We start from the raw sequence: 55,760 nt of genomic DNA on the forward strand, positions 1-55,760 counted from the left end.
AAACGGTGGAGAACGTCGTCCAGCGCAGCCAGGAAATGGATCAGGTCCGCAAGGAGCTGGATGAATACAAGCGCATTGCCAATACCGATGCCCTGACCCGGCTTGCCAATCGGCGCGCGTTCGAGGATCGCCTGGCCTCCATCTTCGACAACAAGCTGACCCGGCCGACAACAGCGCTGGTTTTGGCCGACATCGATCATTTCAAGCGGATCAACGATACGTTCGGCCATCCGGTCGGCGACAAGATCCTGGCAACCGTCGCATCCATCATCCGCGCCAACGTCCGGCACGACGTTTTCGTGGCCCGCGTCGGCGGGGAGGAGTTCGCTCTCATTCTGGAAGCCACCAATATCGACGAAGTCGCCACTGTCTGCGAGCGGATCCGCCGTGCGCTCGAGACGACGCCGTTCAAAAACTCGCGAACACGCGTTGACTATGGTCCGATCACACTATCGCTCGGCGCCTGCATGGCCTCGGAAGCCGTCGATTCGGGCGAACTATACAACAAGGCCGATCTGGCGCTCTATTGTGCCAAGAATGCCGGCCGCAACTGCTGCAGCATCTACCAGGAAGGCATGCAGAAGGACTTCACCAAAAGTTGGCTCATCTATAAGAACTAGAGCAATTCCAGGAAAAGTGCGTAGCGGTTTTCCGTCCGGCATTGCGTAAAAACAAAATGACAGAGCGTTTTCGCGATTCGAAGAAAAGCGAAAATGCTCTAGAAGCGCAGCCAACCAACCGCCGGCCCTGCTTTCCCATGCAGGCCGGCGGCTTTGCTTACCAGGGGCGTCTCGGGCTTACCAGAGAGTCTTGGCAGCCCTCGCCGGCGCTTCGCGATCATAGGCTTCCTGATCGAAATCGCCTTTCGCCGCCTTGAGCATCATGCCCGGGCTCGGCAGACTGGATGGATCGGCGAACCGCTGCGCATTCCACAGCTCGGCCCGCATCACCGCTCGTGCGCACTGAAAATACACTTCCTCGATCGTGATCACGACGACGCAGCGTGGATGCTTGCCATCCATCTCGAAGCTGCCCAGCAGGGTCGGCTCGATGGAGACGACCGCTCGGCCGTTGAGCCGCATCGTCGTATTCGATCCGGGAACCAGAAACATCAGCGCGATGCGCGGGTCGCGCACGATATTCGCAAGCGAATCGACGCGGTTGTTGCCGCGCCAATCCGGGAGATGCAGCGTCTTTTCGTCCGCGACGCGCACGACACCACTCAAGTCACCGCGCGGTGAGCAATCAAGCCCTTCCGGCCCAACCGTTGCCAGCGCCATGAACGGAGAGGCTTCGATCATCTGGCGATAGAGCGGCGTCAGCACCTTCGTCATCTTGGTGATCGACGCCTCGCCGGCATCACCATAGAGCTCTTTTAGTTCCTCGACTGACGTGACGATACGCATGCTGCCTCGCGGTTTTTCAGCGACTTGCCCAAAGTCCGCGCGACGCACGTTCTGCTAGGAGGAGCGACGCTGCGGGGTTCGGTAAAACGATAGCACCGTACCGTCTTCGTTTTCGAGTGGATTTTCCGTGTTCGCAGTCTCCGACAGAAAAGCGTCGACCGCCTCGAACACCGGAGCGGCGGCGACGATACGGCGATGCCCCAAGCCGTTGGCCCATAACAGACGCACATGTTCTCCCTGGGCGGCATAGGCGCGTGCGTGATCGGCACTCACCTCCTTGTCGTCCTCGGCATGGATGACGAGGACGGGCCGGCCTGGATCGAGCATGCCGCGTTTCTGATCATAGGAGGCAAGCGTCCTGCCCGTCACCCGGCGAACCTCGTCCTCCAAGGCAGCCTGTGCCGCAGGGCCAAGGCGCATCAAACGCCCGAAATCCTTGAATAGCCATCCCATGGCGCTCGGCGCGCCGATCAACACCAATTTGCCCGGATCAACCGCGTCTACATCCGGCAGAAAGCCCGCACACGCCAGCGCCAGCGATGCGCCGCCGAAGGAGTGCCCAATGGCGGCATCGAAGCCGCCGAAGCGGGCAAACGTGGCGGCAATGGCGGAAACGGCCAAACGCACGTTGAGGAACCGTCCGTCCGAACGGCCGTGGCCTGGAAGATCGAGCGAGATGACTTCCGCTCCGCTTTCCGCAAGGAACACCGTCAGCTCAGACAAATATTCGCTGCTGGAGCCCCAACCATGCACCACGAGATAGCGCTTTCGCGGGCCTTTCGCTCCGCCGTTGAAGCGATAGGCCATTGCGCGGCCGCCCGGAAACGGCAGCATGACCTGTTCCGCCATCAGAAGGCGTTCCCTGCCCTCCATATGTGCCGCCCTGGCCTTGGCGCCGCGTGGACGGCGCGAGGGCGTCAAGCAGAAAAGCCGGAACGCGGCCTTGCCGGCAAGCTGCGGAGACAGCCTTCCGAGGCCGGACAGACCCGACCGGGTGACCTTGAGCGCAAAGGATGGCATAGTGGGAATCCAATAATGTTCAACTATGAACAATAAAGTACAGTGATGAACAAAAATCAACTCCTTCCCTGGGACCATCCGCGTTTTCGAAGCTGGATCGCCGTGGCGCGCGCCTGCCAATTGATGCAGCAATCGCTCGCACGGGCCCTTGCCCATCTCGACATCAAGCCGCCGCATCTCGACATTCTCGTCAACCTGTTTCGTTTCGAAGGGATTTCGCAGCAGGAACTTGCCCGCAAGCTGCTGGTCGGCCGCTCCAATATGAGCATGCTTCTGCCACAGATGGAAAATCGCGGGCTGATCGAACGCCGAGGCGACAAGCAAGACAAGCGCGTGCTGCGCCTCTATCTGACCGAAGAGGGCCGGCGTGTCACGGAAGAAGCCATGACCATACAAACCGCCCTCATCGACCGGATGCTCTCAGACGCGCCGATCGAACAATGCGAAGCCATTGCAGTGCATATGGAGCGGATCGTCGGCCTTCTGATGCAGGAAGAACGGCAACCGCTGGAACCCGCCGGCGATCAGTGATCTCCGGCCGATCGCGCCGAGGGGACGACCCGGTTGAGAGATGCGAACTCCCAGATCGCCACGACGATAAGCACGGCCGTGGCGAGAATGCCGAGCTGGTAGACCACGACCATCGGCAGGGTGAGAAGCAGCAGCGCCAATCCGACGAGACCCGCTATATGCGACAATGGCGGCCGGCCGGTGGTCGCACCCTTGAACCACAAATTTCCGATCAGAAACACGGCCGGGCCGCCGAGGATGGCGGCTGCGGCATGCATGTCGGCCTGCTCATGCGGATGCGCGAACAGGAATTCGTCGCCGACGACGCTAAGGATAATGCCGGCGAGAATAGGAATATGCGCATAGGTAAAAGCCTGTCGCGCGAGGCTTCCAGGCGTGTCGTCATGCTCGATACGGTGAGCCGCCCTTTCATGGCCGAACTGAAAGTAGATCCACCAAAGAGCGACCGTGCCGACGAAAGCCGTAATGAAAACAACCACGATCAGCGGCGTGACCGGCTGCTCGGCAAAGGTCTTGCCGGCCTGCAGCACCGCCTCGCCGAGGCAGATGATGATGAACAGGGCGCAGCGTTCTGCGAGATGCGCACCCGACACGTCCCAATCCGCGGTCGTCGACTTGCCGAGACCGGGCACCCGAAACCCGAGCGCAGGCGCCGAATACTCGATAATGAGAGCGATCAGCCAAAATATGACCCGAGTCTCGCCTTCCAGCAGGGCGCCGGAAATCCAGAATATGCCGGATAGGACGAGCCAACTGGTGATGCGCAGGAAATTGCGATGATTGGCCGTGCTGACGTTCTTCAAAGCATAGACAGTGAACAATGACCGACCGACCTGCATGAAGACATAGGCGCCGGCAAAATAAATGGCCTTCTCGCCGAAAGCCTCAGGGATCGCAGCGGAGAGGATAAGCCCCGCAAACATCAGCGTGAACAGCATGATGCGCACCGGCATCCGATCCGGATCCAGCCAGTTCGTCACCCATGCCGTGAAAACCCAGACCCACCATACCGCGAAGATCAGCATGATGGCTTCCAGCGCGCCGATCGGCGTGAAATGCTCGGCCAGTGAATGTGCAAGCTGCGAAATCGAAAAAACGAAAACCAGATCAAAAAACAGCTCGACGAAGGAAACCTTGCTCTCGTTCTTGCTGCCCTTGGCGCGAAGCCAGTTTTCCCTACCCCCAAGGATCATGCCTAGCCCCTCTTTCCTGTGATGGTGATCGCGCTAGTGCGGCCTTCCCGCCGCATCGCGGCTGAGACCCTTTTCCTTCAATTCGGCCTCATAAGCCGCGAAAAGCTCACTGCCCTTCTCGCCGAGTTCTCGTAGATAGGTCCAGGTAAAGATGCCCGTATCGTGCATGTCGTCGAAGCCGATGCGCACGGCGTAGTTGCCGGTCGGCGTCATGGACATGATGCCGACATTGCGTTTGCCGGGCACGGTGACTTTCTGCCCCGGTCCATGCCCCTGCACCTCGGCGGAGGGCGACAGCACCCGCAGCATTTCCGCCGGCAGATCGAAGCTCGCGCCATCGTCGAATGTCACTTTGAGGTGACGGCGGTCCTTCGAGACCCGCAATTCGGTCGGCCAAACGTCGCTCATCGGTTTTTCCATGCCTTTCAGTGTCTTTTCGAGAATTAGGCCGCCGCTCGTTCACGCGCAAGTGTAATCGAGAAGCATTTTCCTTGACGCAACAATCGCCTATGCCCACATTAGACGTCTAATGGAGGCATGAGTGAACAGCATCGTCGGCAGCATAGGCAACGCATCACCGATTCAGGCGGATGCGGCCCCCATGATCGACCCTTTCGGGCGCGCCGTCACCTATCTGCGCGTTTCCGTCACGGATCGTTGCGATTTTCGCTGTACCTACTGTATGGCCGAGAACATGACCTTCCTGCCCAAGAAGGATCTGCTGACGCTCGAAGAACTCGACCGGCTTTGTTCCGCTTTCATCGCCAAGGGCGTGCGCAAGATCAGGCTCACCGGCGGCGAACCGCTGGTGCGCAAGAACATCATGTTCCTGGTGCGCGAGCTCGGCAAGCACGTCCAAAACGGCGAACTCGATGAACTGACCCTGACGACCAACGGATCGCAGCTCGCCCGCCACGCCGACGAACTCTATGACTGCGGTGTCCGGCGCATCAACGTTTCCCTCGACACGCTCGACCCCGACAAATTCCGCACCATCACGCGCTGGGGAGACTTCTCCAAGGTGATGGAGGGGATCGATGCGGCGCAAAAAGCCGGCCTGAAGATCAAGCTGAATGCCGTTGCGCTCAAGGGCTTCAACGAAGAGGAAATTCCGGAACTGCTGCGGTTCGCCCATGGTCGCGGCATGGACCTTACCGTCATCGAGACGATGCCCATGGGCGAGATCGATGAGGATCGCACCGACCGGTATTTGCCGCTTTCACAGTTGCGCGCCGATCTGGAACGTCAGTTCACCCTAACCGACATTCCCTATAAGACGGGCGGCCCGGCCCGCTATGTCGAGGTTGCTGAAACCGGCGGCCGCCTCGGCTTCATCACGCCGATGACCCATAATTTCTGCGAGAGCTGCAATCGCGTGCGGCTCACCTGCACAGGCACGCTCTATATGTGCCTCGGGCAGAACGATGCGGCCGACTTGCGCACGGCGCTGCGCGCGAGCGAGAGCGACGCGCTCCTCCATGCCGCGATCGACGAGGCGATTACCCGCAAGCCGAAGGGCCACGATTTCATCATCGACCGCACGCACAACCGGCCGGCAGTCGCACGCCACATGAGCGTCACCGGCGGCTAAATCCCACCGAGAACATCAAATATGCAGCTTGAGCTTATTCGCAACGCGACGCTGAAGGTCACCTATGGCGGCCATATTCTGCTGATCGACCCCTATTTCGCGCCACGCCACAGTCTCCCGTCCTTTACCGGACGTTCTCCCAACCCGATGACGGAACTACCGCGCTCGATCGACGACATCCTCGAGGGCGTCGAACTGGTGATCGTCTCGCATCTGCATACCGATCATTTCGATGCTGTGGCGAAAGAGCGCCTGCCGAAATCTCTGCCGATCCTCTGTCAGCCGGGCGACGAGGTGAAAATCCGCGAGGCTGGTTTCGCGGATGTCACGCCCCTTTCCCAATCGACCGTATGGCAGGGAATGACGATCACGCCGCGGCAAGGCAGCCATGGCGTCGGACCGGTCGTGGAGAAAATGGGGCCTGTCATCGGCTTCACCCTGGAGGCTGATGGCGAACCCACCGTCTACTGGGCCGGCGACACGGTGCTCTATCCTCCGGTCGTGGAAACGATCCGCCAGATCTCGCCGGAGATCATCATCACGCATTCCTGCGGCGCGCGCTGGGACGGGGATCTGATCGTCATGGATGACAAGCAGACGCTCGAAGTCAGCCGTCTCGCACCGCAAGCGACTGTCGTCGCGACCCATATGGAAGCGCTCGATCACGCAACCGTCACGCGGCAGGACCTTCGCCAAGCCGCAGACGCTGGCGGTCTCGCCGCCTCCCGGCTGCTGATCCCCGCCGACGGAGATACATTCCATCTCGGCCGCTAATTTGCCGGCAATTCGACCAACGCCATAGAAGACTTGAATAAAAAGCGCCGGACCATGAGCCCGATGCTTTAATTCCCCACGGTCCTTGGACGACGGCAGCTTTAGGCGGCGCGATAGCGCGTATCAGCGCTGCTGTAATTCGCGTAACCTGCCTCGCCCTCGCCCGTCCGGAAGCGGTCGATCTTTTCGGATAGCATGTCGACGCGTTGGCGCAGGCCATGGATCTCGGCATTGTTCTCCTCGACCATGGCCGCGTTCCGCTGCGTGATGAGCTCCACCTCGGACACCGCGCGGGTGACTTCCTCGATACCGGTCGATTGCTCTGTGGTCGCCGACGAAATATCGGCAACAAGCTTCTGGACACCAGTGACATGATCGATGATCTCGGTCAGTGCAGCGCCGGTCTGCTCGACCAGGCGGACACCGTTCTGCACCTGGGAGGAGCTTGCCGAAATCAGGCCCTTGATCTCCTTTGCCGCATTGGCGCAGCGCTGCGCCAATTCGCGCACCTCCTGCGCCACCACGGCAAAGCCGCGACCCGCTTCACCGGCACGGGCAGCTTCGACGCCGGCATTCAGCGCCAGGAGATTGGTCTGGAAGGCGATCTCGTCGATGACGCCGATGATCGTGGCGATCTTTTCTGACGACCGGTTGATCTCGCTCATGGCACCCACGGCCTTGGCGACGACTTCCCCGGATTGCGTGGCATAGGCCTGCGTTTCGTTGACGGAGGTCGCCGTCTGCCGCGCACGGTCGGCAGTCGAGCGCACCACGTCGCTGAGGCGGTGCAGCGCCCGCGAGCTTTCCTCGAGAGCGGCCGCCTGCTGCTCGGTGCGCCGCGCCAGATCGTCGGCCGACATGGCGAGGTTGCCCGTACCGCCCTTGATTTCCTCGGCCGTGTCGCGAACGTCCGTCAGGGTCTCGCGCAGGGCTTCGACCGCATGATTGTAGGTGAAAGCCATTTCCACGAAGTCAGCCGACAGATCTTCGCGCATGCCCTCCTCCAGATTGCCGTCGGCAAGCTTGGCAAGAACATCCGCCAGGGCATTGAGCGCCTGCTTCTGCTCGGCCTCGATGCGGGCGCGCTCAGCGGCGCGGCGGGACGATTCCTCGGCGGAAAGCGCACGCGCGCTCTCCGCTTCTCGCTCAAGCCTGACATTCTCGAGCGCGGCATCACGGAAGACGCTGACGGAGCGCACCATGTCGCCGATCTCGTCACCACGATTGCGCCCGTCGATCGCAACTTCCAGATCGCCGCTTGCAAGGCGCGTCATGATTTCGGTCACGCGCTTCAGCGGGCCGCGCAGGGTTTCCACCAGCATCAGGCCGCCGACGATCGCAAGCAGCGTGCCGACGATCATGGCAATGACCGAGACATTGGCCGAACGCTCGCTGTCTTCCTTGCCGAGTTCCTGCGCCTGGGCGACGAAGCCGCGCAACGAGGTCATGGCGTCGGCCAGCAAGGCGTTGGATTGAACGCGCGTCGCCTTCCAGTCCGTCGCCGTCTGCAGCAGATCGGCCGATCCGTTGGTGAGGCCGTCGATCAGCGGCTTCATGTGGGCGGAAAAATCGCGCATCGTGGCATTCGTCTGGCCAAGTTCCGAGATCCGGGCTGCAACGGTCTGCAGGTCCTTGAGATCGGCAAGCACGGGATCGCGCGAGGCGCCATCGCGGACGTTTTCCATGCGCGACGCGTGCAGCGCCAGGCGATCGACGATACCGAGCGCCTGATCCACATGGTCCAGAAGCTCCTTCTGGCCGTCGATGATCTTGTCCAGGCTGACGAAGCGATCGGCCGCCGTGTCGCTGTTCTTGGCCGATTGCAAGGTCATCTCGCCTTCGATCTTCACAAAGCTCTGCAGGACCGGGCCCATCGCCTCGACCTTCTGGTCTGGCGTGTCTGACCCCTTCAACACCGCATCAAGCTTGTCGGCGGCATCTGAAGCGTTCGCGACGAGCGCGGTGCCGCGCTTGGATACGAGAGCCTTTGAAACCTTTACCTGCTTTAGAATGGCATCGGCATAGGTGCGCGCATCCGAAATCTCTTCGGTGGAATCGGCAGCCATCTGCACCTGGATGCGCAGATTGCTCATCTTCTCCGACAGCCCCTTATAGGCGGCGGCATCGTAAAGCAGTTCCTTGGCGAAGGTTTCCTTGTCACTGAAATCCTTGCGGATAATGTCGATCTGTTTGCCGGCGGCCTTGGCCGTCGCTTCGATGTTTTGCACCGCCTTCTGGATGGCGCCGACATCGCTGTCCTGCTTCTGCCTGATAGCCCAGAGCGTGGCCTGCTGCGAACGCATCTTGGCGGCAAGCTCGCTGACCGGAACGATCTTGGCGCGCTGGTCGCCGCTCAGCAATCCGCTCAGCCGGTGCACGCCCTGCTCCTGGGCATCGATCTTCGCCGCCAGCCCCTGGCGCGTTTCCTCCGAAGGCGAAGCGGTGAACTCCTGCAAGGCGGCCTGCAGGTTTTCGAAGTCGCTGATATTTTCAATCGTCGCGCGCGTCACGGTCATGTGGCCGTTCAGAATATTGGCCGTGTGATAGCCGGCCAGACCGACGCCGGCGATGAGGACCACCAGAGGCACCACGAAAATGAGGACCTTGGTGACAATCCGACGGCCTTGCAGAAGACGATCAATGAAAAACATGCGGCGCCTCAACTGGATTATAAAAATATCCGGCGAAGGCGGGATCGTCATTCCTGCTGCGCTGCGGTAAGTGCTTCTGCCTCATGCAAAACCGCAGCGAGCGTCGGAAAATAAGATTGAATAAGAATTAATCGCCCGCTTAAAAGCCGTTGTATCGGCAAAAAATCTGCAACCGCTGTATCATTCCGCGACCACGGGCCGAAAAAGCTGCATTCCATGCGCAACGATTCTACCGCAACGCACAATCGAATTCGGCCGTCGCAAGCGGACAATCGATTCCAATTTGCGGAAAACAGCGCTAATCCAGAGTAGATATCGGGGGACTCATCTATCTTATGCGACTGACCAAGAATACCCAGGGCGCGCTCTTCATGGCGGCATCCATGGCCGCTTTTTGCTGTGGCGATGCGCTGTCCAAAACGGTTATCGCCACGATGAATGCCGGCGAGATCATCTTCATCCGTGGCCTGTTCACCAGCTTTTTCGTCTATCTGCTGGCTCGCAAGATGGGCTCCCTGCGCTCTTGGAAGGTGATATTGCAGCCGATGATCGCGCTGCGCATCGCCTGCGAGGCAATCGCTGCCGCGACCTACATCACCGCTCTTGGGATGATGCCCATCGCCAATGCCGCCGCCATCCAGCAGGCCGTGCCGCTGGCGGTTACCCTCGGCGCGATGATCTTTCTCAAGGAGCCCGTGGGATGGAGGCGGTGGACGGCGATAGGCGTCGGCTTCATGGGTGTGCTGATCATCATCCGGCCTGGTCCGGAGGGTTTCACCACGGCTGCGTTGCTCGTCATCGCCTGCATGTTTGCCACCGCCGCCCGCGATCTGGCGACGCGCTGCATCGACAAAGAGGTGCCGTCGCTGATGATCACCTTCTGCACCGCAATTTCCATATCCGTCTTCGGCGCCTTGTGCATCGTTCCATTCGGGGGATGGCAGCCGGTGAGCACGACGTCGTTGATGCAGATCCTGTTGGCCTCCGTTCTCGTGCTGATCGGCTATCAGGCGGTGATCCTGGCGATGCGCACCGGCGAAATCTCCTTCGTCGCACCGTTCCGCTATCTGAGCCTCATCTGGTCTGCCTTGCTCGGTTTGATTATCTTCGACGAGGTGCCGGATAGCTGGTCCATCTTCGGCGCGGTGATTGTCATCGCTTCCGGCATCTATACCTTCTATCGGGAAAGCAAACGACGCGGTGTCGATCCCGTCGCGCAGGAATCAGAACCGCGCGTCCCGGCCTGAGGTCCCGATCATGTCCAGTTTCATCGCGAACGCAGAGGATATTCCGGTCGTCCTTCTAGCCGGAGGCCGGTCGAGCCGCATGGGCGCGAACAAAGCCTTCGCTCTGCTTGGCGGCGAAAGCCTGATCAGCCGCATCTCCTCGCGGATTGCGCAGTGCCAAAGCAAGCCAATCGCCTTGAATGCGGACGCCGATTGGCCCGACACCATGGGGATACGGCTGGTACCGGACAAAATTGCTGGCAAACTCGGCCCTCTCGCCGGCGTACTTGCCGCGATGCAGGATACGGCACGCAACTATCCACAGGCTTCGCATGTCGCCACGATCCCGATAGATAGCCCCTTCTTCCCGCTCGATCTCATCGCGCAGCTTGCCTATGCCGTCGAGCGTCCCGATGAGATTGCGATTGCCGCATCCCTCGGACAGGACCATCCGGTTTTCGGCCTCTGGCCGGTTTCTGCTGCTACCGATCTGGAAACATGGATTGTTTCGGACGACAAGCGGCGCGTCAGGGATTTCCTCGCGCGCCACAGGGTCCGGCGGGTAGAATTTCCTGTAGTCGAAACGCGGATTGGTCCGCTCGACCCTTTCTTCAACATCAATACGCCCGCGGAGCTGCTCGAAGCGGAGACATGGCTGGCGGCGTTGGAAGGCGCATCATGACCAAATCCCGACCGAAGATTTTCGGCATTGCCGGCTGGAAGAATTCCGGCAAGACCGGTCTTGCCGTGCGTCTGGTCACGGAATTCACCCGGCGAGGCTATCGGATTTCGACGATCAAGCATGCGCATCATGATTTCGATATCGACAAGGTCGGCGCCGACAGTTTCCGCCATCGCGAAGCGGGCGCGCACGAAGTTACCATCGTTTCCGGCACCCGCTATGCCATCATGCATGAATTGCGCGGCGACCCGGAGCCGAGCTTCGAAGACATATTGGCGCGCCTCGCCCCTTGTGACCTCGTGTTGATCGAGGGCTACAAGCGAGAGCCCATCCCGAAGATCGAAGCGCGCCGCCTGGAAGCTGCCAAGCGCGAGCCGCTTGCCCCGCAGGATCCCCATATCGTCGCCATTGCCGCCGATCACTCGGTGGGAGACGCCGGCTCGCTCTCCGTTTTCGATCTCGACGATACCCTCGCGATCGCCGATTTCATTGCCGCCATCGTCGGCCTCGGCAAACCTGCAAAATAAAGGGGCCGCCGGTCTCCCGGCGGCCCCTTGGCGTAGATGTAGGCTAGTGCTTACCGATTGGAGGCAACCGGGCGCACCAGCGGCGTGATGCGGCGGATGGTGACGCGGCGGTTTTCCTGCGACGGTCCAAGCGTATTCACCTTGAGATATTGCTCGCCATATCCCTGGGTGACCAGGTTCGCTGCCGGAATGCCATAGACATCCGTCAGAACATTGGCGACCGATTCCGCACGACGGTCGGAGAGGATCAGGTTGCTCTCCGCCGAGCCCACGGCATCCGTATGACCCTCGATCAGGAAGGTTTCGGTCGGATCGCGCTTGACGATTTTCGATATGCCGTCGGCCACGCCGCGCAGCGTGCTCGCCTGGGTCATCGGAATATCGGCGCTCCCCGTCGCAAAGGTGATCGTATCAAGGTCGATGCGGCGGATCTTGTCGCGGATACGAGCCGAATAGCGGACTTCGTTGACCGAATAGATACGCTCGACCGGCTCGACCGGCGGTTCGCGCAGGAAGTCGTAATAGTCCGCATCACGGTTTGACGCGGTGTCGATGATGTACTGGCTCAAGGGGATGAGCAGGCGCATCGGCGGCAGATCGTCGCCCGGGTCGCGGAAATAATCGTCATTGTCAGGGCGATCTTCCAGTTCCGGCGAGTAGAACAGCACATATTCGCGGCCGCTGGCATCGATACGCGAGCGCTGGACGATGTCGCCGTAGCGATTGCGTATCGTCACGACGCGATCGCCGTCGGGCTGATCGATCGTCTCGCGATAGCGGTCCCGCTGCAGCTGTTCGTAGATCGGCCGTTCGCCGCCACGGACGAAGCGGTCGGTATCGTCGTGACGGACGACATAGGTGTTGTCGACATTCACGACCGTACGGTTGTCCTGATTGATGATGGTCTGGTACGTCGTACCCTGCGGCGGGGCAAAATCCGGTCGGCGATCGATCCGGCGGCCCTGTTCGCTGGTCACAGCCTCCATCTTGATCGGCGGCTGCGGCTGACCGCCTGCCGCCGCGCGTTGCGCCTCGGCGTCGGAAGTCGGTGGCTTGGTGTAAGCCGGTGGCGGCTGCTGGGCCGGAGCATTCTGCACCTGCCCGTTCGGCTGGACCTGTCCGCCCTGGGTGCCAGGCGCAGCAGGGTTCTGTCCGTTGTTCAAATGCTCGCCCCGACGAACCGCGCCTTTCTGGCTGTCCAGAACCGCACTGCCGTTTTCAACCGGCAGAATGACGGGGCCGGTGGCGGAAGCCGGGTTTTCCGCGATCTTCTTGCGGCGCTCCAGCTCCTGCGGCGAGACCTGCTCGGCCGGTGGCAGCTGGATTTCGCCGGCCTGCTGGCCGGTGCCATTGGCCGGTGCCGGCGTTGCACTGCCCTGAGCCGGCGCCTCGGCGCCGTTCGTCGGCTGCTGCTTGCCGGGCAGCGGCGCTACCTGGTTGCCGGTCTGTGTTGGCTGTCCCTGTGGCTCGCCCTTCTGGGCCGGCTGTTGCGGATTGGCGCTAGGCTGCTCGCCCTGCTGCTGGTTTTGCGGCTGCTTGCCATGGGTTTTGTCGCCGCCCTGCTTCTGCCCCTGCTGGGCGCCTGGCGTTACCACCGTTCCGGGCTGAGCTTCAGGCTGGGCCTGCGTACCGGGCTGCGCCTCTGTCCCCGGCTGGGCCTTGTGACCCTGCGAAGGTTCGCCCGCGGGCGCCGGTTGCTGTTCGGTTGGCTGCTTCGCGGGGTTTCCAGCTTGGCCCTGCTGCTTGGGATGAGCGTTTTGCTCCGGCTGCGCCTGCTTTCCAGGCTGGGCTTCCTGGCTCTGCGGCTGCTGGGCGGTGGGAGCCTCCTTCTGGGCCGGCGCCGGCTGCTCCTTCAGCTCGGGCTTGGCTTTCGGCTGCGCTTCCTCGGCGGGCTGCTGCTGCTTGATCTTCGGCTGCGGAGCTTCGGCCGGTTGCTCTGCCTGGGGCTGCTTCGCCTTCGGCTTGGGCTGCTTGACTTCCGGCTCCGCTTCAGGGGCCGCGGCCTTTGGCTGCGGCTTGGCTTCGGGTTGAGCCTGAAGCTCCTCCGCCGGCTGCTGGCGCTGCTTCTTCGGCTCCGGCTGGGCCTCTGCGGCCGGCTGGCGCTGAGGCTTCGGCTGCTCCTGCTCCGCGGGCTGCTGACGCTCCGCCTTCGGCGGCTGAGCTTCCGGCTGCACCTTCGGCGCCTTCTGCTGCGGCTCGGCCTCAGGCGCGGCCTGCTTCATCTGATGTTGCTGCTGTCCACCGCCCTGCTCTGCCGGTTCGCCGTGATGCTTTTGGCCCTGCGGCTCACCTTCACCGCCCTCGGCGGGCTTCTTGCGCTTGAGCTGCGGCTCTTCCTCCGGCTGGGCGGCCGGAGCCTCCTGCTGCGCAACTTCGAAACTCGAATTGGCGGCAGCCGTAATACCGTTGTTTAGCGGCGCGATGGGCTGTTCGCGAAACGCCGCAGCCGCCGCCGGCTCGAATGCGAGCGATAGCGAGAGCAGCGGAAACGCGGCGCTGGCAAATAGTCTGGATCGCTTTCCCATATGGGGTCTCCTCTTATGATCTTTGTCCGCCGAACTGCGAATCTCAGCAGGCATGCCGATGCCTCAAGATCCCGGCCGATTTTCGGTTCTGATGAGGCTGAATCGCGGCAGGCCACTATATGTTCCCGAACTATTAGGTAGCCGTAATTAACCCTGGCTGAATGCGCCGGACGGCTTACGTTCAGAATTCTCGCCAGGGCATGATGCCGAAAAGTGAAAGCAGTTTTCAGACGACATCAGGCTCTACCTATTTGTTTCTGGCGCGGTTTCAGATTTAGGTCGTTTCGGCCTAAACCATGCGGCGCTAGCGCATTCGTATCGCCGCGCGATCGCGCGGCAACCACCGTCCTCGTAATTCCAGTTGCATTTTTCGAAAAAAAAGTACGAATATCGCCGCAAGGCAGGCCACGGGCCTGCTCCACTCGAGCCGTCTGCCAATCAACAATAAAGAGCTGCCGGCCGCCAACAGAGAGGGTCAATATGCGCATCTCCACTCGTCTTTTTGCCGCTGCGTCTTTCGCCGTGATGTCGCTTGTCGCCGGTGCGGCGCTTGCCGACGGCGACTCGATCGTGTTCGGCACCGACGCGACCTACCCGCCGTTCGAATCGCTCGACGCCGGTGGCAAGTTCGTCGGCTTCGACATCGATATAACCAATGCGCTTTGCGATCACATGAAGGTCAAGTGCACGTTCGTGAACCAGGATTTCGACGGCATCATCCCGGCCCTGCAGGCCAAGAAGTTCGACGCGATCATCTCGTCCATGTCGATCACGCCCGAGCGCGAGAAGATCGTCGACTTCACCAACAAGATCTACAACACGCCGCCGGCAATCGCCGTTCCGAAGGACTCTGCTCTCAAGGAAACGACCGACGAAGCCCTGAAGGGCAAGACGATCGGCGCACAGTCCTCCACGACGCATGCCAATTACGCCTCCGCCCACCTGAAGGATGCCGAGCTCAAGCTCTATCCGTCGGCTGACGAATACAAGCTCGACCTCAGCAATGGCCGAATCGATGCAGCCATCGATGACGTCGTCGTGCTGTCGGAATGGGTGAAGTCCGACGCAGGCAATTGCTGCAAAATGCTCGGCACGCTGAAAAACGACCCGGTCATCAACGGCGTCGGCGCAGGCATTGCCATCCGCAAGGGCGATACCGCCCTCAAGGACAAGCTGAACGCCGCGATCGTTGCGATCCGCGCTGACGGCACCTACAAGAAGATCCAGGACAAGTATTTCGATTTCGACGTCTACGGCGACTGATCGCCCGTCGATTCCCTGGGAAAAGACGACGGCGGAAGCTTGCCCTTCCGCCGTTTTTGTTTGACAACGAGACGAACATAAGCAGAAACGCGGCAAAAGCCGCTAGGGGAAATGCAGCATGAGCGGATTGTTTTCCGCCCTCGGTTCCGTGTGGACCTGGTTGAGTACGATTTTTGACCCGTTGTGTGGTCCGGCCGGACTATTCACGCTGTTCGGCCAAAATACGATGCTCGCCTGTGGCGACACGGGATGGGGCGATGAGCTTGCCGGTGGCTTGAAGATCACCATTGCCGTCTCCGTCCTGACGCTGCCGCTCGGCATCGTCATCGGGTTCTTCGTCGCGCTGGCGCAGCAATCGGAAGAGAAGCCATTGCGCCTTGCCGCTGGCGTCTTCACGACGATTTTCCGCGGCTTGCCCGAGCTGCTCACGCTGTTCATCATCTACTATGGCTTGCAGATCCTGCTACAATCGCTGCTCGCCAAATTCGGCTATAACGGGCCTGTCGAAATCAATGCCTTCGCCGCGGGCATGGTCGCCTTGGCGATCGTCTTCTCCGCCTATTGCTCGGAAGTGCTTCTGTCCGCCTTCAAGGCGATCCCGAAAGGCCAGTACGAGGCCGGCGATGCACTCGGCTTCCATCGCGTGCGTACCATGCGGTTGATCATCATACCGCAGCTCGTTCGCATCTCGCTGCCGAACCTCGGAAATCTCTGGATGAACCTGCTGAAGGACACATCCTACGTGTCGATCATCGGGCTTGCCGATATCATCAGGCAAACGGGGATCGCCGTGCGCGCCACCAAGGCGCCCTTCACCTTCTATTCGATTGCCTGCCTGTTCTATCTGACGCTGGCCGTCGCCTCCTCGGTCGGCCTCTTCTATCTCGATCGATGGGCCAAACGTGCGGAGGTTCATCGATGAGCCATGCCGAAGTTCTGATAGCTGCGCAGCCGGCGCCGCCCCAGACCACCAGGAAATTATCCAAGGCGCGCATCGTCGGATATTTATTCCTGACACTCTGGGCGATCCTCGGCATCTCCCTCCTCGCGATGATCGTGACAGGCTGGGATGTCGACAAGCTCGCAACCTATGGACCGCGGCTTCTGCACGGTCTGTGGATCACGGTAAAGCTGGTCACCATATCCTTCATCCTCGGCGCGATCCTGTCGATCCCGCTCGCCTTTGCCCGCATGTCGAGCAACAGGGTCCTGAGCACGCTGACCTATTGCTATGTCTATCTGTTTCGCGGCACGCCGCTGCTGGCGCAGATATTCATGGTCTATTACGGCTTTCCGAGCTTCCGCTGGTTCTTCGAGGATATCGGCCTGTGGTGGTTCTTCAAGGACCCCTTCTATTGTGGCGTCTTCGCCATGACGCTGAACACGGCAGCCTATCAGACCGAAATCGTCCGTGGCGCCATCCAGAGCGTGCCGAAAGGCCAGAGGGAAGCATCAAATGCCCTCGGCATCCATACATGGATAGCCTTGCGCAAGATCATCATTCCCCAGGCGCTCATCGTGGCGCTGCGCCCCTACGGCAACGAGATCATCCTGCTGATCAAGAGCTCTGCCACGGTCTCCATCATCACCGTTTACGACTTGATGGGCGAGACGCGCTACGCGTTTTCGCGCACCTATGACTACCAGATCTATCTCTGGGCGGCGATCTTCTATCTGGTGATCGTCGAATTCATGCGCAACGGCTGGGCGCGAATGGAAGGCCGGCTGACCCGGCACCTCAAGCGCTGATTCAGAAAAGCGGCGCGCAAGGCGCCGCCTTTGGCAGCACTCAGCTAGCACCGCTGCTAAACAATTGATTTATAGAAATAATTTTCTTTCATGACAATTTTGTAAAGCTTGAGTTTACCATCGACTGTTTCCATATCTTTGTGACCATGAGTCACAAAGAAAACGGGAACGGAAAGAGAAAGCTCATGCACGAAGACATGCAAAAGCAGTTGCAGGGTTATGGGTTGACGACAGCGCAGATCTTCTACCGCCTGCCCGATCACCCGCAGTTTCTCCAGACCTATATCTGGCAGGACTATGACCTTGCCCCGAACTTCCCTGAAATGCACGGCTTTCTGAAATTCTGGCAGGAAAAGCTGGATGGGCCGTTGCACTCCGTGCGCTATGTCCATCGCAAGCTGATTTCGGCAACCGAATGGCGTGCGGTGAAGGGGGAATTCATCCTGCACTAAGGCAGCAGGATCGCGTAGGCCGCCTCGCAACCGGCCGCACCGCCGTCAGACATGCGCCTCGCCATGGATGAAATCTCCGTCATCCGAGCCGCGATGAAGCGTGCCGTAGAGGACGAAGGCATAAAAGGCGGTGACGAGGATGATGACCACCCCGCCGGGGATCGGTCCGAGCGCCGCGTTGTCGGTAATATAGCTCCATGAATGCGCCATTTCTTGCGTCGCACCGTTCGTCTGGAGTCTCGGCGTCGAAATCTTCAGGATCCATGCGAGGAGTAGGATCGCATACATCCAGCAATAATTGCGCCTTAGCCGCCGCTGCGCCGCCTCGGCGTAACTGAGCAAAAGTCGCGGAGAACGAAGACTAGCCGCGATCGGCAGCGCCCAATCGGAATTCAGTTCGGCTTGCGGCGCCAGGATCTGCGCGAAGTAGTGCCGCTCCAATTGCCGCACTCGCGAGCGATAGACATCGAAGAAGCGATATCGCCGCGCCTCGATCAGCAACAGCAGCGTGATCAGCATCATTCCGAACAGCAATACGCCATGATGCGACGTCGGCGTCGAAAGCGATACGGACAGCAATGCCGCAACCACCGTGATCGCCCAATTCGATGTCCGGTCGATGCGATCGCGCCAGCTCGTCATCCTCCCCAGTTCGCCCCGATAGTAATGGTTCAATGTGTTAGTGACTTCAGCCGACGTCGACGGCAAGGAGGGACGGCCGCGCTCTGCCGGGCTGCTCGTCGGGTTCGGTGTCGTGAGTTCATTATCCATGATTTTTTCCTCCCTTATTCTTCTGTTCGGATAGCGTCCCCCAAGCCGCCTTCGCCGAAGGTCATATTCTGCGCCTGCGCGGCAAGCATTGCAAAAGCCGACCAAGCGCCTTAATGCCTGCGTGACAAAAGGAAGGGCCGGCAATCATGGCAAAGAAGAAGATCGACGAAGATGCGCTGGCGGAAGCCTATAACCAGGCATTGGCGCTGGAAAAGGCGGGCGATATCGACGCTGCGGTTCAGGCCTATGAGCACGTGCTGGCCCTCGACCCGGAAGATCATGGCGGCGCAGCCGTGCGCATCGCTTCCATGGGGCGCGGCGAGACGCCGGTGAAGGCCCCCGATGCCTATGTCGAGACCCTGTTCGATCAGCATGCCGAAGTGTTCGAAGATGTGCTTGTGGAACAGCTCGGCTACCATGTGCCGGTTCTCGTGCGCCAGCGTCTGCAGGCGCTCAGCCTCGGCCCCTTCAAGCGCATGCTCGACCTCGGCTGCGGCACGGGCCTTACGGGCGGCACGCTGCGCGATATCGTCGAGGATATCACCGGCATCGACATTTCCGAAAACATGGTCGAAGTCGCCCATGAAAAGGATATCTACGAAACGCTCTTCGTCGCCGAGGTCGAGGATTTCCTCGACGACAATGATGAAGACGCTTTCGATCTGATTACCGCGACCGATGTCCTGCCCTATCTCGGTGCGCTTGAACCCCTCTTTTTCGGTGCGGCGGAAAACATGACACCGGGCGGTCTTTTCATCTTCTCCTCCGAGACCCTGCCGGAAGCGACTATGGCCGGACGCAGCTATATGGTTGGCCCACACCAGCGTTTCGCCCATTCCGAAGCCTATGTGCGGGAAAGGTTGACCGCGACCGGTTTCGAGCTCGTCGAAATCACCGACATCAATGTCCGCATGGAAGACGGCCAGCCGACGCCGGGCCATCTGGTCATCGCCCGCCGCCTCGCTGATTGAGCCTACAAACGTCATCCAAGAATACTTATCCAAGTGGATAAGTATTTCCTTGCGCGACAATCCGAGAGCTGATACTTAGCCATTCAGTTAAGTATCAGCTCAAACATTGATCTCGGAAAGGTCGTCGCATGGCCCTTATTCTCTATCAGCATCCCCTCGCCTCGTTTTGTCACAAGGTGTTGATGGCGCTTTATGAAAACGGGACGCCGTTCGAAAGCCGCATCATCGATCTCGGCAATGAGGAATCGCGCGCCTCTCTGGTACGCCTCTGGCCTCTCGCCAAGTTTCCGGTGCTGCGCGACGAGATGCTCGACAGCACCGTCCCCGAAACAAGCATCATCATCGAATATCTGGATCGGCATTATCCTGGGCCAACCCCGCTGCTGCCGGCAGATCCGTCGGATGCCCTGTGTGTCCGGCTTTGGGATCGCTTCTTCGACCTCTATGTGCAGGACCCGATGCAGAAAATCGTCGCGGACGTGCGCTGGACAGAGAAGGATCAAAGCCCGCAAACCGTTGCCGAAGCCCAGGCTCTGCTGCGCACTGCCTATGGAATGATCGAGAAGCAGTTGGACGGGAAGATCTGGATCACCGGCGACAGCCTGACCATGGCCGATTGCGCCGCTGCCCCGGCGCTGTTCTACGCCGAAACAGTCGTTCCCTTCGCCGAAGAGCATAGCCGGCTGAAGGCATATTATCGACGCCTCCTCGAGCGCCCGTCTTTCGCCCGCGTCCTCCAGGAAGCCATGCCCTATTTCCATATGTATCCCTGTCGCGAGAAGCTGCCGGCACAATTCCGGCCGGAAAAGCCGGATGCTTGACGAACCACAGGCACTCGACCGCATGTTTCAGGCCCTGTCCGATCAGAGCCGGCGCGGCATGATCGACAGGCTCGGGCGTGGACCGGCCTCCGTCACGGAACTGGCACAGCCGCTCGACATGGCGCTGCCGACCGTGATGAAACATCTGCAGGTGCTGGAAACGAGCGGGCTCGTCCTGTCGGAAAAGGCCGGGCGGGTGCGCACCTATCACCTGCGCAAAGAAGCGCTGGCAGCCGTCGAGCGCTGGATTGCCGAGCGCAAGGCATCCTGGAACAGGACCTTCGACCGGCTCGACCTCTTTCTCGCTAATACATCGACGGAGACGACGGACGAATGAGCATAAGATCGACAGACCATACGACGATCACCATAGAGCGTCATTTCAAGGCGCCTCTGCCGAAAGTCTTCAATGCCTGGGCAATACCGGAGCAGAAGCGGCAATGGTTCGGCTGTCATGAGGATTGGAAGCCGCTGGAGTTCCAGCTCGATTTCCGTGCCGGTGGCAGCGAAAGCAGTCGTGTCGCCTCAACCGAGGGCGTCATTCATGCCTATCAGGCGCGATATATCGACGTCGTCCAGAACGAGCGCTTCATTTATGCCTTCGACATGATGCTCGACGACTTCAGAATTTCTGTTTCGCTGGCCACGGTCAACTTTGCCCCGGAACCCGGCGGCACGAAGATGACTTTTACCGAACAGGTCGTCTTCCTCGACGGCTACAGCGACAATGGCTCGCGACTGATGGGTACGGAAATCGGCTTCGACAATCTCCGGCTCTACGTCGAGGGAGACGACACGAAGCCGAACTAAAGCAATTCCAGGAAAAATGTCTGGCGGTTTTCCGTCCGGAATTGCGTAAAAGATAGAGCGTTCTCGCGATTCGAAGAAAAGCGGAAAAGCTCTAACCGCGCGTGTCACCAAGGATCGCCGCCAAAAGCTGGCCTTCGAGTTCGGCCAGCGCCGGATTGCCGTGGCGGCGCGGATGCGGATAAGGAACGGCGAGATCGAGCACGATCTTGCCCTCGTCCAAGACGACGACGCGATCGGCCAGATGCACCGCCTCGCTGACGTCGTGCGTCACAAGTACTGCGGTGAAGCCGAGTTCACGCCAGACGCGGTTCAGCAATTCCTGCATGCTGATGCGGGTCAGGGCATCCAGCGCGCCGAGAGGCTCGTCGAGCGCAAGCACGCCGGGCTTGCTGACGAGCGCGCGGGCAAGTGCCACGCGCTGCTTCTGGCCGCCGGAAAGGCTGGATGGCCATTCGCCGGCCTTTTCGGCAAGCTGCACCTCGGAGAGAACCGCAGTGGTCTCCTGCCGCAACACATTCTGCGGCACACCCTCGCCAAGACCGACGGCGACATTGTCGGCAACCGAAAGCCAGGGCAACAGGCGTGGTTCCTGAAAGACGATGCGCGTATTGGCTTGCGCTTCGTCGCGGCCGACGGCCTCGAAGCGTAGATGACCGGCGCTCGGCTCCTCCAACCCCATCAGGATGCGCAGCAGCGTGCTCTTGCCGCAGCCGCTCTTGCCGATGATGGCGACGAACTGGCCAGCGGGAATATCGAGATCGATGCCGCGCAGGACGCGATTACTTCCGAAACTCTTCTCCAGTCCCTTGATGTAGATGGCGGCTGCGCCCGCAGTTTGCGGGGCTGCTTCCGCTCGCGGACGATCTATGGCGATGGCACTCATGGCAGGTTCCTCAATTCCGATAGGCCGGATTCCAGCGCAAAGCCTTGCGCTCGATCGTCCGAGCAACGACATCGGCGAGCTTGCCGAGGATCGCGTAGATCACCAGCGTCAGAACGACGACATCGGTCATGCCGAATTCGCGGGCATTGTTGGCCATGTAGCCGATGCCCGACGATGCCGCGATCGATTCAGCCACGATCAGCGTCAGCCACATGATGCCGAGGGCAAAGCGCAGCCCGACGAGGATGGACGGAAGCGCGCCGGGGAAAATGACCTTCCGGAACAACGTCCAGTTGCTCATTCCGTAGACCCGTCCCATTTCGATCAATCCACGGTCGACATTGCGCACGCCGTGATAGGTGTTGAGATAGATCGGAAAGAGCACGCCGAGCGCCGTCAGGAAAAGCTTCGATTCCTCACCGATCCCAAACCAGAGGATGACGAGAGGCACCATGGCGAGATGCGGGATGGTGCGCAGCATCTGCAGCGTTGTATCGGTCAATTGCTCCGAGAGCCGCGATACGCCATTGGCAATGCCGAGCAGGAAGCCAATCGAGCCGCCGACCAATAGGCCTGCGAAAGCGCGGCCGGCGCTGACGAGGATGTTGTTCGGCAGCTGCCCGGAGATCGTGGTCTGCCAGAAGGCGACCACAACTGCCGCCGGTGATGGCATGATGCGGGTGGAGATCCATCCAAACGACGAGCCGAGCTGCCACGCCGCGATGACGACGACTGGCAGCAGGAAGGGCAGAAATCCCTGGATCGAGGCTGATTGCCGCGCGGCCCTGGCCGGGCGTGTGTGGCGTTCCGAGCCTATGCGTACGAAGGATGTGTCGAATGCCGACATGGGAATCTCCCTTCAAGGGTGGCGTTACGAGCCGGAAACAACCTTCAGATTGCCGCCGTGGCTGCCGCCCGCGAATATCTGCTTGGCACCAAATTCGTTGCGGAATCCGGCGCGCTGCTGTTCCTGGCTCAGGCCGAGCTCCGGGAACAGAAGCTCCGCCACACGATAGGCTTCTTCCAGATGCGGATAGCCGGAACCGATCACGGTTTCGATGCCGAGCTCCTGATATTCCCGCAGCCTTGCAGCCACGGTCTTGGGCGACCCCACAAGTGCCGTGCCGGCACCGGCGCGCACCAGCCCGACGCCGGCCCAGAGGTTCGGCGACACTTCGAGCTTGTCGCGGCGGCCGCCATGCAGCGCCGCCATGCGCTTCTGCCCAATGGAGTCGGACTGGTTGACGAATTGCTCCTGTGCTTCGCGGATCGTCTCGTCATCGAGCTTGGAAATCAGTTTCTCGGCTGCTGCCCATGCCTCATCGTCCGTCTCGCGGACGATGAAATGCAGGCGAATGCCGAAACTGACCTCGCGTCCGCGCTTGGCGGCTGCCGCCCGTACCTTTGCAATTTTCTCGGCCACCTGTGCCGGCGGTTCGCCCCAGGTCAGATATTTGTCGACGCGGCCGACGGAGAATTCGATGCCGGCGTCCGAGGAACCGCCGAAATAGAGCGGCGGGCGCGGCGATTGCACCGGCGGCAGGCCGAGCTTTGCATTGGTGGCCGTTATATACTTGCCCTTGAAGGTGGACGACCCCGTTTCCAGAAGCTCCTCCCAGACATGGAAGAATTCATCGGCATGCGCGTAGCGCTCGTCATGCTCCAGGTGGATGCCGTCGCCCGCCAGCTCTGCGGGGCTGCCGCCGACGACGATGTTGAGCAGCACACGGCCATTCGAGACGCGATCGAGCGTCGAGGCCAGACGCGCATAATAGGCCGGAGATGCTGTGCCGGGGCGGATCGCGACCAGGAATTTCAGCTTCTGCGTATGCGCCGAAAGTGCCGCGGCCGTCACGAAGGACTCTTCGCAGGAGACGCCCGTCGGAAGCAACACGCCGGTATAGCCAAGCCGATCGACCGCCTGCGCGATCTGCTGGAGATAGCCAATCTCCGGTCCGCGATTGAGATCGGCCGTACCCAGATAGGTGCCGTCGCCGGAGGTCGGAATAAACCAGAGGAAATCGATGGGTTTTGCGGTCGCGGTCATGAAGCTTTCCTGCTTTCTGGATGCGCGTGGTCGGGAGCCACCTCCCGATGTTCGATCCGGATAGTGGCATAGACTATCGATTATATCGACAATATGGATTTTCTAATCGCCTGTATTTGGCGAAATATTTTTGCTGATAAAGCCCACGCCCGTAGCGTTTCGGGCGCAGGCGATATTCGCGAATCCTGTCAGCCTTAGCTCGCCTTTGGCCGCCAGACGATGTCCGTGACGTTCAGCTTCTTCGGAACGATGCCAAGATTATAGAACTCGTCAGCCAGTCCCTGCTGATAGGTGATCGCCGCATCTGTAATGGTAGAGACACCACCAAGATTCGCACCAGGGCGCGTCAGCACCACCCGCGTCACCTCGGCCGGCACGCCGGTGATTTCGGACATGGCCTTAACGGTGCCGTCCAAATCCGATTGCGCCGCCGCCCCCACCTTGGCCAGTTCGTCGATGACGTCGATAATCACCTGCGGATTATCCTTGGTGAAATCGCCGTTGGCCAGGAAATAGCTGAAGGAATCGACGATGCCCCGCGCAGTCGCAAGGATGCGGGTATCCGGGTCGGCCTCTGCAATGGCGAGATACGGATCCCAGATCGACCAGGCGTCGATCGCGCCTGTCTTGAACGCAGCCGACGCATCCGGCGGCGTGAGATCGAGCGGCTGGATATCGTTGATCGTCAGCCCACCTTTGCGAAGCGCCTTAACGGTGACGTTGTGGGCGCTGGAGCCGCGCTTGAAGGCAACCTTCTTTCCCTTGAGATCGGCAAGCGTCTGGATCGGCGAATCCTTGCGCACGAGAATGGCGGAGCTTTCGGGGCTGCCGGTGTAAAGGCCGACATAGAGCAGATTGCCATTGGCGGCCTGTGCAAACAGCGGCGGCACATCGCCCGTCGCACCGAAATCGAGAGCACCGGCGCCGAGAGCTTCCAGCAGCGGCGGGCCGGATGTGAATTCCGACCATTCAACGGATATGCCGCGATTGGAAAGCCGCTTTTCCAACGCCCCTTGACGCTTTGCCAATGCCAATACGCTGTTTTTCTGCCAGCCGATCCGAAGCGTCGTCGCCGCCGCCCTCGCCGGGCGGAGAGAAGGCAACGCGAAGGCAGCTGCCGTGGCGCCGAGAAGGCCGAGTGTCTGTCTGCGCGAAATCATCGAAGATCCCTTTCGTGAGGCCTTGGCGCTTCCGCGGCATCGGCTCGTTGTCGATGCCTAAAGATCGCAAATCCATAGATTATATCGACAAAGGATATTATGAAGTTTTGCACTAAAATCGAAATAGAATTCCAAATAATTCAAAAATAAGGAATTGAGTTTCAAATCATATGCTATGGTGACAAGTTGCCCGACAAATCGGTCTTCCGTCCCCCTGGCCTTTCCGCTAAGCCTTCGAGGCAAATTCGGTCAGGGAGTTATGAAATGGCAAAGGTCTCGTTCATCGGCATGGGCGTCATGGGCTATCCCATGGCCGGGCATCTCAAGGTCAAGGGCGGGCATGACGTCACCGTCTACAACCGGACCGTTGCCAAGGCCGAGGCATGGGCCAAACAATTTGACGGCAAGTTTGCCCCTACCCCGGCTGAAGCCGCTGAGGGCGCCGACTTCGTCTTCATCTGCGTCGGCAATGACGACGACCTGCGCTCGGTGACGACGGGCGAAAACGGTGTCATTTCCGCCATGAAAGCCGGCTCCATCCTCATCGACAATACGACGGCAAGCGCCGAAGTCGCTCGCGAGCTTTACGCGGCCGCCAAGGAAAAGGGCGTCGACTTCATCGATGCTCCCGTCTCCGGCGGCCAGGCCGGCGCCGAGAATGGTGTTTTGACCGTCATGTGCGGCGGTGACGAAGCCGTCTTCGAGAAGGCGCGTCCGGTGATCGACGCCTACGCCCGCATGGTCGGCCTCATGGGGCCGGTTGGCGCGGGTCAGTTGACCAAGATGATCAACCAGATCTGCATCGCGGGCATCGTTCAAGGCCTGGCCGAAGGTATCCATTTCGGCAAGCAGGCCGGGCTCGATATCGAAAAGGTGGTGGAGGTCATTTCCAAGGGCGCCGCCGGCTCCTGGCAGATGGAGAACCGCCACAAGACCATGAATGCCGGCAAGTATGATTTCGGCTTCGCCGTCGACTGGATGCGCAAGGATCTCGGCATCGTCCTGGAAGAAGCCCGCCGCAACAAAGCCAAACTGCCGCTCACGGCCCTCGTCGACCAGTTTTATGGCGACGTTCAGGCCATGGGAGGCAATCGCTGGGATACCTCTTCGCTGCTCGCGCGCCTGGATAAGAAATAGCAAAACAAAAAGCGCTCAGCCGATGTCGATTTCGGCTGAGCGCTTTGCAAAAATTGCTCAGTCTTCGTTGGACTTCGCATTCTCCAGGAGCATGTAATCCAACGGCAGTTCCGTCGAATACTTGATCTGCTCCATCGCAAAGGCCGAAGAGACATCGCGGATTTCGATCTTGGCGATCATGCGTTTGTAGAAAGCGTCATAGGCGGCGATATCCGGCACGACGACGCGCAACAGATAGTCGACATCGCCGCTCATGCGATAGAATTCGACCACTTCCGGAAAATCGGCGATCACTTCGGAAAAACGCTTCAGCCATTCGATGGAGTGGCTGTTGGTGCGGATGGACACGAAAACCGTGACCTTCGTGTTGACCTTTTCGGGATCGAGCAACGCCACGCGGCGGCGAATGACGCCATCCTCTTCCATCTTCTGGATGCGGCGCCAGCATGGCGTCGTCGACAGACCGACCTTCTTGGCAAGGTCGGCCACGGCCAGAGTGGAATCTTCCTGCAGAAGGCGCAGGATTTTGCGGTCTAGGCGGTCCATTTAAGCATCCCTTCGAATTATATTCTCTCTATAGCCTATTTTAAGCGAGAGAAAAGAAACTTTTTCTCAAGAAAGGAGGGTTTTCACACGTTGTTGTAAAACCGGAAGCAGTTCGGCTTCGAACCAGGGATGGCGTTTCAGCCAGCTGCTGTTGCGCCAGCTCGGATGCGGCAGCGGCAGGATGGCGGGCGACCGATTGGTCAGAAGATACCGCCGCCATTCCGCAACCGTCTCCGTCATCGATCCCATGCGCGCCGCGCCAAGGTGCCAGGCCTGCGCATATTGGCCGATCGTCAGGATCAATTCGATCTGCGGCATCGCATCCATGGCCCTTTGGCGCCACAAAGGCGCGCATTCCTTGCGCGGCGGCAGATCGCTTCCGGCCGCATCATAACCCGGAAAACAGAAGCCCATGCCCATTATCGCGAAATGATCCGGATTGTAGAAGCTCTCGCGATCCACCGCGAGCCACTGCCGCAAGCGGTCGCCGGAGGCATCGTTGAACGGCATGCCGCTCTCGTGAACACGCAATCCCGGCGCCTGCCCTGCGATGAGTATCCGCGCAGTCGACGACAGCGTGGCGACCGGCCGCGGCTCATGCGGCAAACGATCCGCCTCGCCCTTTGCCGGCTTATCCCGGCAGAGACGACAGGCGGCAATCGCCGAATGCAGGACCTGTAATTCGCTATCGCGCGTCATGGCGCAATCCACTCGACGAGCTGCCGCAGATACCCGAACAATCCCGCGATCGGATCGCCTCCATTGGCATGCGCCATTTGCTCCTCATGCCGGTAGTCGCGCGGCTTCTCGAAATCACCGGCCCAAACTCCGGCTTTCGCCTCCTGCGCAGTCCGTTCCTCGGCAGCGTAACCGCCGTAGGATAATGCCATGCCGTTACGGACCATCGCGGCATTGATATCAAGACCGCCGATCATGCAAGTCACCAGCAGGCGACCGTAACGATCCCTGTCCCGCCCCCGGCATTCGGGCATCCCGGTCTTAACGAGTGTGGCAAGCGCCTTGCGTGCTTCTTCGCCGCATCCCCAGTCAACCCCATTACGCTGGCAGCGCTGCCGATATTCAGGGGCGTCGATACCTTTCAGCCTAAGGCGCTCACCATTGATAGAAAGCGTGTCGCCATCAATGACATAAAAGTTGCCCTTTTCAACGAATTCCGGTCGATTGTTCATCTTCAACGCGAATAATGCAAGTACAGCAAGCAGAGCGAAAGTGGCCACGCCGTCACGAAACAGGCGGCCTGGCCGCATCACGTTCTTGCCTCCTTTAAAAACAAATCCTTGGCGAAGATGGCAAACAAATCATTTCGACGCAGTATCTTCTTAAGGTTTGGACGCTAGTCTGTAATCTCAGGCAGGCCAAGTTTCAATGTTAACCATGAGCACCGGCGTCAGCACATCGACAGATAAGAATATCGTCGACCGATCGCGCAGTCACCGCAACCGGGCTGTGTCGAAGGCCGTGCGGCAGACGCGCGAGCGTCTGCAGAACGGCCATAGCCGCAATTTCGACCGCGAAATGATGCTCATGCACATCGACACGCTGCTGCAGGGCGCCGCGGTCGTTCCGATTTTTGCCGTCATCGTCGCCGTGCTCGGCGTCTACCTGACGCGGGACGCGCAGATCCTCTTCTGGACTATCCCGATCCTGACGGCGCATGCCATCAACATGCTGCTCGGCCGCAAGGCACGGAAGCAGGAAATCTCGGCGGAAGGCGCCAGGAAATGGCGGCAGGTCTTCCTGCTCGGGCAATTGCTGATGGGCTTCTGCTGGGCAATCTTTGCCACGCAGAGCTGTTCGACCTGCGGCGGCGACAGTTTCGTGCTCTACAAGGGCGCGACCCTGCTCGTGGCGATCGGTATCACGGCGATGTCCAGTTTCATGCTGCCGCGCGCCGTACCCTTTTCCTTTGCGCCAGTCACCGTCGCGCTAGTCGTGACCGCCATCCTCACACGAAAGCCATCGGACATCGCGCTGACCGCCGCGATCTCCGTCGCCGTCGTATTCTTCACCTTCATCACCATCCGCATGTATCAGTCGAACCTCAAGATCCTCTCTTTCCAGTCGGAGAAGGACGACCTGATCGTGGAGCTGGAAGTCGCAAAATCCATGTCGGACGAGGCCCGCCGGCGTGCCGAGGAAGCAAATCTTGCCAAATCGCGCTTCCTCGCCTCCATGTCGCACGAGCTCAGAACGCCCCTGAATGCCATTCTCGGCTTTTCCGAAGTCATGTCCGCGGAAGTCATGGGGCCGTTGAACAACCCGACCTATCGTGAATACACCACCGATATCCATCGCTCGGGACAGCATCTGCTCAATCTGATCAACGAAATCCTCGACCTCTCGCGCATCGAGGCCGGCAAATACGAATTGAACGAGGAAGCGATTTCCCTCCTCGATATTGCCGAGGATTGTATCGGCATGGTGCAGTTGCGTGCACGCGGCAAGAACATTTCGATCTCCTCGCAATTCGAAGCGCAGCTGCCCTCGGTCTGGGCCGATGAGAAATCGTTGCGCCAGGTGATCCTCAATCTACTGTCGAACGCGGTGAAATTCACGCCGCAAGGCGGCGAGATTGCCGTCAAGGTCGGCTGGACGGCCGGCGGCGGGGAATATGTGGCGATCAAGGACAACGGACCGGGCATCCCCGAAGAAGAGATACCGGTCGTGCTTTCAGCCTTCGGGCAAGGCTCGATCGCCATCAAGAGCGCCGAGCAGGGCACGGGCCTCGGCCTGCCGATCGTGCAGGCCATTCTTGCCAAGCATGACGGTCAGTTCGTGCTGAAATCCAAGCTGCGGGAAGGCACCGAAGTCATCGCCATCTTGCCGGCCAAGCGCGTGCTGCAAAGCCTGCCGGCAATCGAAGACGCCCCTCTCGTCGAGCGGCGCAAGAAGAGCTTTGCCTGAGGGAACGTCTGGCGCCTAGGCCTTCGATCTTGCGCATGTTGGTATCGCGAAACCGCTGCACGCCTTCGCGACGTGCTTTAGCGGAAAAGCAGATGGCTGCCGATGACATAAAGCAGGTAGATGCCGGAAGCGACCAGCATGCACAGAACCGCAAACGAGCCGAGATCCTTGGCATGCTTGCCGAAATTGGAAATCTCCGGCGAGATCCGGTCGATCACCTCTTCCACCGCCGTGTTCATGGCTTCGATCGCGAAAACCCCGAAAAAAAGCACCATGGCGATGACGATTTCGCCGATCGTCGCGCCGACGGCGATCAACAGGATCAACGAAACAGCCGCGAAGAGGAGCTCCTGTCGGAAAGCCGATTCCTGCAGCAGCCGCTGAAAGCCGCCCCAGGAATAGCCGGCGGCGGCGAAAAAGTGCCGAACCCCCGTCTCCTTGGTGACCGTCTGCTTTGAAAACTCAGCCATTCGCGTTCCGCCCGTAATGCCCCGGTTTGCAATCTGGATGCTTTGCGAATACCGCCTCACAGTGAGCGAAGCAAGGCGACGCGTCCCTGCGGCCCAAAATTCATTACAGATTTGTGACGAAAACCCGATCGTCTACAGGAAATTTAGCGGCGAAACGCTTATTTCAACGTCTCGCCGCCGCGATTTTCAATGCTTGTTCGTAACGCCGGCGCTCTCGAATGTCGCCATGCCCGAATGGCAGGCGGCTGCGGCCTTGACGATGCCGGCAGCCAGCGCCGCCCCCGTGCCTTCGCCAAGCCGCATGCCGAGCGCCAGAAGCGGCGTCTTTCCGAGCTTCTCGATGGAGCGCAGATGCCCCGGCTCAGCCGAAACGTGACCGATCAGGCAGTGATCGAGCGCCGAGGGATTGGCCGCCTTGAGAATGGAGGCGGCGGCCGTCGCGACATAGCCGTCGATGATGACGGGAATGCGTTCCATGCGGGCGGCAAGGATGGCGCCGGCCATGGCGGCGATCTCGCGGCCGCCGAGGCGGCGCAGAATTTCCAGCGGATCGGAGAGATGGTCGCGATGGAGCGCAACCGCCTTCTCGACGGCGTTGATCTTGCGCCTCAGCATCTCACCTTCGGAACCGGTGCCTGGGCCAACCCAGTCTTCCGCCTTGCCGCCATAAAGCGCGTAATGAATGGCTGCAGCGATCGTGGTGTTGCCGATGCCCATTTCGCCGACGCAAAGTAGATCCGTGCCGCCAGCAATTGCTTCCATGCCGAAGGCCATGGTCGCGGCGCAATCACGCTCGCTCAACGCCGACTCTTCGGTGATGTCGCCCGTCGGGAAATCGAGCGCCAGATCGAAGACCTTGAGGCCGAGGTCATAGGCGACGCAGATCTGGTTGATCGCGGCTCCGCCGGCCGCGAAATTTTCCACCATCTGCTGGGTCACCGAAGGCGGAAACGGGGTAATTCCCTGCTTGGTGACACCGTGATTGCCGGCAAAAATCGCGACCAGGGGTCGGGTTACCGCCGGAGGACGGCCAGTCCAGGCGGCCAGCCAGAACGCAATTTCCTCAAGTCTTCCGAGCGCACCCGGCGGCTTGGTAAGTTGCGCATCACGCTCGCGCGCTGCCACGAGTGCCCGGGCATCCGGCCCTGGAAGGTCGCGCAGCAATGCGCGGAAGTCGTCGAATGGGAGGCCGCTGACGCTCATGAATGCGTTCCTTGTCTTTTGGTCTCAAATCGGGTTCTTTGCGTGCGACTCTATTAGTCTTCGGAATCGGCGCGAACAACTCCAAAAAGCGCCCGATGCTGTCGCGCACATGGCGAGGAGAGGAAGAAATGCGGGAATACATGCGCGACATCGCGCGCGCGGTCGCTTTCTTGAGCCGTATTCCCGTGCCGGCATCGTTCTTCGAGGGCTATGACGGCAAGCTTGCCCGCGTTTCCCGCACGTTCCCCCTCGCCGGCCTGCTGGTCATCCTGCCCGCCGCTCTGAGCTTCGCGACCCTGCTTGCCGTCAATGCCGATCCGTTGATGGCGGCGCTGTTGGCGCTCACCGTGCAGACGATCACGACAGGCGCTCTTCATGAAGACGGGCTCAGCGACTCCGCCGACGGAGTTGGAGGCGGCAAGGACCGCGAACGCGCACTCGAGATCATGAAGGACAGCCGCATCGGCACCTATGGCGCGGCGGCGTTGATCCTGTCTTTCGGACTGCGCGCCGCGGCTCTTGCCGCTCTCGCCCGCCATCTTCCACCTTCGGAATCCGCCATCGCCATACTCGCAAGCGCCGCCTTGAGCCGCGGTGCTATGGTTTGGCACTGGTATGCCCTGCCGCCCGCCAAACCGGATGGAATAGCGGCTTCGGCAGGCAAGCCGGATGGCGATGCCATGCAGCTGGCATTGATCGCCGCGCTCGGCCTCGCAGCGCTCCTCATCGGCCCCGCGCTTGGTGTTCCCGCCCTCGTTGCCTGCCTTCTTGCAACCAGCGCCGCGACATTTTTCGTCACCAGATACATGCGGCAAAAACTGTCAGGTCACACCGGCGACACGATCGGCGCCACGCAGCAAATTTGCGAGATCGCCTCCCTCTGTACTCTTGCCATGTGCGTTTGAAGCATCGATATATGATCTCATGCTGACACCTTGCATCCTTGTCTGCTCAATCGATCAAATGACCGGATATTGCTTCGGTTGCGGCCGCACATCGGCGGAAATCGGCGCATGGATGAATTATAGCGACGACGAACGCCGCCAGATCATGGAAGCGCTTCCGGAGCGCCTGACACAGGTCGAGCGCAAGCCGCGAAGAGAGACCCGCCGCCAAAGGATGGCACGGGAGCGCAGCGCCGTATGAACCGCCTGAACATCGTTCTTGCCATTCTCGGCATCGGCCTTGCTCTGCTCATCTTCAACAGCAATACCGGCACCACCTTCGGCATGCGCAATGACGATTTCGCTCGCATCGTCTATCTCCTGCCGATTGCCCTGATGATGAGCGCCGCCGTCTGGGCGAGCCGCCATACCGTCAGCCAGTCTGTCCGCAATCTCCTGATCTGGCTGGTCATCATCATGGCGCTCGCGACCGCCTATATCTATCGCCGCGATGCCGAACAGGTCGGAAATCGCGTCTTCGCCGGTCTGATGCCCGGCCATGCCGTCGTCGTCACGACAAGCGAAGGCGGCCAAGAGGTCATCCTTCACAAGCGTTCGAGCGGGCATTTCGAAGCCCGGGTCATGATCAACGGCCAGCCGATCGACATGCTGATCGACACCGGAGCCAGCACCATCGCGCTATCGCAGGAAGATGCCGAACGCGTCGGCATCATTCCGGAAAATCTCACCTATTCCCAGACCGTATTAACGGCCAACGGCCGTGCGATGGCGGCTCCTGTGGAGCTCGGCTCCGTCGCTATCGGCCCGATCAAGCGCAAAGATGTCGAAGCGAGCGTCGCCGAAGCGGGTAAGCTGGACCAGAGCCTGCTCGGCATGAGCTTTCTCGAAACCCTGGGATCGATGCAGATGCAGACCGACGAGCTTCGGTTGCGGGACTGACGGAAATGAACCGTCGGATGCGATAGTTCGGTTGGGAGCGAAGCATTCCTTGGCCTCTTCGCTCTAAAAGACGGGCATATCCGAACTGCATGAAGAGTGAAACATCATGGCGCCCGTAAGACCTAACCTGACGACCGAACTGCTGCTTCTCCTTGTACTCGCCACCTGCTGGGGCGCCTCCTACACCTTCATCCGCGTCGGCGTGGCAACCATTCCACCGATCACGCTGATTGCCGCCCGTACCCTGATCGCCGGTCTTGTCCTGCTCGCCATCATTCGCTGGCGCGGGCTGAGCCTGCCGAAAGACGCAACCACCTGGAAGCGTTTTCTCATTCAATCCTGCCTCAACAGCGCCATTCCCTTCACGCTGATCGCCTGGGCGGAACAGACCGTCGATGCCGGTCTTGCGACCATATTGAATTCGACGACTCCGATTTTCACCTTCCTGATCGCTGCGTTCCTGCTCCGCAGCGAGCCGCTGACGGGGCGCAAGCTGTTCGGCGTGATTGCCGGCATGGCGGGCATTTGCCTGATCATCGGCCTGGATGCGCTGCACGGCATGGGCCGGCAGTTGCCGGCACAGCTCGCTGTCGTCGCGGCATCGGTCTGCTATGCCTGCGCCGCCCTGTTCGGCCGCAATTTCAAGGGGCTGGATCCGATGATGCCGGCTGCCGGTTCACTGCTCTGCGGCGCAGCTCTTCTCATTCCCGCCAGCCTGATTATCGAGCATCCCTGGCAGATTGCGCCGTCGACGGCTTCGATCCTGGCGCTGCTAGGCCTGTCGGTCGTCTCCACCGCCCTCGCCTTCAGCATCTACTTCCGGCTCATCCAGACACTCGGCTCGGTCGGCACGACGGCGCAGGCCTATTTGCGTGTTCCGATCGGCGTCGGCATTGGCGTGGCCTTCCTCGGCGAACCTCTGTCCCCGACGGCAACCATCGGCCTCGTCTATGTCGTGGCAGGCGTCATGGCCATGACCATCGCATCGCGCAAGCGGGTCGCAGTCGGATGAAATCGGTCTTAATCGGCTTGCCGGGATAGTCAGATTAGAACGGACAAATCGTCCCACGCGAAAATGAAATTGTCGGAACGCCAGACCGGACCCGGATCCGTGTATCGACCGATCAACTGCCCTCCGAGCGCACGATAGAAGGCGATTGCCGGTTCATTGCCGACTACGACGCCAAGCGCCGCACCCGAATAGCCCATGGATACAAGTTCTCGCGCCAATTCTCGCATCAGATGGCGGCCAAGTCCCTGGCGTTTGATGGAAGCATCGATATAGAGCGACTTAATCTCGCCTCGCCCCTCGAACACGGCATCGGACGGCGCATTGATCGCGCCGATGCCGACAAGCCGCCCACTCTGCTCGGCCAGAAGCACGCGCTGATGCCTACGGGGATTTGCGAGGATTTCCGCCCATCGCAGACGGCGGAAATCCTCATCAAGCGCCTGATAAATTTCAGCAGACACTAGGTCGCGATAGGTGTCGCACCAGATCGCGCGATGCAGCCTCGCCATATCGGCAACATCATCGGCAAGAGCCGGCCTGATCGTAATATCCGCCGTCATCCGACATTCCCGAGAACAGTGCGGCGCAATGCGCCGACCAGGTAGAGCGAGCCGGTGACAAGAACCCAGCCGCCGCCTTCCGCAGCTTTCGCAACGGCGCGATTAAGCGCTTTCTGCGGATCCGGCACGGCTTCGCAGGCCATGCCCATGGATATGCCGAGCGCTTCCAGCGCGTTTGCCGCGTGAGCCCGGCCGGAGCCCGATGCTTCCGTAAAGACTACATGGGCGGCATAACGGGAAACTACCTTCACGAAGCCGGGTGCATCCTTGTCGGACGCCAATGCGACGACGGCGACACAATCGCCGCCGACGCTGGACGAGCGTGCGATATCGCGCAGCACGGCCTCGATATTGAACGGCACATGCGCGCCATCCATGATTATGGGCAGGGTTTGCCGTCCCTTGGCTAATATAGGCGGTAGCGCGAAGTCGAAACGCTCCATCCGACCCGGCAGGCGTGCCTTTTCGATCACGGCAGGTTCGAGCAGCCACGCACCGACCGGCTGCGCTTTTTCGCTTCCCTGCCGCACGCTTTCGCCTTGCCGGCCCAGATGATCGAACACCAGGCCGACCAGCGCGAGATTGGTTTCAGCGATCGTTGCGTCCTCGGGAATTTCAGTCCGAAGCACATCGCAGCCAAGTTCATCAGCCCGCTGCTGCAAGACCCGGCCCGCAGCATCGCCGGCGGCAAGCGTGGTGACAAGCATCGCACCGGGCTTCAATATGCCGACCTTCTCCCGCGCAATCGACTCGCGCGTGACCCCAAGAATTTCCGTATGCTCGAGCCCGATATTGGTGACGATGGCAACTTCGCCGAAAACCACATTCGTCGAATCCAGCCTGCCGCCGAGCCCGACCTCGAGGACGACCCAGTTCAAGCCGGCATCTCTGAACACGACGAAGGCAGCGGCCGTTATCACATCGAACCAGGTGGCGTCTTCGCCAGCCGTCGCTGCCTGCTTCGCGCTCTCATAGCTGTCGAGAACCTGCATGATCGCCCTTGCCAGCGCATCGTCCTTGACCTCCTGGCCCAGAACGCTGATGCGCTCGTTCACATGGTCGACATGCGGTGATGCGTAACGGCCGATCTGCCAGCCGGCCCGCAACAATCCGGCCTCGAGAAGTGCTGAGACCGACCCCTTGCCCTTGGTGCCCGCGACATGGATGGCACGAAAGCTCCGATGGGAATTGCCCAAGCGCTGCATGAGATCGAGCATCGGCTCCAGACCGACCCGCATCTCTCCGCGCGGCTTGCGCTCCCAGTTGGTCAGTTGATCGAGCCGCGAGAGTGCTTGGGATAGCAGATGGCTGGGATGAGACTGCGGCATTGGATACCTTCGGAAAGATTTCAGACTGACGCCGGGAAGCAGCGTGAGCACCTCTCACGACTATCGACACCCGACTGCCTCGCTGCGTCAAGTCAGCACTCATGGACTCGATGCGGCCACGCGCGCGGTAAAGCTAAAAGGCTCCGCCATCAGTTCCGCAACCGATAGCCCGTCCGGAAAATCCATCCGAGGATTACCAGACAGACGACGAGGAAGAGCGTGATCATCGCGAGGCTCAGCACCGGGTTGACGTCGGCAATGCCATAGAAGCTCCAGCGGAAGCCGCTGACGAGATAGAGAACCGGATTGAGATGGCTGGCCGCCTGCCAGAAGGGCGGCAGCATATTGATCGAATAGAAGCTGCCGCCGAGAAAGGTGAGTGGCGGCACGACCAGCATCGGAATGAGGTTCAGCTGCTCGAAATTCCCCGCCCATATGCCGATCATGAAGCCGAACAGGCTGAAGGTCACGGCCGTCAACACGAAAAACAGGATCATCATCAACGGATGCTCGATCCTGATATCGACGAAGAAGCTTGCCGTGGCAAGGATGATCAGACCGATCAGCATGCCCTTGGTCGCCGCCGCGCCGACATATCCAAGAACGATCTCGGCCATGGCGACGGGCGCCGACAGTACTTCGTAGATCGTGCCCGTGAACTTCGGGAAATAGATGCCGAAGGAGCCGTTGCTGATGCATTGGCCGAGGAGGGTCAGCATGATCAGGCCGGGGGTGATGAACGCCCCATAGGATACGCCTTCGACGAGATTGATGCGCGATCCGATCGCAGCGCCGAAGACGATGAAATAGAGGGACGTGGAAATGACCGGCGAGACGACACTCTGCAACAGCGTGCGGCGCGTGCGGGCCATTTCGAAAGCGTAGATGGACTTGACCGCTTCGAAGTTCATTTGCCTGCTCCCACCAGCGATACGAAAATATCCTCGAGCGAACTCTGACGCGTCGAGAGATCCTTGAAATGAATTCCCTCGGCCGCGAGTTTCGACAGTAGTGCCGCGATACTGGACTGTTCGTGCTGCGCATCGAAGTCATAGACCAGCGTCAGGCCATTCGGTCCAAGCGAAAGCCCATTGCCGTCGAGACGGTCAGGGACGGCATCCAGCGGCTCGTTGAGATCGAGGATCAGCTGCTTGCGGCCGAGCTTGGCCATGAGCGCCCTCTTCTCCTCCACCAGCAGCAGCTCGCCGCCATTGATGACGCCGACGCGATCCGCTGCCTCTTCGGCCTCTTCGATGTAATGGGTCGTCAAAATGATCGTGACGCCGGAAGCACGCAGGCGCTCGACCACTTGCCACATGTCCTTGCGCAGCGTCACGTCGACACCAGCCGTCGGCTCGTCGAGAAAAAGGATCTCCGGTTCGTGCGAAAGCGCCTTGGCGATCAGCACGCGCCGCTTCATGCCGCCGGAAAGCTGGCGAAGCGTATTGTCCTTTTTCTCCCACAGGGAAAGATCCCGCAATATCTTCTCGATATATTCCGGGTTCGGCTTCTTACCGTGGAGCCCGCGCGAAAAGCTCACGGTATTCCAAACGGTTTCGAACTGATCGGTCGTCAGCTCCTGCGGCACGAGGCCGATCATGCTGCGCGTGGCGCGGAAATCGCGCACGACGTCATGACCGCCGACTGTTACCGTTCCGCCACTCGGATTGGCGATCCCGCAGACGATGGAAATCAATGTCGTCTTGCCAGCGCCGTTCGGCCCGAGCAAGGCCAGGATTTCACCTTGCGCGATATCGAGGTTGATGCCTTTCAGCGCCTGGAATCCGTTGGAGTATGTTTTGGTGAGATTGCGGATGGAAATGATCGGAGCCATAGCGAGGCAAAGTCCGGCTTTTGTGATGAATTTCGCAGCTTTTGCCCGCTATATAGCCGGTTCTAAGCTTTTACCACCCCACGGTGGTGAAACACAGCGTTCGCCTAAGCCAAATAAGCTGTCATCAAATCGTGACCTTCGTCGGGCATATAGCTCCTTAGGTGAGCAACGTTTGTCGCAACTCCGCCCAACGCCTCTTGGCGACACGTCAGCGCCTGCTGTACTTGCCGATTTATTGCCCTCGTATCCATATTGCATGCATCATTGCAACATGAAGTTTTTTCTGGAGCAGGCAAGGATCCCCCGTCGTTGCCATGCACCGCTCAAGCCGGCATCAGCCGGCTTTTTTCTTTTTTGCCGGCTTACGATCCATGTAGGGAACGCTACCAGCTGCCGTTAACGCCGCAACCGGCCGGCGGCAGCGTTCTGTGCTCGAAGCGCGCCTTCAGCATTTCGCAACCCCTGTCGCGGATGGGACTGGGCATCATCGAGTTGAGGCCGATGCCGACCTCGTCGAACGGATCATCGGCATAGGCGACATAGGCGTACCAGCGGCCGCCAATGACGATGACGATGGCGATCAATGCGGCAACGAGCGCCCTTCCCAGGCTTCTCTTTCGTCTTGGTGCCTCTTCCATAAAACCCTCTCCTGCCCACGGCCCGCGCGATTAAGCACGATTTCCCCGATAGGTAAATCAGCTTCCCCGTTCGGCAAGTGTGGATGCTGCCCCGGCGAAATGCCTATCAGAGGCTGCAATAGCGTCGGCCGCCCTTTCGGTCCCGTAGATCGAAATGGAAATGGTTCCAATGTTCCGGATTGCTGCCCGGCCCGAGCACCGTATCGAAATAGCGGCAGCTGTCGCTGCGCACGGCTTTCAGCAGTCGCCCTTCCCGGAAGGAGAACAAACCCTTCCTGCGCACATCGATCACATGGCCGTTCTTCAGCACAAAGGTGCCGACATCGATGGCATTGCCATGGGCATGCTCAGACATCGGATTATAGCGCTGCCGGCTATTGTTCATCCGCCGGCAGGAATAGCCGCCGAGCGGAACGATCGTGCCGATGCCCGTCCAGTAGCGGGTGCGCGCCGCAGGTGCGAGTTCGTTCTTCACCCATTTGGCGAAAGCGAGCGTCACCTGGCAATTTAATGTGACGGCCGGCCTGACGGCGATGTTACCTGAGAGACCGCTGAGCGAGACCGGATAGGGAACCTGGCATGAGGGACCGTCCGAAATCGTCGGCTTGTCCGTATAGATGACACCCATGCGCCGGAGTTCCTGGCGGCAGGCAATTTCCGAAGGCGGCATCATGCCGGGTGTCGACTGCGGCGGTTCGAATTGCTGGTCGAGACGCGGCACCGGGTTTTCGATGCGCGGTAACATGGCGACCTGCGTTCCCGGTTGCTGCCTCGGTATCGGCGACTGGCTGAGTTCAGCCTGCGCGGCAGGCCGCTGGAGGGTGGAGCGGTTGGTCTGCACCGGTGCATCGGTGCCGATGCCGTCGACAACAGGCTGATCGGACTCGCCTTCGGCGATGTTCTGCTGTTCTTCCTGCGCCAGCCCGACCACCGATGGGGACTGCGCTTCCTCGCTCGGCCCGACGCCGAGCTCGGCATCCATATTGACGCCCTGCGACGGAACATTCGATTGCTGCGCCAAACCGACTTCGACATCGGACGTGGTTACAGCCTCACCGGTTCCGGTGGAACGAACTGGACCACCATTTTTATAGTTGTTCGAGGTGGAGACGACGGGATCCTGCACGCCTTGATAGGCGAACTGCCGCTGTGGCACGCTCCTATGCGGCTTGATCGAGCCGACGCGCGAGGAACTGTCGATGCCGGAGGGCGGCACGAGGCTGTCTGCAGTGCAGGCAACAAGTGCCGTCGACAGTAGCAATGGCAGCGCGACCCGCCGTAGAATGGGTAAAATGGTCATACTCCAGATCCGCTGCCCCAGCCACGGTCGGTAACGGTTACAAATCCTAAATGGGAAGGGTGAACGAATGCTTACCGTGGCCAATCGGCGTGTTCCAACCTGACGCCGCGAAATGACGAAACGGCTCTGAACACACCCTCCGGCCCGCAGAAGCTCAAAGCAGAAACACCAACATTGTCTTTTCCATCGCGCCTGGATTGCATAGGCTGAAAAGGGGAATCGAGCCGAGAAACAGGAGCAGATGAATGAACGACAGCGTCAAACCGAGAGGCGAGTTGACATTGCGCACGCTTGCCATGCCCGCAGACGCCAATCCTGCCGGCGATATCTTCGGCGGCTGGGTCATGGCGCAGATGGACTTGGCAAGCGGCATCCGCGCGGCCGAACGCGCGCGTGGCCGCGTTGTCACGGCGGCCGTGAAGGAGATGGCTTTCGAGCTGCCGGTCAAGATCGGCGACACGCTGAGCGTCTTCACCGACATCGACCGCGTCGGGCGCACCTCGATCACGCTGAATGTCGAAGCCTGGGCGCACCGGGCGCGCTTCCACACGTTGGAAAAAGTCACCGCCGCAACATTTATCATGGTCGCGCTTGACGAGAATGGAGCGCCGAAGGCCGTACCAGAGGAGAGCTGACGTTATGGGCCCAGCACATACGCCAGAAGTCTACGTCTATATCCGGACGGTCATGAGCATGGTGATCGGCCTCTCGCTTGCCCAGCTTCTGACGAGGCTCGCCGGTTTCGTGCAATCGCCAGGCAAGAACAAGATCTACCTCGTCCATATCGGATGGGTATTGTCGATGTTCCTGTTCATCATCCATTTCTGGTGGTGGGAATATCGGCTGCAATCCGTCGCGCAGATCAATTTCGGCGTCTACCTCTTTCTCATCTGCTTCTGCTGCCTCTTCTATTTCCTGTGCGTCTTGCTAAATCCGCCCTCGGTCGAGGATTACGGCGGCTTCGAGGAGTATTTCATCTCCCGCCGCCGCTGGTTTTTCGGTCTGCTTGCGGTGACTTACGCCGTCGATCTCATCGATACATTGCTGAAGGGCGAGGCCTATTTCCACTCCCTCGGCTGGGAATATCCGATACGCAATGTCGTCTACGTCTTCCTGTGCATCATTGCCGCGATCACCGCCAACCGGCGTTTCCAGGCTACATTCGTAATCGTCGGGCTGATCTATCAGATCACATGGATCTTTCGTCTCTACGATGTGCTTCCGGGATAAGGTTCGCATTCCACCTGGCGGAAAATGACCGCCATTTCCATGGTCCAGAATCCTTGACCAAGACATCGCCATATTGTTCAGATCGATTGTCGTCTGGGACACTGGTGGGGGACTCAAGTCTTGAAGACAAAGAGCTATGCATTGGGATTGGCGCTCGCTCTTTCGATGCCCTGGCTTGCTTATGCCGAAGATCCCGCTCCGGGGCCGGCCAATACCACGATCGACCTGAAATACTGGGTGGAATTCGCAAATCAGGGCAATCCGGCCGCGCAATACGGCCTCGGCTATCGCTATGCCAACGGCCAGGGCGTGGAACGGGATGATGCCCAGGCGGTCGATTGGTATCGGAAATCGGCGGACCAGGGCAATGCTCAGGCGCAGTATGCGCTGGCCTATATGTATGCCAGCGGTCGCGGCGTCGATGCCGATCTGAAACAGGCGAACGACTGGTATCTGAGGGCGGCGCAGCGGGGCAATGCCGATGCTCAATACGCCATCGGCTACTCCTACGCCAATGGCCGGGGCATGGATGTCGATAAAGAAGACGCCGTAAGCTGGTACCAGAAATCCGCCACCCAGGGTCAGGCGCAGGCCCAATATGCGCTCGGCTACATGTATGCAAACGGCCTCGGCATCGATGAGGACAAGGCCATCGCACTCGGCTGGTATCGCAAGGCGGCCGATCAGGGCCGCTCTGATGCCCAATACGCCGTCGGCTATATGTATGACAACGGCCAAGGCACGGAGGAAGATCAGAAACAGGCCGTCGCCTGGTACAAAAAAGCGGGTGATCAGGGAAGCGCGCAAGCCCAATATGCCGTCGGCTACTCCTATGCCAATGGCAGGGGCGTCGAGCAGGACGATGCTGAAGCCTATTCCTGGTACACGAAGGCGGCCGAAGGAGGCCGCGCCGATGCGCAATATGCCGTCGGCTATAGCCTTGCGAACGGAACGGGTGTCGCTCGTGACTATCGGCAGGCACTTCAATGGTATCGCAAGGCGGCCGATCAGGGGCGCCCGGAGGCTCAATATGCCATCGGCTATCTCTATGCCAATGGCCAGGGCGTCAAGGTCGACGACGGAAGTGCGGTGAAGTGGTACCGCAGGGCCGCTGCACAGGGCGACGTGCAGGGCGAATACGCCCTCGCTTATATGTATGCGGGCGGTCGCGGCGTCGCGAAGGACAACGGCAAGGCGTTCGAGTGGTATGGGAAGGCCGCCGGCCAGGGACATGCAGATGCGCAATACGCCTTAGGCTACATGTACGACAATGGCCAAGGGACAAAACCGGACAAAGCGGCGGCGGCAAGCTGGTACCGCAAGGCCGCCGACCAGAACAATGCACAAGGTCAGTACGCCCTCGCCTATCTTTATTATCAGGGCACCGGCGTAGCCAAGGACTATGGTCAGGCTGCCGACCTGTTTCGCAAGGCCGCCGCTCAGGGCGACGCCCGTGCGGAATATGGTCTTGGATATATGTATTATAACGGGCATGGCGTACCAAAGGACTCCACAATTGCCGCAGATTGGTTCAACAAGGCAGCGGCAAAAGGATTGCCGGAAGCGCAGCACGGCCTCGGCTACATGGAAGCCAACGGCGAGGGTCCGATCAAGGATCTCGGACCATTGGGACAGGGAACCGCCGGAAAGAGGGGCGCCGGCGACATGACAGGCTGGGTCATATTTCACTTGCTGATGGCACTCTTGCCCTAACGGTCGCGAAGAGCTTGTCATCTCGAAAGAACGGATTTTCGACTGCGGGGTAGATCGTGAATTGGAAAATGGGGGCAGTAGCTTTGCTCTTCGCGCTGGCGTCGACGGGGACGGCGCATGCCGATGTCGGGCGGAACAGCTATGATCGTGGAGACTTCAAGACCGGCGCGGACTACTGGCGCCCCTTGGCAAACAAGGGCAACGTCGCGGCCCAGCTGAAACTCGGGCAAATGTACGAGCAAGGTAGCGGCGTCGAGAAAAACTACACGTCGGCGCTCAGCTGGTACAAGAAAGCCGCCGATCAGGGCAATGCCGAAGCGCAATTCAACGTCGGCACCATGTACGATCAGGGCAAAGGCATCGCCGCTGACAAGGGCCAGGCCGTTCTCTGGTACAAGAAGGCGGCTGCACAGGGCTACCTCAATGCGCAATACAATCTCGGCGTCGTCTACGACACCGGCGAAGGCGCTCTCAAGGACAAGCCGCAGGCTTTTGCCTGGTACAGCAAGGCCGCCCAGCAGGGCGATATGGATGCGCAGTTCAATGTCGGCACCATGTACGACCAAGGCGATGGCACAGACAAGGACAAGCGCAAGGCCGCAATGTGGTATCTCAAGGCCGCTGAGCAGGGGAAGGTCGAGGCGCAGTACAATCTCGGCATCATGTATCGCGACGGCGAGGGTGTCGCCAAGGACGGCGCGACAGCCCTTTCCTGGTTCAAAAAAGCGGGCGATCAGGGCGATCCCAGCGCGCAGTTCAACGTCGGGGCGATGTATGCCGATGGCGACGGGGTGAAGCAGGACGACGGCCAGGCCATCGGCTGGTTCCTCAAGGCCGCGGCGCAGAACGACGTCGAAGCCGAATATAATCTCGGCGTCATGTTCCGCGACGGCGAAGGTATCGATAAGAACGGCCCAAAGGCGATCTATTGGTTCGAACGGGCGGCGGCGCATCGCTATGCCGATGCCGCCTACAATCTCGGCATGATGTATCGCGACGGTGACGGCGTTCCGTCGGATTCCGCCAAGGCGCTGGAATGGTTCCGCAAGGCAAAGCGCTTGGGTTATGAGGGCGGCTCCGACAAGGATGATCCCTCGAACGAACAAGGCATCCCCATCTGATCCTGCTGGGCAGACCGATCACCGCTCAGATCTTGCCGTTCCCCCGGCGAATCGCAGCAAAGCGTGCTAATTCCTGCAGCTTGAAGTATTCAAAGCTTATGCCTGATTACCGCAAAGCGCATTGAACCGGGGGAGTTCATGAGTTTTTCCACATCCGACTACCAGATGGCCTCCCTTCCGCCTCGCCATTTCTGGAGGCGGTTCGGTGCCTATGCGATCGATATCATCATCTTCCAGATCGCTTTCGTACTCCTATTTCTCGCAATATCGGCGGTGACGCCGTGGGACCTGACCTTGCCGTTTCTTCGCGAGCAACAATGCGAGGAGACCACGGCGGGGCCGCTCATTCCGAAGGTAGAAGCCGAATGGCCTCTGCAGGCCGGCGAGACGAGAAGCAACCAGCTCTGCCGCATATCCTGGCTGGGCAGCAAGGGATACACCGTCTTCGTTTCGATCGTTGTCTCGCAGCAGGGATCGACCACGATGAAGCGCGCGTTTTCCATACCGGTCGGCGGCGATGGCAATCCGATCGATCCGAATATAACGGAGAGGCCGAGTTCCAGTATCGTGCTGCTGCTCCTTCCGTTCGCCTTCGCCTATTGCTCGGCCGACGGCAGGCGAACGCCAGGCAAGCGGGTGACATCGCTGCGGGTAACGACGGTTGAAAACGGCGCCCTGCCCTTCGGACTTGCGGCCAAACGCGAAATGCTCAAATTTCTGCCATTGATGCTGCTGGCAATCTTCGATCTGGCCAGCCTGTTCGAGTCGCGCCTGTATTCGCCTCCGATCGAAGAGATGATCCAGCAGGCGCGAGACATAAATCCTCTCAGCGCCAGCGGCTTCCTGGCCGTGACCGGAGCGTTGGCGCCGCTTCTGTTGGTGTTCGCGTTCGTCTGGTGGCTTTTCCCATTGATCATATGGCGCGGCCAGACCTTCTACGACCGCTTCTGCGACACGATGGTCGTCAAGAATTGATCGTCGGCGTAAACCCGCGGGGTATCACCATGGCGTTGGGGATTGCCTTGGCGCAGGAAGAGATGAAAGAGTAGCGCCACGCCGGGCCTCAATTGCTGCTCCTTCTCCTGCGAGGATAGATCGCCGTGAACCTGAAATATCTCATGTCCCTCGTCTTGCCCCTGCCGCCGCTTCACATGGCTTTGCTTGCCGCGGCGATCGTCTTGCCGCCGCTGCCGCTAACGGCAACGCCGGCGGAAGCCGCGCCGGGCTCGTGCTGGTCGCTGCTGCAGAGCAAGTTCGGTCCGGAGATCGAAAAATCGGTGAATGAGGCCGATCCGTGCAAGAAGCTGCCGGGTGTCGATCACAAGGACAAGTTCGAGGTGAAGTCGCTCGACGTCTGCGACGCTCCGAACGGAGGCGTTCAGATCAACGCCCGTGCCGAAATGGCCTGCAAGTCGCATGGGGTCCTCAAGACGACGATCAAGGGTGAGCTGGATGCTTCGATGACGGTCGATGTCGGCGCCTGCCACATTACCGACCTGCGTGTCGGTATCAACGGCCCCATCGGCGAGTTGATATCCTCCGTCGGCGGCCTGCAGGATCTGGCGCGCGGCTTTGCCCAGGCCAAGATCTCGGAAATCTGTGGAAAGTGAAGAAGGGCCGCTAAAGATCGCCGGCCCTTAGAGCAATTCCAGGAAAAGTGCGTAGCGGTTTTCCGTCCGGAATTGCGGGAAAACAAGGAAGATCGAGCGGTTCAGAGATTTCGTGAAAAGCTAAACCGCTCGGGGCAGTATGACGACAACCGGTTCAGGTTTGCATGACGCTATCGGCTTGCCCCGCGTCCTTGTCGCCAAACCGGACTCCTTTTTTCTCGAAGCCGAAGCCGGCAAACAATGCCACGACGACGGCCACAATGCAGGCGACGATCAACAGCGCCAGGGCGTAGTCGCCGTTCCACTGCTTCGCCAATCCCGACTGGATCGAGGCATTGCCCGACGCCAGCAGATTGCCGAGCTGATAGGCAAATCCGGGGAACGTGCCGCGCACCTCGTCGGGTGACAATTCGTTGAGATGCACGGGGACGATGCCCCAGGCACCTTGCACGAAAAGCTGCATCATGAAGGCGCCGATCGCGAGCATCACCGGTCCCTGCCCGTAGACCCAGAGCGGCGCGACCGGGATGGCCAGCAGCGCGGCGATGACGATGGCGCGACGACGGCCGATGCGCTGCGACAACACGCCGAAAGACAAACCGCCGACGATGGCCCCGATATTGTAGACGATGGCGATGGCGCCGACCGTGTAGGAATCATATTGCCGCTGGGTTTCCAGGAATGTCGGATAAAGGTCCTGGGTGCCATGGCTGAAGAAGTTGAACGCGGTCATCAGAAGCACGGCCCAGATGAATAGCGGAATATTCTCTCGCAGCACGGTAAGGAATGGCCGCTGCGGTTTGGATTGCCGCTGCAGGAAAGCCGGCGATTCCTGCACACTGCGCCTGATGTAAAGCACCAGCAGCGCCGGCAGCGCACCGACGATGAACATGCCGCGCCAGCCGATGATCGGAAACAGCAGGAAGAACACGATCGAGGCAATCAGATAGCCGGAAGGATAGCCGGCCTGCAGGATGCCGGACACGAGGCCGCGCGACTCCTCCGGTATCGTCTCCATCGTGAGCGACGCACCTACGCCCCATTCACCGCCCATGGCCACGCCGAAAAGCGCGCGCAAAACCAGGAACATCGTCAAACCGGTCGAAAAACCGGTCAGAAACTCGAAGATGGAATAAAGCAGCACGTCGACCATCAAGGTCGTGCGCCGGCCGAAGCGATCCGCCGCAAGACCGAAGATCAGCGCGCCGAGCGGCCGCATGGCGAGGGTAAGAAAGATCGCCACGGCAACCGCCGGAACGTCCGTGTGAAATTCTTCGGCTATATGCTTGAGAACGAAAACCAAAATGAAGAAATCGAAAGCATCCAGCGTCCAGCCTAGATAGGCTGCGATGACGGTGTTTCGTTGCTGGGGGGACAAGGAGCGTAAGCTATCCAATGCGGTCATCATGATCCTCCGACCGGATGGCGGCGGCGAGGCGGGCAATACCGGATGCCGTCGAAGCTGGGGGAACCCGGCGCTGGCCGGGCATGTCGACGTTGCGGCTGGTTCCTCCTTTGGCGCCTGCGAGGATCGCGCTATGCGGACTTTGGATCAGCGATAACGCATCGGCCGCCCTTGGGTTGTAACATATTTGACATCTCCGGCGAATGGAAAATCCACCATTCTGTTTCCCTTTTGTACCCTTTACCCCTTCACATCTGTGCGATCTGTCGCCATATTCGCGCCATGGCCAAATCACCGAAAAAATCCCCCGCCCCGACCGGTTTCGAAGAGGCGCCGCAGGCACCGTTCGAAGGTGCGCCGCTCAGCGGCAGCGTTGCCGACTGGGTGAAGCAGCTCGAAGCCGATGCGGAAGCATCGTCGATCGAAACCCAGCGTGAGATTGCCTCGAAGGCCGGCAAGCACCGCAAGAAGGTGGAAATCGCCGCTTCGAAATCGGCGCGCGGCACTTCCATGGGTGGATCGACCGATCCGAAGACGCGCGCCGCCGCGGGCCTCAACCCCGTATCCGGCATGGATACATCGCTGGAAAACGCCGCCAATGCCGGTACTGCTGTCACAGCGACGGTCGAGGCGCTGTCGAAACTCATCGAGAGTGGTAATCCGCTCTTCAAGGACGGCAAGCTCTGGACGCCGCACCGCCCTGCCCGGCCGGCGAAATCCGAAGGTGGCATCCAGATCCGCATGGCTTCGGAGTACCAGCCCGCAGGCGACCAGCCGACGGCGATCCGCGACCTTGTCGAGGGATTGGAGAATGGCGACCGCAGCCAGGTGCTGCTTGGCGTCACCGGCTCGGGCAAGACCTTTACGATGGCCAAGGTCATAGAGGCGACGCAGCGCCCAGCCGTCATCCTCGCGCCGAACAAGACGCTGGCAGCCCAGCTCTATTCCGAATTCAAGAACTTCTTCCCGGACAATGCGGTCGAGTATTTCGTTTCCTACTACGACTATTACCAGCCGGAAGCCTATGTCCCGCGCTCGGACACCTTCATTGAGAAGGAAAGCTCGATCAACGAACAGATCGACCGCATGCGCCACTCGGCAACACGCTCACTGCTGGAACGGGACGACTGCATCATCGTTGCCTCGGTCTCCTGCATCTACGGTATCGGCTCGGTCGAGACCTATACGGCGATGACCTTCCAGATGAATGTCGGCGACCGGCTGGACCAGCGCCAGCTTCTGGCCGACCTCGTGGCGCAGCAATACAAGCGCCGCGACATGGATTTCATTCGTGGCTCCTTCCGCGTTCGCGGCGATACGATCGAGATTTTCCCGGCCCACTTGGAAGATGCCGCCTGGCGCATCTCCATGTTCGGCGACGAGATCGATGCCATCACCGAATTCGATCCGCTGACCGGCCAGAAGACCGGCGATCTGAAATCGGTGAAGATCTACGCCAATTCGCACTACGTCACGCCGCGCCCGACGCTGAACGGCGCCATCAAGGCGATCAAGGAAGAGCTGAAAATCCGGCTTGCCGAGCTGGAAAAGGCCGGACGCCTGCTGGAGGCGCAGCGTCTGGAGCAGCGCACCCGCTATGACGTCGAAATGCTGGAGGCCACGGGCTCCTGCGCCGGCATCGAGAACTATTCGCGCTACCTGACCGGCCGCAATCCCGGCGAGCCGCCGCCGACGCTGTTCGAATATATTCCCGACAACGCATTGCTGTTCATCGACGAAAGCCACGTCTCGGTCAGCCAGATCGGCGGCATGTATCGCGGCGACTTCCGGCGCAAGGCGACGCTTGCCGAATACGGCTTCCGCCTGCCCTCCTGCATGGACAACCGGCCACTGCGCTTCGAGGAATGGGACGCGATGCGCCCGGACACGATCGCGGTTTCGGCAACGCCGGGTAGCTGGGAAATGGAACAATCCGGTGGCGTCTTCGCCGAACAGGTCATCCGTCCGACAGGCCTGATCGACCCGCCGGTGGAAGTGCGCTCGGCCCGCACGCAGGTGGATGATGTCGTCGGCGAAATCCGCGAGACCGCCGCCAAGGGCTACCGCACCCTCTGCACCGTCCTCACAAAGCGCATGGCCGAGGACCTGACGGAATATCTGCATGAACAGGGCGTGCGCGTGCGCTACATGCACTCCGACATCGACACGCTCGAACGCATCGAGATCATCCGCGATCTGCGCCTCGGCGCTTTCGACGTGCTCGTCGGCATCAACCTGCTGCGCGAAGGCCTCGACATTCCGGAATGCGGCTTCGTCGCCATCCTCGATGCCGACAAGGAAGGCTTCCTGCGTTCGGAAACCTCGTTGATCCAGACGATCGGCCGCGCCGCGCGTAACGTCGACGGCAAGGTCATCCTCTATGCCGACAACATCACCGGCTCGATGCAGCGGGCGATGGACGAGACCAGCCGCCGTCGCGAAAAGCAAATGGCCTACAATCTCGAGCACGGCATCACGCCGGAATCGGTTAAGGCGAAGATTTCCGACATTCTCGACAGCGTCTACGAGAAGGATCACGTTCGCGCCGACATCGGCGGCGCCTCCGGCAAGGGCTTTGCCGATGGCGGCCACCTCGTCGGCAACAATCTGCAGGCCCATCTCAACGCACTGGAAAAATCCATGCGCGATGCCGCGGCCGACCTGGATTTCGAAAAGGCAGCAAGACTGCGCGACGAGATCAAGCGCCTCAAGGCCGTCGAACTCGCCGCCATGGACGATCCGCTGGCCCGCGAGGAAGCCAAGAGCCTCGAAAGCGGCAGAGGTGGCCGCCCCAATCCTTCGAAGGTCCGGTCCCCTTCGACAAGCTCAGTGTCCTCCGCACCCCAGGATAAGGACGGAGCAAGCCACGCGGATGCTAGCCCTCATGGTGAGGCGGGAGCGCAGCGACCCTCGAACCATCATGGTGAGGAGGCCAACAGGGCCGTCTCGAACCACGAGGGCGGGACGCGGCCCTCATACTTCGCCAAGCCGAGCCTCGACGAAATGGGTCCGGGCAGCGATGCCGGCACGCCGCTTTTCCGCAAGAACACATTGGACGAGATGACCGTCGGCCGTACCGAAAAGCCTGTCATGGGCAAGGTGCCGGACAAGCCGGTCACCCGCGCGAAGCCGGGCGTCGGTTCGTACGAGGATCCGGTAGACGAGAAGCAGCGCAAGGGGCGGACGAAAGGCAAGACGGGGCGGCCCGGGCGATAAGGCGGCTGCCGTCCAAAAATCCGCCACTGCAGCTGCCGACTTATGAGGAGCGACGCCCTCGCAAACATCGAACGATGTCTTGCTGCCAGCGCGATAGCTCCTGCATGCGATGACATGACGAGGCCCACGGAGGGACGGAGGTATTCGCCCAGTGGGAAGCGATAGCAACCAGGGAGAGAGACCGATGCCTGAATCTTTAATCGTCCGTCGCGAGACCCGTGTCTCGGCGCCGCCCGCAGCCGTCTTCGCGTTGCTGACCGATCCCGAAAAGATCCTGCGCTGGATGGGTACGGAAGCCAAGACCGAGCCACAGCCGGGCGGCATCTATCTCGTCAACGTCACCGGAGCCCGCAGCGCGCGCGGCTCCTTCCGTGAGGTCGTACCGGTCCATCGCCTCGCCTACAGCTTCGGCTGGGAAGGCAGCGAAGAAGTGCCGCCGGGATCGAGCCTGGTGGAGATCGATCTGATCGAGCAGCCGGATGGGACGCTGGTGCGCCTCACCCATTCGGGCCTGCCGACAGCAGAGCAATGTGAAGCCCATGCAAAAGGTTGGGCACATTATCTCGACCGCATGGCCGAAGTGGCTGCGGGACGCGATCCGGGGCCAGATTCCATGCGTGGTCACGACGGCAAAAGCCAATGACGCGCTGAATGCGGCACTATCATGCTCGATGTCCTGAAGAGCAAAGCTGTCACCGGCTGGCGACAGCAATTTCGCCTGCTGGATTGCTCTGATCCATGCGCTCTCACGAAGGTTGCACCGGCGAGGATGACAGCCTGCAAGCGGCGTGGCATGATCGCGGCATGGATTTGCCCGCCCCCCTTGCCTGGCTGGTTGACGAAGCCGGCACCGCGCCCAGCCCCGAACGCTTCCTGGCCGATCTGGGCGGACATCTGCTGGCCGCCGGACTGCCCCTTACCGGCGGCGCCCTGACGCTTGCGGCACCGCATCCGATCATCACGCAACGTACCTGGCTTTGGCGAACCGAGACGGCCACGGTGATCGAAGCCCTCGGCTTTGCCGGCACGTCGCTCGGACAGGCCGGCCGCGACTGGCTCGGCGAGCTCGGCCCGACATGCGAGGAAACCATCGGCACCGCGCCCGGCAACTCGGTGCTGGCCTGGGCCGGCACCCGGCCCTTCACCCCTTCCGAAGTGGACAGCCTGCGCGAGATCGCGCGCTTTGCCGCGGCACCCCTCGAAGGCCTTGCCGCGCGCGCCGCTCTATCTGCCCTGCTCGAAGCCTATCTCGGCCGCAGAAGTGCCGCCCGGGTGCAGGCTGGTGCGCTTCATCGCAGCACCGGCGAGACCATTCGCGCAGCGCTGCTCTGCGCCGACCTGCGGGATTTCACGGCTCTCTCCGAAGCGACGGAGCCGACCGTCGTGATATCGGCCCTCGACGCCTGGTTCGATCGCGTTGCCGGCGCCGTGCACGCCTTCGGCGGCGAGGTCCTGAAGTTCATCGGCGATGGTGTGCTGGCAATCTTCCCGGTCACCGAAACGCCGGCGGAAGCCTGCGAAGCCGCGCTGCGCGCCGTCACCGCCATCCGCGCCGGCATGGCGCATCTCGACGCGACCCGGATGAACCAGGGCCTGCCGCCGCTCCCCTTCGGTGCTGCCCTGCATTTCGGTGACATGCTCTGGGGCAACATCGGCGCCGCCGACCGCCTGGACTTCACCGCTATCGGCCCCGCCGTCAACCTCGTCAGCCGATTGGAAGGCCTTTGCAGACCGCTCGGCCGTACTGTGCTGATCTCGGGTGCGCTTGCGGCGGAGACGACGATGCCGTTGGTGTCTTTGGGAGACTATGAGCTGCGCGGGATTGCCGAGCCTTGCGCGGTGTTTACGCTGGTGGAACACTAGCACCGACGATGGCTTAAACCGGGGTCTGCACTATTGGCATTGCCGTACATCTTCATAAGCTCGCTCTCACTGCAGGCACGGGCATTCCCCAACCCCTTGAAATCCCCACCCTATCCTACCCGTTTCCCACCCTGGCCTAATATTACCCCTTGCCTTTTTCCACAAACCCTGTCACCCATACGCATGCTCGGGCATTTTCATGCCGGTGACTGGACTGATTTGGTGATCCGCTTGCGCCAGGCAGCGGTTGGGTCTTTCGACCCGCGCAGACGTTCTTTCCCCGTACGTGACTTCTCGACTAGCTTTCGCATGTCGCGGGAGCAAAGCCGTCCGGGTTAATCCGGATAAACTAAGACTGATGGGTAAAGGACTATCCCCCATGGCCACCAAGGGCACCGTAAAATTCTTCAACCAGGACAAGGGTTTTGGTTTCATCACTCCTGACGGCGGCGCTAAGGACGTTTTCGTCCATATCTCCGCTCTTCAGGCTTCCGGCATCCAGTCGCTGCGCGAAGGCCAGCAGGTCACGTTCGACACCGAGCCGGATCGCATGGGCAAGGGCCCGAAGGCCGTCAACATCCAGGCTAACTAAGCCTGTGTGACTGCCTGATCAAGGTTTCGAACGGCGCGGTGCAAACCGCGCCGTTTTTCGTTTGTGAGGATGGCACCCTCGTCCTGAAGCAAGCTTGGCTATGCCCTTACCGCAAGTCCGTTCTCTGGCCCGGAACATCCTAGAGCATCTCCGCTTTTCTTCGAATCGCGAAAACGCTCTATCCTCTTGTTTTTACGCAGTTCCGGGCGCGAAATCGCTTCGCACTTTTGCTGGAATTGCTCTAACATTCCGTCATCCTCGGGCTTGACCCGAGGATCCAGGCACCAGCCTCACCGCCTCCTCTGGCGAAAAGAGATCCGCTCCCAAAGCGAAACCAGCACTCTCGTCGATTTAGACGTACCAATGTGCTTGGGCGTGGATCCTCGGGTCAAGCCCGATCCTCGGGTCAAGCCCGAGGATGACGGGTGTGAGGTGATCTTTTAACACCAAACTACTCCCTGACTCCCAGCCGATCAGCCCTCCCGCTGTGGTGGGAGCGAAAGCTACCCTCGAAGGACGATGGTGGTAGGAATCAGGGCCTTCTCAAGCGCTGACGCGTTCGCCCTCGCCGGCAAAATCCACCGCGGCGAAAGCGGCGGCAATCACCTCCGGCCCTGCGCCCGGCTTGTTGGCATCGGTGGAGAGGATCTGGCGATAGCGCCGCGATCCCGGCAGGCCGGTGAAGAGACCGATCATATGACGCGCGACATGCTGCAGGCGGCCGCCATTGGCGATATGGCGCTCCACATAGGCCATCATCCGATCGCGCAGCCCGTTCCAATCGGCCTCGGTGGCCGGTTCGCCATAGAAGCGATGGTCGACATCGGCAAGGATCGCGGCATTCTGATAGGCGGCACGGCCGAGCATGACGCCATCGACATGGGCGAGATGCGCTTCCGCCTGATCCAGCGTCTGAATGCCGCCGTTGATGCCGATGAAGACTTCGGGCCAGCGCTGCTTCATACGATAGACGATGTCATAATCCAGCGGCGGGATCTCGCGGTTCTCCTTCGGCGACAGGCCTTTCAGCCAAGCCTTGCGCGCATGGATCCAGATCGCGTCCGCGCCGGCATCGAGCACGCGCGTCATCAGCTCCGGCAGCGCCTCTTCCGGTTCCTGCTCGTCGACGCCGATACGGCATTTCACCGTGACGGGCGCCTTCGAGACCGCCTTCATCGCGGCGACGCAGGACGCCACCGTCTCCGGCGTCAGCATCAAGCAAGCGCCGAAGGTGCCGGACTGCACGCGATCGGACGGGCAGCCGACATTCAGGTTGATTTCGTCGTAATCATGGGCTTCCGCGATGCGCAGCGCCTCTGCAAGCTTGGCCGGATCGGAGCCGCCCAGCTGCAGGGCAACGGGATGCTCGGTGGCATCGCGCCCCAGCAGCCGGTCGCGCGGCCCATGGATGATCGCGTCGGCCACCACCATCTCGGTATAGAGCAGCGCATGCCGGCTGATCTGCCGATGCAGGAACCTGCAATGGCGATCCGTCCAGTCGATCATCGGTGCTACCGCAAAGATCTTGCGGCCGTTTTTCAGCGCGTCGCTATACATGGGAAACCTTTCTGATCCGCGCTCTACACCGAATCCCTCAAAAAGGCCAGTTTTCGTGGCTGTAACAATGATGCTAGTTTGCCGCACGGAGTCGGAGGGCAGCGGCCCTCCGAAAAAGATGAAAGTTTCGAAAGCCTATATGAACACTCCACTGACGACAGTCATTCCCCCACCCGCCGCCGTTCTTCTGCCGATCGAGGGCGAGACCAAGCTTTTCCCCGTGCGCCGCGTCTATTGCGTCGGCCGCAACTATGCCGACCACGCCATCGAGATGGGGCATGATCCGACCCGCGAACCGCCCTTCTTCTTCCAGAAGAATCCGGACAATCTGCTTGTATCGAGCGATTTCCCCTATCCTGCCCTATCGTCGGACGTGCATCACGAGGTGGAGCTAGTGGTGGCGCTGCGCAGTGGCGGTGCAAATATCCCGGTCGAAAAGGCGCTGGATTGCGTCTACGGCTATGGCGTCGGCATTGATTTCACCCGCCGCGACCTGCAGGGCGAGGCCAAGAAGCTCGGCCGTCCCTGGGAAATCGGCAAGGCCTTCGATCATTCGGCGCCCGTCTCCGCACTCGTGCCCGCCACCCGTGTCGGCCATCCCGACAAGGGCGGCATCTGGCTGATGCGCAATGGCGAGGCTACCCAGAGGGGCGATCTCTCCCAGATGATCTGGAAGGTGCCGGAAATCATCGCCGAGCTCTCCAAGCTCTTCACGCTCGCGCCGGGCGATATCATCATGACCGGCACACCCGCCGGCGTCGGTCCCGTTGCCCGCGGCGACCGGATCAGCTGCGCCGTCGATGGCGTCGCAAACCTGGTATTGAACGTCGTCTGATCGAGGAGGATCGACCATGCCGCTCTACGCCCTCGCCGGCCTGACGCCGAAAACACCCGGCCCGGGCCGCTACTGGATCGCGCCTGACGCAAGCGTGATCGGCAAGGTCGAGATCGGCGAGGATGTCGGCATCTGGTTCGGCGCGGTGCTGCGCGGCGACAACGAACCGATCGTCATCGGCAAGCGCACGAACATCCAGGAGGGCGCGATGGTTCATACCGACCCGGCCTTCCCTGTCACGATCGGCGAAGGCTGCACCATCGGCCATCACGCCATCATCCATGGCTGCACCATCGGCAACAATTCGCTGATCGGCATGGGCGCCACCGTGTTGAACGGCGCGAAGATCGGCAATAATTGCCTCGTCGGCGCCAATGCGCTTGTTACCGAAGGCAAGGAATTTCCGGATGGTTCGCTGATCGTCGGCGCACCGGCAAGGGCCATCCGCACGCTGGACGAGGCCGCGATCGAAAGCCTGCGCCGCTCTGCCAGCAACTATGTCGCCAACTGGCAGCGCTTCGCCCGCGATCTTAAAAGATTAGATTAGGAAATTCTCATAACAATCTGGTAACAGCGGAATAAACCTCTGTCCCAAGCTCATGCTGCGCAGTTGGCGCAATGGCCACGGATTTCGATGGTCGACTTCTCCGCCTTGAACTTCTGCGACTTCAGCCAATCCATCAGCCGATGATCCACCTCGTGATCGTGGAATTCGATCACCTGGCCACAGCTTTCGCAGATGGCGAAGGCGACGAGGCCGTGGCTATG

Annotated in this window: 58 protein-coding genes (2 of these 58 cut by a window edge); 33 read left to right on the plus strand and 25 right to left on the minus strand. The window is 60.4% G+C overall.

Annotated features, from left to right (window positions below):
• Positions 1-620: the 3' portion of a GGDEF domain-containing protein gene (locus FP026_RS19920; protein WP_149636340.1), read on the plus strand. 448 nt of this gene lie to the left of the window's left edge; only the last 620 of its 1,068 coding nucleotides appear in the window; its start codon lies off the left edge, out of view; it ends in the stop codon at positions 618-620.
• 177 nt (positions 621-797) lie between these two features.
• On the opposite strand, the gene FP026_RS19925 is transcribed toward FP026_RS19920, so the two are convergent.
• Positions 798-1,406 (minus strand): pyridoxamine 5'-phosphate oxidase family protein, encoded by a 609-nt coding sequence (locus tag FP026_RS19925; protein WP_149636341.1) that lies wholly within the window; start codon positions 1,404-1,406, stop codon positions 798-800.
• 54 nt (positions 1,407-1,460) lie between these two features.
• Complete coding sequence (locus tag FP026_RS19930) at positions 1,461-2,426, minus strand: alpha/beta hydrolase (RefSeq protein WP_149636342.1); 966 nt, start codon at positions 2,424-2,426, stop codon at positions 1,461-1,463.
• 45 nt (positions 2,427-2,471) lie between these two features.
• On the opposite strand from FP026_RS19930, the gene FP026_RS19935 reads away from it, so the two are divergent.
• Positions 2,472-2,957, plus strand: a complete 486-nt coding sequence (locus FP026_RS19935) for a MarR family winged helix-turn-helix transcriptional regulator (protein WP_149636343.1) — start codon at positions 2,472-2,474, stop codon at positions 2,955-2,957.
• Here FP026_RS19935 and FP026_RS19940 read toward each other — a convergent pair.
• Together FP026_RS19940 and FP026_RS19945 are read right to left on the minus strand one after the other, a co-directional pair.
• The gene (locus FP026_RS19940; protein ID WP_149636344.1) at positions 2,951-4,150 is read right to left on the minus strand and encodes a low temperature requirement protein A; all 1,200 of its coding nucleotides are present in this window, start codon (positions 4,148-4,150) and stop codon (positions 2,951-2,953) included. The two genes, FP026_RS19935 and FP026_RS19940, sit on opposite strands and share 7 nt — an antisense overlap.
• 33 nt (positions 4,151-4,183) lie before the next feature.
• On the minus strand, positions 4,184-4,558 hold the full coding sequence (locus FP026_RS19945) for a gamma-butyrobetaine hydroxylase-like domain-containing protein (RefSeq protein WP_149636345.1): 375 nt from the start codon (positions 4,556-4,558) through the stop codon (positions 4,184-4,186).
• Positions 4,559-4,751: 193 nt separating this feature from the next.
• On the opposite strand from FP026_RS19945, the gene moaA reads away from it, so the two are divergent.
• On the plus strand, positions 4,752-5,741 hold the full coding sequence (gene moaA, locus FP026_RS19950; protein ID WP_432444138.1) for a GTP 3',8-cyclase MoaA: 990 nt from the start codon (positions 4,752-4,754) through the stop codon (positions 5,739-5,741).
• A gap of 21 nt (positions 5,742-5,762) precedes the next feature.
• Positions 5,763-6,515, plus strand: a complete 753-nt coding sequence (locus FP026_RS19955) for an MBL fold metallo-hydrolase (protein ID WP_149636347.1) — start codon at positions 5,763-5,765, stop codon at positions 6,513-6,515.
• 101 nt (positions 6,516-6,616) lie between these two features.
• Here the strand turns inward: FP026_RS19955 and FP026_RS19960 are convergent, their stop codons facing one another.
• The gene (locus FP026_RS19960; protein ID WP_149636348.1) at positions 6,617-9,166 is read right to left on the minus strand and encodes a methyl-accepting chemotaxis protein; all 2,550 of its coding nucleotides are present in this window, start codon (positions 9,164-9,166) and stop codon (positions 6,617-6,619) included.
• Positions 9,167-9,501: 335 nt separating this feature from the next.
• Between FP026_RS19960 and FP026_RS19965 the strand changes: the two genes are divergently transcribed.
• From FP026_RS19965 to mobB, 3 genes are read left to right on the plus strand one after another with little or no spacing between them, the layout of a single operon-like run.
• Positions 9,502-10,413: a DMT family transporter gene (locus tag FP026_RS19965; RefSeq protein WP_149636349.1), complete on the plus strand. Its 912-nt coding sequence runs from the start codon at positions 9,502-9,504 to the stop codon at positions 10,411-10,413.
• 10 nt (positions 10,414-10,423) lie between these two features.
• The gene (gene mobA / locus FP026_RS19970; protein ID WP_149636350.1) at positions 10,424-11,074 is read left to right on the plus strand and encodes a molybdenum cofactor guanylyltransferase MobA; all 651 of its coding nucleotides are present in this window, start codon (positions 10,424-10,426) and stop codon (positions 11,072-11,074) included.
• Positions 11,071-11,601, plus strand: coding sequence for a molybdopterin-guanine dinucleotide biosynthesis protein B (mobB, locus tag FP026_RS19975; RefSeq protein ID WP_149636351.1), 531 nt, complete (start codon positions 11,071-11,073; stop codon positions 11,599-11,601). The genes mobA and mobB overlap by 4 nt, the downstream gene beginning before the upstream one ends.
• A 50-nt stretch (positions 11,602-11,651) precedes the next feature.
• Here the strand turns inward: mobB and FP026_RS19980 are convergent, their stop codons facing one another.
• Entirely contained in the window at positions 11,652-14,126 is a 2,475-nt protein-coding gene (locus tag FP026_RS19980) for an OmpA family protein (protein WP_149636352.1), read from the minus strand.
• 480 nt (positions 14,127-14,606) lie between these two features.
• On the opposite strand from FP026_RS19980, the gene FP026_RS19985 reads away from it, so the two are divergent.
• The 4 genes from FP026_RS19985 (at position 14,607) to FP026_RS20000 (ending at position 17,590) form a co-directional block, all read left to right on the plus strand.
• Positions 14,607-15,389 carry a lysine/arginine/ornithine ABC transporter substrate-binding protein gene (locus FP026_RS19985; protein ID WP_149636353.1) on the plus strand — a complete coding sequence of 261 codons (783 nt, stop codon included), beginning with the start codon at positions 14,607-14,609 and terminating at the stop codon, positions 15,387-15,389.
• A 118-nt stretch (positions 15,390-15,507) separates the two neighbouring features.
• Positions 15,508-16,311 carry an ABC transporter permease gene (locus FP026_RS19990; RefSeq protein WP_149636354.1) on the plus strand — a complete coding sequence of 268 codons (804 nt, stop codon included), beginning with the start codon at positions 15,508-15,510 and terminating at the stop codon, positions 16,309-16,311.
• A complete protein-coding gene (locus FP026_RS19995; RefSeq protein ID WP_149636355.1) occupies positions 16,308-17,138 on the plus strand; it encodes an ABC transporter permease in 831 nt (276 codons plus the stop codon). The genes FP026_RS19990 and FP026_RS19995 overlap by 4 nt, the downstream gene beginning before the upstream one ends.
• A 185-nt stretch (positions 17,139-17,323) precedes the next feature.
• Entirely contained in the window at positions 17,324-17,590 is a 267-nt protein-coding gene (locus FP026_RS20000; protein ID WP_120664213.1) for an usg protein, read from the plus strand.
• Positions 17,591-17,635: 45 nt separating this feature from the next.
• On the opposite strand, the gene FP026_RS20005 is transcribed toward FP026_RS20000, so the two are convergent.
• On the minus strand, positions 17,636-18,361 hold the full coding sequence (locus tag FP026_RS20005) for a DUF2270 domain-containing protein (RefSeq protein ID WP_149636356.1): 726 nt from the start codon (positions 18,359-18,361) through the stop codon (positions 17,636-17,638).
• Between the two features lie 146 nt (positions 18,362-18,507).
• Between FP026_RS20005 and FP026_RS20010 the strand changes: the two genes are divergently transcribed.
• From FP026_RS20010 to FP026_RS20025, 4 genes are all read left to right on the plus strand, one after another.
• Complete coding sequence (locus tag FP026_RS20010; RefSeq protein WP_149636357.1) at positions 18,508-19,332, plus strand: methyltransferase domain-containing protein; 825 nt, start codon at positions 18,508-18,510, stop codon at positions 19,330-19,332.
• A 128-nt stretch (positions 19,333-19,460) separates the two neighbouring features.
• The gene (locus tag FP026_RS20015) at positions 19,461-20,153 is read left to right on the plus strand and encodes a glutathione S-transferase family protein (RefSeq protein ID WP_149636358.1); all 693 of its coding nucleotides are present in this window, start codon (positions 19,461-19,463) and stop codon (positions 20,151-20,153) included.
• Positions 20,146-20,490, plus strand: coding sequence for an ArsR/SmtB family transcription factor (locus tag FP026_RS20020; protein WP_149636359.1), 345 nt, complete (start codon positions 20,146-20,148; stop codon positions 20,488-20,490). The genes FP026_RS20015 and FP026_RS20020 overlap by 8 nt, the downstream gene beginning before the upstream one ends.
• Entirely contained in the window at positions 20,487-20,963 is a 477-nt protein-coding gene (locus tag FP026_RS20025; protein WP_149636360.1) for an SRPBCC family protein, read from the plus strand. Before FP026_RS20020 ends, FP026_RS20025 begins: the two co-directional genes overlap by 4 nt.
• A gap of 91 nt (positions 20,964-21,054) precedes the next feature.
• Here the strand turns inward: FP026_RS20025 and FP026_RS20030 are convergent, their stop codons facing one another.
• The 4 genes from FP026_RS20030 to FP026_RS20045 all read right to left on the minus strand — a co-directional run bounded on the left by FP026_RS20030 (position 21,055) and on the right by FP026_RS20045 (position 25,053).
• Entirely contained in the window at positions 21,055-21,846 is a 792-nt protein-coding gene (locus FP026_RS20030; RefSeq protein WP_149636361.1) for an ATP-binding cassette domain-containing protein, read from the minus strand.
• A 10-nt stretch (positions 21,847-21,856) separates the two neighbouring features.
• Positions 21,857-22,693, minus strand: coding sequence for an aliphatic sulfonate ABC transporter permease SsuC (gene ssuC / locus FP026_RS20035; RefSeq protein ID WP_149636362.1), 837 nt, complete (start codon positions 22,691-22,693; stop codon positions 21,857-21,859).
• A gap of 24 nt (positions 22,694-22,717) precedes the next feature.
• The gene (ssuD, locus tag FP026_RS20040) at positions 22,718-23,893 is read right to left on the minus strand and encodes an FMNH2-dependent alkanesulfonate monooxygenase (RefSeq protein ID WP_149636363.1); all 1,176 of its coding nucleotides are present in this window, start codon (positions 23,891-23,893) and stop codon (positions 22,718-22,720) included.
• Positions 23,894-24,087: 194 nt separating this feature from the next.
• Entirely contained in the window at positions 24,088-25,053 is a 966-nt protein-coding gene (locus FP026_RS20045) for an aliphatic sulfonate ABC transporter substrate-binding protein (RefSeq protein WP_149636364.1), read from the minus strand.
• A gap of 243 nt (positions 25,054-25,296) precedes the next feature.
• Here FP026_RS20045 and FP026_RS20050 point away from each other — a divergent pair, with 243 nt between their 5' ends.
• Positions 25,297-26,190, plus strand: coding sequence for an NAD(P)-dependent oxidoreductase (locus FP026_RS20050; protein WP_281408606.1), 894 nt, complete (start codon positions 25,297-25,299; stop codon positions 26,188-26,190).
• Positions 26,191-26,247: 57 nt separating this feature from the next.
• Here FP026_RS20050 and FP026_RS20055 read toward each other — a convergent pair whose 3' ends face one another.
• From FP026_RS20055 to FP026_RS20065, 3 genes are all read right to left on the minus strand, one after another.
• Positions 26,248-26,736, minus strand: coding sequence for an Lrp/AsnC family transcriptional regulator (locus FP026_RS20055; RefSeq protein ID WP_069613098.1), 489 nt, complete (start codon positions 26,734-26,736; stop codon positions 26,248-26,250).
• Between the two features lie 66 nt (positions 26,737-26,802).
• The gene (locus FP026_RS20060) at positions 26,803-27,435 is read right to left on the minus strand and encodes a uracil-DNA glycosylase family protein (RefSeq protein WP_149636366.1); all 633 of its coding nucleotides are present in this window, start codon (positions 27,433-27,435) and stop codon (positions 26,803-26,805) included.
• Complete coding sequence (locus FP026_RS20065) at positions 27,432-28,004, minus strand: thermonuclease family protein (protein ID WP_246665400.1); 573 nt, start codon at positions 28,002-28,004, stop codon at positions 27,432-27,434. The genes FP026_RS20060 and FP026_RS20065 overlap by 4 nt, the downstream gene beginning before the upstream one ends.
• A gap of 127 nt (positions 28,005-28,131) precedes the next feature.
• On the opposite strand from FP026_RS20065, the gene FP026_RS20070 reads away from it, so the two are divergent.
• Positions 28,132-29,661 (plus strand): sensor histidine kinase, encoded by a 1,530-nt coding sequence (locus FP026_RS20070; protein ID WP_149636522.1) that lies wholly within the window; start codon positions 28,132-28,134, stop codon positions 29,659-29,661.
• A 77-nt stretch (positions 29,662-29,738) separates the two neighbouring features.
• On the opposite strand, the gene FP026_RS20075 is transcribed toward FP026_RS20070, so the two are convergent.
• Positions 29,739-30,131, minus strand: a complete 393-nt coding sequence (locus tag FP026_RS20075) for a diacylglycerol kinase (RefSeq protein WP_149636368.1) — start codon at positions 30,129-30,131, stop codon at positions 29,739-29,741.
• A gap of 186 nt (positions 30,132-30,317) precedes the next feature.
• Positions 30,318-31,334 (minus strand): nicotinate-nucleotide--dimethylbenzimidazole phosphoribosyltransferase, encoded by a 1,017-nt coding sequence (gene cobT, locus FP026_RS20080; RefSeq protein ID WP_149636369.1) that lies wholly within the window; start codon positions 31,332-31,334, stop codon positions 30,318-30,320.
• Positions 31,335-31,462: 128 nt separating this feature from the next.
• Between cobT and FP026_RS20085 the strand changes: the two genes are divergently transcribed.
• The 4 genes from FP026_RS20085 to FP026_RS20100 all read left to right on the plus strand — a co-directional run bounded on the left by FP026_RS20085 (position 31,463) and on the right by FP026_RS20100 (position 34,190).
• A complete protein-coding gene (locus FP026_RS20085; RefSeq protein ID WP_149636370.1) occupies positions 31,463-32,239 on the plus strand; it encodes an adenosylcobinamide-GDP ribazoletransferase in 777 nt (258 codons plus the stop codon).
• A gap of 19 nt (positions 32,240-32,258) precedes the next feature.
• Positions 32,259-32,480: a DUF1289 domain-containing protein gene (locus FP026_RS20090; RefSeq protein ID WP_149636371.1), complete on the plus strand. Its 222-nt coding sequence runs from the start codon at positions 32,259-32,261 to the stop codon at positions 32,478-32,480.
• The gene (locus FP026_RS20095; protein ID WP_149636372.1) at positions 32,477-33,178 is read left to right on the plus strand and encodes a retropepsin-like aspartic protease family protein; all 702 of its coding nucleotides are present in this window, start codon (positions 32,477-32,479) and stop codon (positions 33,176-33,178) included. Before FP026_RS20090 ends, FP026_RS20095 begins: the two co-directional genes overlap by 4 nt.
• 106 nt (positions 33,179-33,284) lie before the next feature.
• Entirely contained in the window at positions 33,285-34,190 is a 906-nt protein-coding gene (locus tag FP026_RS20100; protein ID WP_149636373.1) for a DMT family transporter, read from the plus strand.
• 29 nt (positions 34,191-34,219) lie between these two features.
• Here the strand turns inward: FP026_RS20100 and FP026_RS20105 are convergent, their stop codons facing one another.
• From FP026_RS20105 to FP026_RS20130, 6 genes are all read right to left on the minus strand, one after another.
• Positions 34,220-34,750 carry a GNAT family N-acetyltransferase gene (locus tag FP026_RS20105; protein WP_149636374.1) on the minus strand — a complete coding sequence of 177 codons (531 nt, stop codon included), beginning with the start codon at positions 34,748-34,750 and terminating at the stop codon, positions 34,220-34,222.
• Positions 34,747-36,078 carry a bifunctional folylpolyglutamate synthase/dihydrofolate synthase gene (locus FP026_RS20110; RefSeq protein WP_149636375.1) on the minus strand — a complete coding sequence of 444 codons (1,332 nt, stop codon included), beginning with the start codon at positions 36,076-36,078 and terminating at the stop codon, positions 34,747-34,749. The genes FP026_RS20105 and FP026_RS20110 overlap by 4 nt, the downstream gene beginning before the upstream one ends.
• A 149-nt stretch (positions 36,079-36,227) precedes the next feature.
• Positions 36,228-36,989 carry an ABC transporter permease gene (locus FP026_RS20115; RefSeq protein ID WP_149636376.1) on the minus strand — a complete coding sequence of 254 codons (762 nt, stop codon included), beginning with the start codon at positions 36,987-36,989 and terminating at the stop codon, positions 36,228-36,230.
• Positions 36,986-37,912, minus strand: a complete 927-nt coding sequence (locus FP026_RS20120; RefSeq protein WP_149636377.1) for an ABC transporter ATP-binding protein — start codon at positions 37,910-37,912, stop codon at positions 36,986-36,988. The genes FP026_RS20115 and FP026_RS20120 overlap by 4 nt, the downstream gene beginning before the upstream one ends.
• A 383-nt stretch (positions 37,913-38,295) precedes the next feature.
• Positions 38,296-38,550, minus strand: coding sequence for a hypothetical protein (locus FP026_RS20125; protein ID WP_149636378.1), 255 nt, complete (start codon positions 38,548-38,550; stop codon positions 38,296-38,298).
• 106 nt (positions 38,551-38,656) lie between these two features.
• Entirely contained in the window at positions 38,657-39,850 is a 1,194-nt protein-coding gene (locus FP026_RS20130) for an extensin-like domain-containing protein (RefSeq protein ID WP_149636379.1), read from the minus strand.
• Positions 39,851-40,095: 245 nt separating this feature from the next.
• On the opposite strand from FP026_RS20130, the gene FP026_RS20135 reads away from it, so the two are divergent.
• The 6 genes from FP026_RS20135 to FP026_RS20160 all read left to right on the plus strand — a co-directional run bounded on the left by FP026_RS20135 (position 40,096) and on the right by FP026_RS20160 (position 45,524).
• Positions 40,096-40,485, plus strand: coding sequence for an acyl-CoA thioesterase (locus FP026_RS20135; RefSeq protein ID WP_149636380.1), 390 nt, complete (start codon positions 40,096-40,098; stop codon positions 40,483-40,485).
• 4 nt (positions 40,486-40,489) lie between these two features.
• Positions 40,490-41,080, plus strand: coding sequence for a hypothetical protein (locus FP026_RS20140; protein ID WP_149636381.1), 591 nt, complete (start codon positions 40,490-40,492; stop codon positions 41,078-41,080).
• A gap of 120 nt (positions 41,081-41,200) precedes the next feature.
• A complete protein-coding gene (locus FP026_RS20145; protein ID WP_246665391.1) occupies positions 41,201-42,793 on the plus strand; it encodes an SEL1-like repeat protein in 1,593 nt (530 codons plus the stop codon).
• A 68-nt stretch (positions 42,794-42,861) separates the two neighbouring features.
• Positions 42,862-43,914 (plus strand): SEL1-like repeat protein, encoded by a 1,053-nt coding sequence (locus FP026_RS20150; protein WP_246665392.1) that lies wholly within the window; start codon positions 42,862-42,864, stop codon positions 43,912-43,914.
• Between the two features lie 138 nt (positions 43,915-44,052).
• Positions 44,053-44,889, plus strand: a complete 837-nt coding sequence (locus tag FP026_RS20155) for an RDD family protein (protein WP_149636383.1) — start codon at positions 44,053-44,055, stop codon at positions 44,887-44,889.
• A gap of 125 nt (positions 44,890-45,014) precedes the next feature.
• Positions 45,015-45,524: a hypothetical protein gene (locus FP026_RS20160; RefSeq protein WP_149636384.1), complete on the plus strand. Its 510-nt coding sequence runs from the start codon at positions 45,015-45,017 to the stop codon at positions 45,522-45,524.
• A gap of 154 nt (positions 45,525-45,678) precedes the next feature.
• Here FP026_RS20160 and FP026_RS20165 read toward each other — a convergent pair whose 3' ends face one another.
• Entirely contained in the window at positions 45,679-46,929 is a 1,251-nt protein-coding gene (locus FP026_RS20165; protein ID WP_149636385.1) for an MFS transporter, read from the minus strand.
• Between the two features lie 282 nt (positions 46,930-47,211).
• Here FP026_RS20165 and uvrB point away from each other — a divergent pair, with 282 nt between their 5' ends.
• The 4 genes from uvrB (at position 47,212) to FP026_RS20185 (ending at position 52,600) form a co-directional block, all read left to right on the plus strand.
• Positions 47,212-50,145, plus strand: a complete 2,934-nt coding sequence (gene uvrB, locus FP026_RS20170) for an excinuclease ABC subunit UvrB (RefSeq protein WP_149636386.1) — start codon at positions 47,212-47,214, stop codon at positions 50,143-50,145.
• Between the two features lie 184 nt (positions 50,146-50,329).
• Positions 50,330-50,788, plus strand: a complete 459-nt coding sequence (locus FP026_RS20175) for an SRPBCC family protein (RefSeq protein ID WP_149636387.1) — start codon at positions 50,330-50,332, stop codon at positions 50,786-50,788.
• Positions 50,789-50,949: 161 nt separating this feature from the next.
• Complete coding sequence (locus FP026_RS20180) at positions 50,950-52,008, plus strand: adenylate/guanylate cyclase domain-containing protein (protein ID WP_149636524.1); 1,059 nt, start codon at positions 50,950-50,952, stop codon at positions 52,006-52,008.
• 379 nt (positions 52,009-52,387) lie between these two features.
• A complete protein-coding gene (locus tag FP026_RS20185) occupies positions 52,388-52,600 on the plus strand; it encodes a cold-shock protein (RefSeq protein WP_004109325.1) in 213 nt (70 codons plus the stop codon).
• Between the two features lie 543 nt (positions 52,601-53,143).
• On the opposite strand, the gene dusA is transcribed toward FP026_RS20185, so the two are convergent.
• Complete coding sequence (dusA, locus tag FP026_RS20190) at positions 53,144-54,157, minus strand: tRNA dihydrouridine(20/20a) synthase DusA (RefSeq protein WP_149636388.1); 1,014 nt, start codon at positions 54,155-54,157, stop codon at positions 53,144-53,146.
• A gap of 139 nt (positions 54,158-54,296) precedes the next feature.
• On the opposite strand from dusA, the gene FP026_RS20195 reads away from it, so the two are divergent.
• Both FP026_RS20195 and FP026_RS20200 read left to right on the plus strand, forming a co-directional pair.
• Positions 54,297-54,992: a fumarylacetoacetate hydrolase family protein gene (locus FP026_RS20195; protein WP_149636389.1), complete on the plus strand. Its 696-nt coding sequence runs from the start codon at positions 54,297-54,299 to the stop codon at positions 54,990-54,992.
• 16 nt (positions 54,993-55,008) lie between these two features.
• Positions 55,009-55,539, plus strand: coding sequence for a gamma carbonic anhydrase family protein (locus FP026_RS20200; protein WP_149636390.1), 531 nt, complete (start codon positions 55,009-55,011; stop codon positions 55,537-55,539).
• Positions 55,540-55,589: 50 nt separating this feature from the next.
• Here the strand turns inward: FP026_RS20200 and FP026_RS20205 are convergent, their stop codons facing one another.
• A protein-coding gene (locus FP026_RS20205) for a Fur family transcriptional regulator (protein ID WP_149636391.1) crosses the window boundary here: on the minus strand, positions 55,590-55,760 show its 3' end. 228 nt of this gene lie beyond the right edge of the window; only the last 171 of its 399 coding nucleotides appear in the window; its start codon lies beyond the right edge, outside the window — the gene reads right to left on this strand; the stop codon is at positions 55,590-55,592.

It is taken from the genome of Martinezella tropici (assembly GCF_008370325.1).
Lineage (GTDB): Bacteria > Pseudomonadota > Alphaproteobacteria > Rhizobiales > Rhizobiaceae > Rhizobium > Rhizobium tropici_B.

Coding starts and splice junctions, on each gene's coding strand:
- FP026_RS19925 (WP_149636341.1), bottom strand. CDS start 1,406: ATGCGTATCGTCACGTCAGTCGAGGAACTAAAAGAGCTCTATGGTGAT.
- FP026_RS19930 (WP_149636342.1), bottom strand. CDS start 2,426: ATGCCATCCTTTGCGCTCAAGGTCACCCGGTCGGGTCTGTCCGGCCTC.
- FP026_RS19935 (WP_149636343.1), top strand. CDS start 2,472: ATGAACAAAAATCAACTCCTTCCCTGGGACCATCCGCGTTTTCGAAGC.
- FP026_RS19940 (WP_149636344.1), bottom strand. CDS start 4,150: ATGATCCTTGGGGGTAGGGAAAACTGGCTTCGCGCCAAGGGCAGCAAG.
- FP026_RS19945 (WP_149636345.1), bottom strand. CDS start 4,558: ATGAGCGACGTTTGGCCGACCGAATTGCGGGTCTCGAAGGACCGCCGT.
- moaA (WP_432444138.1), top strand. CDS start 4,752: ATGATCGACCCTTTCGGGCGCGCCGTCACCTATCTGCGCGTTTCCGTC.
- FP026_RS19955 (WP_149636347.1), top strand. CDS start 5,763: ATGCAGCTTGAGCTTATTCGCAACGCGACGCTGAAGGTCACCTATGGC.
- FP026_RS19960 (WP_149636348.1), bottom strand. CDS start 9,166: ATGTTTTTCATTGATCGTCTTCTGCAAGGCCGTCGGATTGTCACCAAG.
- FP026_RS19965 (WP_149636349.1), top strand. CDS start 9,502: ATGCGACTGACCAAGAATACCCAGGGCGCGCTCTTCATGGCGGCATCC.
- mobA (WP_149636350.1), top strand. CDS start 10,424: ATGTCCAGTTTCATCGCGAACGCAGAGGATATTCCGGTCGTCCTTCTA.
- mobB (WP_149636351.1), top strand. CDS start 11,071: ATGACCAAATCCCGACCGAAGATTTTCGGCATTGCCGGCTGGAAGAAT.
- FP026_RS19980 (WP_149636352.1), bottom strand. CDS start 14,126: ATGGGAAAGCGATCCAGACTATTTGCCAGCGCCGCGTTTCCGCTGCTC.
- FP026_RS19985 (WP_149636353.1), top strand. CDS start 14,607: ATGCGCATCTCCACTCGTCTTTTTGCCGCTGCGTCTTTCGCCGTGATG.
- FP026_RS19990 (WP_149636354.1), top strand. CDS start 15,508: ATGAGCGGATTGTTTTCCGCCCTCGGTTCCGTGTGGACCTGGTTGAGT.
- FP026_RS19995 (WP_149636355.1), top strand. CDS start 16,308: ATGAGCCATGCCGAAGTTCTGATAGCTGCGCAGCCGGCGCCGCCCCAG.
- FP026_RS20000 (WP_120664213.1), top strand. CDS start 17,324: ATGCACGAAGACATGCAAAAGCAGTTGCAGGGTTATGGGTTGACGACA.
- FP026_RS20005 (WP_149636356.1), bottom strand. CDS start 18,361: ATGGATAATGAACTCACGACACCGAACCCGACGAGCAGCCCGGCAGAG.
- FP026_RS20010 (WP_149636357.1), top strand. CDS start 18,508: ATGGCAAAGAAGAAGATCGACGAAGATGCGCTGGCGGAAGCCTATAAC.
- FP026_RS20015 (WP_149636358.1), top strand. CDS start 19,461: ATGGCCCTTATTCTCTATCAGCATCCCCTCGCCTCGTTTTGTCACAAG.
- FP026_RS20020 (WP_149636359.1), top strand. CDS start 20,146: ATGCTTGACGAACCACAGGCACTCGACCGCATGTTTCAGGCCCTGTCC.
- FP026_RS20025 (WP_149636360.1), top strand. CDS start 20,487: ATGAGCATAAGATCGACAGACCATACGACGATCACCATAGAGCGTCAT.
- FP026_RS20030 (WP_149636361.1), bottom strand. CDS start 21,846: ATGAGTGCCATCGCCATAGATCGTCCGCGAGCGGAAGCAGCCCCGCAA.
- ssuC (WP_149636362.1), bottom strand. CDS start 22,693: ATGTCGGCATTCGACACATCCTTCGTACGCATAGGCTCGGAACGCCAC.
- ssuD (WP_149636363.1), bottom strand. CDS start 23,893: ATGACCGCGACCGCAAAACCCATCGATTTCCTCTGGTTTATTCCGACC.
- FP026_RS20045 (WP_149636364.1), bottom strand. CDS start 25,053: ATGATTTCGCGCAGACAGACACTCGGCCTTCTCGGCGCCACGGCAGCT.
- FP026_RS20055 (WP_069613098.1), bottom strand. CDS start 26,736: ATGGACCGCCTAGACCGCAAAATCCTGCGCCTTCTGCAGGAAGATTCC.
- FP026_RS20060 (WP_149636366.1), bottom strand. CDS start 27,435: ATGACGCGCGATAGCGAATTACAGGTCCTGCATTCGGCGATTGCCGCC.
- FP026_RS20065 (WP_246665400.1), bottom strand. CDS start 28,004: ATGCGGCCAGGCCGCCTGTTTCGTGACGGCGTGGCCACTTTCGCTCTG.
- FP026_RS20070 (WP_149636522.1), top strand. CDS start 28,132: ATGAGCACCGGCGTCAGCACATCGACAGATAAGAATATCGTCGACCGA.
- FP026_RS20075 (WP_149636368.1), bottom strand. CDS start 30,131: ATGGCTGAGTTTTCAAAGCAGACGGTCACCAAGGAGACGGGGGTTCGG.
- cobT (WP_149636369.1), bottom strand. CDS start 31,334: ATGAGCGTCAGCGGCCTCCCATTCGACGACTTCCGCGCATTGCTGCGC.
- FP026_RS20085 (WP_149636370.1), top strand. CDS start 31,463: ATGCGGGAATACATGCGCGACATCGCGCGCGCGGTCGCTTTCTTGAGC.
- FP026_RS20090 (WP_149636371.1), top strand. CDS start 32,259: ATGCTGACACCTTGCATCCTTGTCTGCTCAATCGATCAAATGACCGGA.
- FP026_RS20095 (WP_149636372.1), top strand. CDS start 32,477: ATGAACCGCCTGAACATCGTTCTTGCCATTCTCGGCATCGGCCTTGCT.
- FP026_RS20100 (WP_149636373.1), top strand. CDS start 33,285: ATGGCGCCCGTAAGACCTAACCTGACGACCGAACTGCTGCTTCTCCTT.
- FP026_RS20105 (WP_149636374.1), bottom strand. CDS start 34,750: ATGACGGCGGATATTACGATCAGGCCGGCTCTTGCCGATGATGTTGCC.
- FP026_RS20110 (WP_149636375.1), bottom strand. CDS start 36,078: ATGCCGCAGTCTCATCCCAGCCATCTGCTATCCCAAGCACTCTCGCGG.
- FP026_RS20115 (WP_149636376.1), bottom strand. CDS start 36,989: ATGAACTTCGAAGCGGTCAAGTCCATCTACGCTTTCGAAATGGCCCGC.
- FP026_RS20120 (WP_149636377.1), bottom strand. CDS start 37,912: ATGGCTCCGATCATTTCCATCCGCAATCTCACCAAAACATACTCCAAC.
- FP026_RS20125 (WP_149636378.1), bottom strand. CDS start 38,550: ATGGAAGAGGCACCAAGACGAAAGAGAAGCCTGGGAAGGGCGCTCGTT.
- FP026_RS20130 (WP_149636379.1), bottom strand. CDS start 39,850: ATGACCATTTTACCCATTCTACGGCGGGTCGCGCTGCCATTGCTACTG.
- FP026_RS20135 (WP_149636380.1), top strand. CDS start 40,096: ATGAACGACAGCGTCAAACCGAGAGGCGAGTTGACATTGCGCACGCTT.
- FP026_RS20140 (WP_149636381.1), top strand. CDS start 40,490: ATGGGCCCAGCACATACGCCAGAAGTCTACGTCTATATCCGGACGGTC.
- FP026_RS20150 (WP_246665392.1), top strand. CDS start 42,862: ATGGGGGCAGTAGCTTTGCTCTTCGCGCTGGCGTCGACGGGGACGGCG.
- FP026_RS20155 (WP_149636383.1), top strand. CDS start 44,053: ATGAGTTTTTCCACATCCGACTACCAGATGGCCTCCCTTCCGCCTCGC.
- FP026_RS20165 (WP_149636385.1), bottom strand. CDS start 46,929: ATGACCGCATTGGATAGCTTACGCTCCTTGTCCCCCCAGCAACGAAAC.
- uvrB (WP_149636386.1), top strand. CDS start 47,212: ATGGCCAAATCACCGAAAAAATCCCCCGCCCCGACCGGTTTCGAAGAG.
- FP026_RS20175 (WP_149636387.1), top strand. CDS start 50,330: ATGCCTGAATCTTTAATCGTCCGTCGCGAGACCCGTGTCTCGGCGCCG.
- FP026_RS20180 (WP_149636524.1), top strand. CDS start 50,950: ATGGATTTGCCCGCCCCCCTTGCCTGGCTGGTTGACGAAGCCGGCACC.
- FP026_RS20185 (WP_004109325.1), top strand. CDS start 52,388: ATGGCCACCAAGGGCACCGTAAAATTCTTCAACCAGGACAAGGGTTTT.
- dusA (WP_149636388.1), bottom strand. CDS start 54,157: ATGTATAGCGACGCGCTGAAAAACGGCCGCAAGATCTTTGCGGTAGCA.
- FP026_RS20195 (WP_149636389.1), top strand. CDS start 54,297: ATGAACACTCCACTGACGACAGTCATTCCCCCACCCGCCGCCGTTCTT.
- FP026_RS20200 (WP_149636390.1), top strand. CDS start 55,009: ATGCCGCTCTACGCCCTCGCCGGCCTGACGCCGAAAACACCCGGCCCG.